Genomic DNA, 56,635 nt, shown 5'->3' with positions numbered 1-56,635 from the left:
CACCCCCGGGCCCGGACCCGCACCCATCCCCGGGCGCAGCTCTTAAGGAGGCGCGCCTTCACGAGGGTCGTGAGGGCGCGACTCCTTAAGAGTTGCGGCAGGTGGGAGGCCAGAAGTCGGCCGCCGACGGGCTTGGTCGACGTTGTGGTGACGGTGCGTTCCGGGCGCAGGCGCGGGGCAGTGACGCGCACGGGGGGCGGGTGCGTGGTGGTCGGGGCTTGCCGCCGGCGGCGTTGCGGGCGGGGACCGGGGTGCACGGGTGGGCCTAGGCGGGCACCGGGCACGGGCCGGTGGTGCTGCGGACGATCAGCTCGGGGTCGAACAGCACCTCTTCTGCCGCCGCCGGACGGCCCTCCAGCTGGGACAGCAGCGAGATCACCGCGGCGCCGGCCATGGCCCGCACCGGCTGGCGCACCGTCGTCAGGGGCGGGTCGGTCACGCCCATGAAGGTCGAGTCGTCGAAGCCGACCACCGACACGTCGTCCGGGACCTCCAGGCCCTGCTTGCGCACCGCCCGCACCGCGCCGAGCGCCAGCGCGTCACTCGCGCAGACCAGGCCGGTGCAACCGGCGGCCAGCAGCCGGTTCGCCGCGCCGCGGCCGCCTTCCACGGTGAACACCGTGTGGTCCACCCAGCGCCGCCAGCGGGTTTCGCCGCGTTCCTCCCAGAACTTCGCGAACCCGGCCAGCTTGCGGGCCGACGGCACGTGCCCGACCGGCCCCAGGATCAGCCCGATCTTCTCGTGGCCCAGCCCCGCGAGGTGCGCGAGCGCCTGCTCGGCCGCGCCGGTGTCGTCGACGCAGATCCGGGCCACGCCGAGGTTCTCGTCGGCCGCGTTGATCAGCACTATGGGCAGCCTGCGCTCGGTCAGCTGCTTGATCGCGGCGGGCCCGGCGTCGGCGTAGCTGCTGCCGACGAACACGATCCCGCCGACCTGCTGGGCCAGCAGCATCTCGATGTAGTGCGCTTCGGACACCCCGTCGGAGGTGCGCGTGCACAGCACCGGCACCAGCCCGCGCTGGATCAGCGACACCCCGATGACCTCGGCGAACGCCGGAAAGATCGGGTTGCTGAGGTCGGGCACGACCAGCCCGATCAGCCGGGCGCGCTCGCTGCGCACGGGCTCCGGCCGGGCGAAGCCGAACACGTCCAGCGCCGTCAGCACCGCGTCGCGGGTCGCCTGGGACACCCCGGGCTTGCCCCGCAGCACCCGGCTCACGGTCGCCTCGGACACGCCCGCGAACTTCGCCACCGCCGAAAGCCTGCTCGTCGTCACCTCCGGGATCTTACAGCAAGTAGTGCAAAAACCAAGACGTCCTGCGCAACCCGTTGCACGCTCAGGAACGCCCAGCTCACGGTGGGTCAGGCAGGCGGACCGAGGGAGAGGGCGAGGCGCAGGACGGCGTCGCGGAGCGGCAGGAGACGCCTGGCCTGGGACATGCGGTTGACCATCAGGGCTGTCGCGGCCATGCGCTGGGTGGGGCGACGGCGTTCGCGGTCGTAGGCCCGCAGCCCGTCCGCCACGTCGCCGCCGGACAGGCACCGGGCCAGTGCGACCCCGTCGATGATCGCCTGACACGCGCCCTGGCCCAGGTCGGGTGTCATCGCGTGTGCCGCGTCGCCGAGCAGCGCCACGTTGCCCGCCGTGTACGACGGCAGCGCCGGGGCGAGGTGGTGGATGTCGTGCCGGATGACGTGCGAGGTGGCGTACCGGTCGAGCACCGCCGGGATCGGATCGTGCCAGCGACCGAAGACGCGGCGCAGCTCGTCGGGGTCGTCGAGGGCGGGACGGTGGTGCTCGGGCGCGGTCAGCACGGCGTACCAGTTGGTGCGGCCCGGACCCTGCGGGGTGACCCCGAACCGGGCGCCGACTCCCCAGGTCTCGCCACCCACCTCGGTGTCCAGGTCGGCCGTGCCGCGCCAGACGGTCGCGCCCGCGTAACGCAGGCCGTGCCGGTCGCCGAACAGCGCCGTGCGGATCCGGCTGCCGATGCCGTCGGCCGCGACCACCACATCGTGGTCGCGGCGCAGCGCGGTCACGTCGTCGACGGGGCAGCCGAAGCTGACCACGCCGGCGGGCAGCGCCTGGCTGAGCACGCCGAGCAGCGCGGGCCGCGACACCAGGTGGACCGGCTCGCCGTGGCGTTCCCGGACCTTGTCCATGTCGAGGGCGACGATGCGCGACCCGTCGGGCCGGCGGATCGCGCCGCTGCGCTGCGGCAGCCCGGCCGCGCGCACCGCCCCGCCGACGCCGAGCTCGTCGAGCGCGCGCAGCGCCGACGGCCAGATGCCCAGACCGGTGCCGGTGGCCGGCAACGTGTCGCCGCGCTCGTACACGCAGACCTGCCACCCCGCCGCCCGCAGCCCGATGGCGGTCGCCAGACCACCGATGCCGCCACCCACGACGGCCGCCGTTCTCGTCATGCCCCGAACGTACTACATCTGTAGTGTCCACGACTACAGCTGTAGTATGGATCTCATGTCCGATCGCAGGGAGCAGGTGCTCGACGCCGCCATCGCCGTGCTCGGCACGAAAGGGCTGCGCGCGCTGACCCACCGCGCCGTCGACGCCCAGGCCGGACTGCCGGAAGGCTCTACGTCGAACAGCTTCCGCACCCGGGAGGCCCTGGTCGGCGGCATCCTCGACCGGCTCGTGGAGATCGAGACCGTGGTGTGGCAGCGCCTGGCCGGCCAGCGCCCGCCCGGCTCGCTGGACGAGTTCGCTCAGCTCATCGGAGATATGGTGCGCGAGGTCACCGGCCCGGCAAGGGCGCTGACGCTGGCCCGGCACGCGATCTTCCACGAGGCGGCGTTCCACCCGGGCCTGCAGGAGAGGATCCGGGCGGCCCGGCAGCGGCTGGCGGCCTGGGGCGAACCGTGGTTGGCGCAGTTCGGCTCGACCGCGCCGCAGGCCGACTACCTGACCGTGCTCGCCCTGCTCGACGGCTTGGTGGCCATCCAGCTCGCCTGCCCGGAGCCGGACTTCGACCCGACGCCGTCCATCCTCACCACGCTGCGCGGCATGACCATCACGTGATCTGCTCAGCGAAGCCGTCCGGGCCGACGGCCGACGGCGCGGTGGGTCAGTCGCGGCCGAGCCAGGTGGTGACGCAGGCCTCGTTGCCCTCGGGGTCGGCGAGCACCCGGAACGCGGGCGCCTCCTTGTCGTAGACCACCCGCCCGCCGGCGGCGACGGCCGCCGCGACCCGGCGGTCGGCCTCGTCGTGTGGCACCGAGATGTCCAGGTGGATGCGATTGCGCTGGGTGCGCGGCCGGTCCATCTGCTGGAACCACACCGTCGGACCCTGACCGTACGGATCGACGACAGCGGCCCCCGGATCGTCGTCCACCGCGGCGTAACCGAGCACCGCCAGCCAGAACGGGCGCACCGCGGCGATGTCGAGCGCGTCGATGGCGATCTCCAGCAACTGCACGGCGCGCGGCGACCCGCCGGCGGCATCGGTCGGGTGCCCCGCCGCGGTCAACGCGGCCGACACCCGCACCGCCAGCTCGGTCTCCCGGCCGGTCACCCGCATCGCGCCGGGCACCTGCACCGTCAGCAGAACTCGATCGCCACGCAGGTCGAGCAGCAGCCGGCGCTCCGCCCCCGGACCGGCCGCCGCCACCGCGAGCGAGGCCACCTCCGCCGCCTGCGCCAGCGACGACACCTCGACGGCGGTGCACAGCGAGCCGAGCACGAACCGCCAGCCGTGACCGGTGACCGCATCGGACGCCTGCTGCCGGGTGAGGACCGCTTCGCTCATGCCCCGATGCTGCCAGGGCGCGGGACGCGCGTACAGCGTTCATGCGGTCGACTCGGGTAGCCTTGCCCGCCATGAGCGGTGGGCAAGGGCAACACGACGATCCACTCGACCGACTGGCGGCCGAAGAGGACTGGAGCCGCCGCGCCAAGGCGGTCGAGAACCAGGTGGCACGCGAACGGCGCATGCCGTCGCTGCGACCGGCGCGCACACCGCGACCCCGGCGCGACCGCGAACCGAGGGGCGGAATCTCCCTCATCTTCGTCGCGCTCGTCGTCGTCATGCTGGTCAGCGCCGTGGCGGCGTGGACCGGCGTCGGGCATCCGTCACTGGTCGTGTTCTTCTTCGTGCTCTCCGGCTGGCTGGTCACCCTCTGCCTGCACGAGTTCTCCCACGCGCTGACCGCGCACCGCGGCGGGGACCACACCGTCGCCGAGAAGGGCTACCTGCGGCTCGACCCGCGCAAGTACGGCCACCCCGTGCTCACGCTGCTGCTGCCGATGCTGTGGCTGCTCATCGGCGGGCTGCCGCTGCCCGGCGGCGCCGTGATGATCGAGACTCACCGGCTGCGCAACCGCTTCCGCGACGCGCTGGTCTCCGCGGCGGGTCCGGCCGTGAACATCGTCGCGTCCATCGTGCTGCTGGCGGCCGTGGCGCTCGGCGGCCCGGCCTTCCTCAACTGGGACGCGCCGCACCTGACCTTCTGGGCCGGGTTGACGTTCCTCGCCTACCTGCAGGTCGCGACCGCGATCCTCAACCTGCTGCCGGTGCCCGGCCTGGACGGGTACGGGATGATCGAGCCCTACCTGTCCCCCGGCGCACGCCACGCGGGCAACAAGATCAAGCCGTTCGGCATCCTGATCGTCTTCGCCCTGCTGTACTTCCCGCTGGCCCGGGGCCTGTTCGGCGACGCGACCGTCTTCTTCCTCGACGTCTCCGGCGTGCCCCGCGAACTGGCCGCCTACGGCAACTACCTCTTCCAGTTCTGGAAGAGCTGGTGACGCACGGCAGCTGAAACCATGTGAGAGCCGGCGGGCGACCGCGCCGTCATCCGCCGGGTCTCGACCTACCCATCCCGGGTGGTCAGAGGTCGAACTCACCGTCCTTGGCCGACCTCAGGAAGGCCGTCCACTCCGCACGGCTGAACACGACGACGGGCTCGGTCGTGCGGGCCCGGCGAACCCGCACCTCGTCGTCCGCCATACCCACCTCGACGCAGGTATTGGAGTCGCAGCTGGACGGCACACGCCATTCGACGTGCCGCTCTTCCGATGTCATGGGCTGACCCCTCATCGGTAGTTGGCAGCCCAGCGTACAAGGTGAAAACGCCGTCACGGATTCCGCGAAACAAGTTGGCACAACGCAGCGGGTCCGTCCGCGACGGGAACGGACCCGCTGTGGTCGACGTCAGTCGGCGATGAAGTCCCCTGACCTAATGCCCGCTATGAACGCGGCGAAGTCCTGACGGGTAACCCGGAGCACCGGACCCTGAGGATCCTTGGCGTCTCGCAATCCGATCTCGGAGCCGAACTGCGCCACCTCTACGCAGGCCGCATCGTTGCAGCGGCTGCTCCTCTGCCAACTGACCTGAGTCTCGACATTTGACACGCGGTAACACGGATCCCTTCTGGTATTCATCGGAATGGCCTACATACGCCGTTCCGTCTAGTTGTCGAACTCCGCCAGCAAGGCCGCGATACGGGCTGCGAGCAGGCGACTGGAGCGCTCGGCGCTGTACGATCTTCGCTCGATCGTGTCGAGGATTCGGCGATGTCTCGAAACCTCGTCCGATTCGTGAAGGATCTCGTCTTTAGCCCAGCTTTCGCGATACAGGACCGCATCCTTCTCACTGCCGAGTTCGAGAACGCTGAACGATCCGAGAGTCAAGATCATCCCTGCCAGCGAGAGGGGAATGATCCTCAAGACGATCGTTCCATCGGCTACGTGTCGCATCAGATGCTGGAGCTGTTCGATCGCGACCTCACGACCACCGGCAATGCGAGACAGCACCGACTCGTCGATCGTCAGCAAGTACGTCGGGCGTTCAGCGCGATCAAAGATGTGCTCGCGTCTACGGAGCCGAACCTCCAGCCGCGCCGCACGCTGATCGTCTGTGATCACCCCAAGCTCACCTGCCCAGAAGTTCAGAACCGCCTCGGCGTGTCGTGGCGTCTGCAGCACTCCCGGGATGAGAGCCGGAGAAAAGGCCCGGATCGTCGTGGCCTGGCTCTCGAACTGTATGAGCTGCATCAGCGCCGGTGTCAGCTGAGAGCGGTAACGGGGGGTGTCCCACCAGCCGGCGACGCGACGGCGCGCGGTCCTGGCGTCCTGCACGAGTTCGGCGACGGTGGCCGGATCGTTCACCTCGAGCATTTCCAGCAGGGCGCGTAGGTCCGTGCCGGAGACGGTCACCTCGCCACTCTCGATGCGCTGCACCTTGGAAAGCGACCAGTCGAGCGCCTCGGCGACCTCGCCCTGGGTCAGCCCCCGCGCATCACGACCACCACGCAGCGCGAGGCGGAGTCGACGGCGGGCCACAGCAGGCAGATCACCTGAGACCATGGCGGCCCTCCCGATCGTCTCCCGTTCCGTGATCTAGCTGTACAGCAGAGTGGGATGCCGCTGTGTGATGCAACGCACAGACGTTACACCGCGGCATCCCGGTTGGACACCACCGATGAAAAGCGATGTCAATTCGTGTCCGCGCGATACTCCATCGCCCGCACCAAACCGCGCCTGACCTGCTCGAACATCCGCTCGTCAGTGGTCGAGAACAGCAGTTGGCACATCCCTCGGTAGAACCCGCGCAACTCGTACGAGTGAGTCCTGGCCCCCCAGCAGCCTCGGGCGCCGACCAGGAACGCCGCGGCGATCGTCGCCGCGACCGACATCGCACCCGTGCCGAGCACCGGCCAGGCGGTCGCCGCGGCGACGCCGGCGGTGCCCGTCGCGTAGAGCCGGGTGGTGGTGCCACCACCGCCGCCCCGGCTGGACGGGACACAGACGATGTGCACCCCGTGCAGTCCGCTGAGCGCGAACCGGCGGGGTTCAGGCACGTACACCTGGAGGTACCGGTGGTCGATGTGCGCCGACGGACCTCGGTAGTAGACGGGCATCCTCCCTCTCCCTTGAACAGCCCTTGCAGGGAGGGAGTCGGCGGGGTATAGATGACATGAGACAGTCCTCCTTCCCTGCGTGGGACGAGGCCAAGAACGGCGCTCGGTGCCAGCCGGGCGCTGTTCCTGTTCCAGGAAACGTGATGCTTCCTTACCGCCCAGTATGGGATGGACACACGTTGATCGCCATACCGCACTCTGCGGTATGGCAGATTTGAACGAACATTAAAGTGAATCACGTCCCATCACGACCGCCCCACCGCCGATGGCCTGGCCCGCAACGCCTTCGGCCATCGGCGACGAGATCGGCGGTGGTCACATCTGCAGACCCTCCTCGATGGCCTTGAGCTTGTGCCGGGCCATGGCGAGGTTGGCGCGAGACCGGGCGAGCACCAGGTAGAGGAAGAGGCCCTGGGTGTTGCGGCTGGTCAGTGGCCTGATGACGTGATACTGCACGCCCAGGGTGATCAGGATGTCCTCGATCGTGTCCTTGAGCTTGAGCATCTCCAGGGTGCGCAGCTTGGCCCGGACCACGTCGGTGTTGCCGGCCGCGGCGATGGTCAGGTCCATCTCCTTGGAGCTGCCGAGCGCACCGAGCGCCATGCCGCTGGTGTAGTCAACGAGCGCGACGCCCACCGCGCCCTCGATCTGCATCGCTTCCTGCAGCGAGCTTTCCATGTCAGCCATGGTGGATCCTCATTTTCGTTCGACGAAGGGATGGTCGGTTGTTCAGCGGGTCTCTACGTGCTGGATGAGTTCTCCGATGCGCGCCGCGACGGGACGCGCCTCGTGGTGCAGGCGGGCGACGTTGAGCTCCCGGCCCGCGATGACGGTGAGCAGTGCCGACGCTCCGGCGGCGAAGACCGCCACGTAGCCGTTCGTGGCGGTGGTGACCGTCTCGCGAAACTCTCCCGAGCGCACCGCGGCGATGATCTGCTGCCCCAGGCCTAGCTGAGCGGCCGACATCGCGGCGAAGACCTCCGGCTCGATGCCGTCGGCGTCCTGTGCGATGAGCAGCCCGTCGACGCTCGCCACGAGCACACCGACCACGTGTGGCAGGCAAACGCGCAGCTCGCGTATCTCGGCGAGCACCGGACTGTCTGGGGCCAAGGGGATGACTCCTCTCTTCCTACCGCGTAGGAGCGTTCTCAGAAGGTCTCGTTTCACAGGGCCCCCAGCCCGGCGATGAGGCGGGTGAGGATCTGCTCGGACACGCGGGTGTCGGGCGTGCCGGCGAGTTCGGTGCGCCGGGCGGGTTCCTGCCGGATGGCGCGGCGCGGCAGCGGAATGTGCGGCGGCGGTTCGCCGACCGGTTCCGGCGGCGGGTCCGGCGCGGGTTCGGCCACGGGTTTCGCGTGCCGTGCCGGCTGCGCCGCGGGCGGGGCGGTCAGACCCGCGGCGGCCCTGGCCCGCACCGTGGCGACGGACTCCGCGGCCGCGGAGCCGCCGGGGCGGCCGGGCTCGACCAGACCGGTGCGGGCCATCCGGCGCACCTCGAGCATGACCGTGAACGTGTCGCGGCCGAGCAGCCTGGCCAGGTCGATGGGGCTGCGGCGGCGGTCGGCGTTGGCCACCACCTCCCACTGCAGCGCGGTGAGCGCGACGCACTGCGAGCGCAGCCGGCGCTGGGGCAGCACCGCCGCGGTGTCGATGGCCGCGTCGGGCCAGGCGTCGGCGAGCAGCCGCTTGCGCCGGTCCACCTCCTGGCACACCGTACGCAGGTCGACGGTGCGCAGGTGGCCGACCGGGTGGCGGGCCCGGTGCTCGAAGTGCGCCGACACCACCAGGTCGAACAGGAAGAACGCCGCGTCGTAGAGGGCGATCACGCCGAGCGCCTCCAGCTCGGTCTGGGTGACCAGCCCGGCGTCGACGAGTTCGGGCCCGATGCGGTGCTGGGCCCGCCCGGCGGTCACGGCGGCGCGCCACGCGTCGACGGGCAGCCGGCCCGAGGCGGTGAGCAGGCGTTCCACTCCGGAGGCGACGGGGGTTTCGGCGTAGGCGATCCGGCCGTCGACGACGTACACCACGCCGCCGGGCGGGTCGAGGATGCGCAGCGCGCCGGTGACCCCGGCCGCGCACCACGGTTCCAGGGACTCCCGCAGCAGCGGCGGGCGCGAGCTCTTCGACATGCGCCTGATCAGTTCGCGCTGAACTGGGCGGCGATGACGCTGAGCTGCCGCTGCGCCATGACCAGGTTGCCGACCGCGCGGTCGAGCCAGACGTAGAGGACCATGCGCGCTTCGACGTCCGTCGAGAGCAGGCGCATGACGTGGTATCCGTTGCCTGCCGTGATCACGATGTCCTCGACGTGTGCGGGCTGGCCGACCGTGGCGAAAGCGGCGGTCTGCATGGTGGCGTGGATCATGCCGACCGCGTCGGCGGGGGTGTCGTCGCGGCTGCCCGGCCCGCGCCCGGCCGCGCCGATGATCGAGCCACTGGGGAAGTCGATGAGGCTGGCGCCGTGGACGCCCTGGAGGGCCATCAGACGGTGAAGACAGTCGTCGATGTCAAGCACACCCGCTCCCCGGAAGAACATGACGCCACCCACGGCTCGCGCCACCACCGAGAGCGCCTGGAAACGCTGTGGTGGTAACGGGTAGCTCGATGAAGACTACAGCAGGTGACCGCGATAAAAGATGTTTCAGCTGAAAACTATTCGTTCGCAACTTCTGCCCGAAAGGGTCATTGAAGTCGTATATAGACGGTCCGACGGCAGGATGCCGAGGGACACTGCGCCGACCCCCGACCGTTCGGCAGGTTACGCACGTTCCACCTCGGCGAATCGCACACGTTGTCCGTCACTGTGGACTTGCGTCGCACGTCCGACTGTCCTATGGCGACGGCGGCCGTGTACGCCGAAAACCGGGCGGGCGGACCGTGTCAGGTGACACGGCCCGCCCGCCCGGTGCGGTGTTGCTCGTGGTCAGTGGGACCGCTTCGACTTGCGGCCCAGCCACCAGACGACGGTGACCACCGCCGCGCCGATGAGCCAGGGTCGCGGGTTGCGACGGACACGGTCCATCACGTCGCGGCCCATCTCCTCCCACTCCTGCGAGCTGGACGGCATCCGGTCGGCCAGGTCGTGGACGACCTCGCCCGCCCTGTCCTTGGCCAGCACCGCCGTCGCGGCGACCTGGTCCTTGACCTCACCGGCCTGCGCGGCGACGGTGCGGCCGGACGCGGCCAGCGTGTGCCCGACCTCGCCGGCCTGCGCGGCGACGGTGCGGCCGGACGCGGCCAGCGTGTGCCCGACCTCGCCGGCCTGCGCCGCGACCGTGCGGCCCGACTCGGCCAGGCTCTGCTTGAGCTGCTCCGCCGAAGCGGCGACTCCGTTGCTGTTCTTAGCCATTGAGCTGCCCTCCTATCGCGCTGAGCACGCCTGAAGGAACGGCGGCCCGCTGCGAACCGGATACCCGTGCGGCGATGCGCTAACCGCCGTCCGGAGCGGACATTCCGGCAAGTCGCGCGAGGGGTCAACGCGGGCGTACGCCGCTGACCGCCCAGGCGCGTGCGGTCAGCGCGACGGAGCCGTCCGCGGCGAGCGGCAGGCCGTCCCGCAGGCGGTCGCGCAGGGCGGCGCGGCGGTCGGCGGGCAGGGCGGCGACGTAACCGGGCGCCGGGCCCTGGCCGCCGAGGAACGGCGTCCAGAGGTCGCCGAAGTCGGCGAACACCATGGGCGTCTCGATCGCCCGCACCAGCACGTCGGCCAGACCGGCGCCGGTCCACAGGTCCCACAGCGGCTCGGGCCGGCACAGCGGGAAGCGGCGGCCCTCGTCGAGGTCGGCGGCGGCCGGATCGAGTGCGACGGCCGCGTCCCAGAAGTGCCGCAGCATCGCCATTCCCTCGGCGTAGTCCCAGACGTAGGCCGCGACCGTGCCGCCGGGCGTCGCGGCGCGCACGCACTCGGCGACCGCCAGGTCGGCAGCGGGCACGAAGTTGAGCGCCAGGCCGCTGACGACGGCGTCGAAGGCGCCGTCGGGCACCGGCAGCGAGCGGGCGTCACCGCTGTAGAACGTCACCCGAGGATCGCCGACGCGGGCCCGCGCGTGGGCCAGGAAGCCCTCCGCGGGGTCGACGCCGGTCACCCGGGACGGTTCCGCCGCCGCGAGCACGGCGGCGGTCAGCGCCCCGGTGCCACAGCCCACGTCCAGCCAGCTGCGACCGGGCGGCAGGGCCAGCAGGCGCACGAAGGCGTCCGCCAGCGGGGCGCTCCACCGGCCCATGTAGACCTCGTACGCGTGGCCGACCGCCCAGACATCCGTCACGCGATCGAGAATACGACCGCCGTTCGACTCAGCTGACTTCGCGGACCAGCACGAAGGCGCCGTTCTTGATCTGCAGCAGGATGAAGGTGGGATTCGGCTGGGTGCCGTTCGCGCTGAACTGCGCCGGACCCGACAGCAGCTCGATGTCGCCGGGCTTGGTGTCGGCGATCGCCCTGCGTACCGCCTCATGATCGGTCGTGCCCGCGCGCTGGATGGCGTTGGCCGCCAGCCGGACGGCGTCGTAGCCCTGCATGGTGAACGGCCCGGGTTCGTGGCCGTAGGAGGCCCGGTACTTCGCCGCCCACTCCTTGGCCTTGGGCTCGAACTGCGCCAGCGGCAGGGTTATCCCGTAGACGCCCTCTTCCTGCTTGTCGGTGAGCACGTCGAACAGGGTCGGGTCGGTGCCCGCGTCGGACAGCATGATCGTGCCCTGGTAACCGCCGTCGCGCAGGTCTCGGATCATCCGGCCGGCCTCGGGGTAGTACCCGGTGAAGAACACCAGGTCCGCGTCCACCTCCTTGACCTTGTCCAGCACTCGGGGGTAGCTGGTCGCGCCCTGGCTGATCTTCATCTGCCCGGCCAGTTTCAGCGGACCGCCCTTCTTCTGCACGCTGGCGACGGCGGCGGCGGCCACGGTCTGCGGGAAGCTGGTGCCGTCGTCGATCACCAGCAGCCGGCGCCGGCCGAGCTTCTCCATCGCGTCGACGGCGCGCTCGGCTTCGATCGTGGTGGTGCCGGCGAGCAGGAAGACGCTGTCGTAGCCGGGCGCGAGCAGGTCGATCGAGTTGGCCGCCGGGATGATCATCGGGATACCGGCGGTCCGGAAGACCTTGAGCGTCGGCACGGCGGCCACGCTGCACCCGCCGCCGACGGAGACGGTGATGTCCCGGCCGATCATCTCGTTGGCCTTCACCACGGCGGTGCCGGGGTCGCAGGCGTCGTCGCCCACGACCAGCTCGACCTTCCGGCCGAGCACCCCGCCCGCGTCGTTGACGTCCTTGATCGCGATCTGGAACGCCTCCAGCAGGCGCTGCCCGGTCGGCGCGTTGTCGCCGGTCAGCGGGACGAGTGCGCCGAGTCGTATGACATCGGGCGTCTTGTCCGCTTCTTCCGGCTGGCTGCAGGCGGCGACGCCGCCCAGCAGCAGCGTGGCCAGCAGCGCGACCAGCGAGCGCAGCCGCCGCGGCATTCGCGGTCCGTGGAGGATGTCCATATCGTGAATTATTATCAGAGTTCGCGGGATAAGCCGGAATTGCCGCGTGGAAGATCGCGTTGACCCACCGGACAAGACCCGAACGGAGCGGCCGCCCGGCCACTCGGAGGAGGACCCCCGAAAGATGCATTGGCCGTCTTGGAGGCGGGCCGTCGAACGGCTCGGCAGGCGGGGCAGGGCCGCCCGCCGGGCCGATCCGGTGCTGCGGCCGCGTCGCAGCCTCGGCATGACCGCCGCGCTCGCCGCGGTGCTCTGTGGGCTGGGCGCGTTCACGCTGTGGGGCACGCTCCAGGCCACCCGCGCCACCGAGGTGCAGAGCCAGGCGCTCGTGCTCGACGCCATCTTCAGCGAGGCCAGCGCCGCCGTGGCGGTGCAGGAGATGCAGGCCCGCCACTACCAGCTCGAACCCTCGGTCGCCAGCCGCGCCCGCTACCTGGAGTCGGCCGCGCAGGCCGACGCCACGCTGCGCCGCGCGGTCGAGCTGAGCACCGGAGCGGCACTGGAGGACGCGCTGCGACTGCAGGCCGAGCAGTCGGCATACCGGCAGGCCGCAGATGAGTTGATCATCATGGTGACCGACCGCAACCCCGACGCCGTCCAGCAGGACCGGCTCGAGGTCACTCCGGCGTACTACACACTCCAGCACGACATCACCGAGGTCGCCCGAAACCACCACACCCAGGCCCAGAAGCTGGTCGCCGACCTGCGCAAGGTGCAGACCCGGATGTTCGCCGCGACGATCGTCGGGTTCGCCGTCGGCCTGGCCCTGGTCGCCGCGATCTGGCGGGTCATGCTGGGCTACCAGCGCCGGGTGCTCCAGCACGCCGAGGTCAGCCAGTACCAGGCCCTGCACGACCCGCTCACCGGGCTGGCCAACCGCCTGCTTTTCCAGCGCAGGCTGGAGGACGCGCTGGACCCGTCCCGGCCCGACGCCGAACAGCTCGCCGTGATGCTGATCGACATGAACGGGTTCAAAGCCGTCAACGACACTCTCGGCCACCAGGCCGGCGACGACGTGCTGGTGGAGACCGGGCACCGGCTGCGCAAGGTGGTTCGCGACGGGGACACCGTCGCCCGGCTCGGCGGCGACGAGTTCGCCGTGCTGCTGCCCAGCGTGGCGTCGGCCGAGGGGGCCATCGAGATCGCCGAGCGGGCCACCGGCGCGCTGCGGCGCAACTACCTGCTGCCCGCCGGGTCCGCCGCCGTCAGCGGCAGCGTGGGCATGGTGCTGGGCCGTCCGGGCACGTGCGCCGAGGACATGCTGCGCCACGCCGACGCCGCGATGTACCGGGCCAAGACCAGCGGCAAGGGCGTCGCCCTGTACGACCCCGAGGTCGACACCGACCAGCCCGGCCGGATGGCGCTCTTCGGCGACCTGCGCGCGCTGCTCACCGACGGCGACCCCGACGAACAACTGGTGCTGTACTACCAGCCGCAGGTCCGGCTCGCCGATGCCACCGTCGGCGCCACCGAGGCGCTGGTGCGCTGGCGTCACCCGCAGCTAGGCCTGCTGTCGCCCGGCGCGTTCCTCGGCGTCGCCGAGACCGGCGGGCTGGAGATCCCGCTCACCTACCACCTGCTCCGCATCGCCGTGAAGCAGGCCGCGCACTGGTGCGCCCAGGGCCGGCCGATGACCGTGTCGGTCAACGTGTCGCCGAACTGCCTGCTCGACGACGCCTTCGTCGGCCAGGTGCGCTCCGCGCTGGCCGAGCACGGGCTGCCGGCCACCCTGCTGCGCCTGGAGATCACCGAGAGCGGAATGACCACCGACCCGGGGCGGGCACGGGACGCGCTGCGCCGGGTGCGCCGGGACGGCGTGCAGGTCTCGATCGACGACTTCGGCACCGGCTTCAGCTCGCTCAGCCAGCTCAAACTGCTCGCCGCGGACGAGCTGAAGATCGACCGGACCTTCATCCACGACCTGGCCACCGACCCGGGCGACGCCATCCTGGTGCGCAGCGCCATCGAGCTGGCGCACAACCTCGGCATGTTCGTGACGGCCGAGGGCGTGGAAGATCTCACCGCCCTGGCCATCCTCGACGAGCTGGGCTGTGACCAGGTGCAGGGTTTCGCGCTGGCCTACCCGGTGCCGGCCGACGCGCTCATGGCCGAGATCCGCAAGGCGCAGGACACCGCGCGCACCACGCTCAAACCCGCCACCCGCCGGGGCCCCGCCACGGTGCAGACGCAGACCGCGGCGGCCCTGAACCCGTGACCGCCGCGTCCGCCGTGCCGGTGTGGGCACGACGGACGCGGTGCGGGGTCAGCGGGCGTAGACCTCGAACTCCGAGATCTGCGCCGCCGGCCAGCCGGTGTTGGACGTGAACGTCAGCGTCAGCTCCCGGGCCGTGACGGCCGGGAAGGCGATGGTGACGACGTTGCCGGTCTCCGGCGCGAACAGGTGCTCGGCCGCGTCGACCAGCGGCGCGCCGTCGGCCGACACGGCGATGGTCTGCCGGCGGCCGCCCCAGTTGGCGGGCAGCTTCAGCACGATCCGGCTCACCGACACCTGGTGGCCCAGGTCCAGCGTGACGGTCTGCGGGAAGGCCCCGTTGAGGCTCTCGAAATATGTCGACTGGTCGCCGTCCACCAGGTTCGGCGGCGCGATCCACCAGCCGGCCTGCGAGCTGGACGTGATGTCGCGGCCCAGGGCCAGGTTGCCGGCGGGGTCGAATCCGATGCCCTTGAGGCCGACCACGTACGGACCGGCGGGCGAGGTGCTGTGGATCGTCAGCAGACCCGCGTAGTTGCCCGAGGCCGCCGGAGCGAACCGCACCTGCAGGGTGCAGGTCGCGCCGACCGCGATCACGGCGCAGCCGCTGTCCACCGTGTAGCCGCGCGGCGGCACGACCGACTCGATCGTGATCGGCTTCGGGCCGGGGTTGGTGATCGCGACGGGTCGCACCGCCTGCGTGCCGATCGGCTGGAAGCCGTACTCGACGCCGGTGGCCTGGGCGATCTCCAGCTGACCGGCCGGGGCGAAGCCGCAGCGCGTCCCGTTCCAGCCGAGGTTGCCCGCGCCGCGGGTCACCGCGAAGCCGCTGGCGCAGTCGTGCACGCCCGTGTCGCCCAGTCCGAACGCGACGACCTTCGCGAACGAGGCCGCGCCGGGCGCCTGCAACTGCAGGGCCACCGTGCCCGCCCCGGCGACGGTCACCCGCTCCACGGACACGTTCGTGATGGACTTGCCGAAGAACTGCATCCCCCCGTACGAGCTGTCCAGCAGCGTGGTGTCGCGGACCTGGACGGCCCCGGTCAGCGGAGCGTCGGCGGCCCAGAACCACAGCGCGGCGATCTGCGTCGGCTCGTTGGGCACCAGGCTGCCGGTGCGCACCAGCAGGTTGCCGCTGATGGTGGTGGTCCCGGCGAGCGGGTTCGCGCCGAACCGGTTGCCCACGTGCACGCCGCCGCCCTGGGTGACGGTGTCGGCGGCGACGTTGTCGCGGACCGTGTTGTCCCGGCCGCCGTAGACCGCGAAGCCGTTGGCCAGCAGCGGCACGGAGACGGTGTTGCGGTTGAAGGTGTTGCCGGTGTCGGCGTTGGTCGCCGACCACATGGCCATGCCGTCGTCGCCGGTGTTGCGGACGAACAGGTTGCTGACCGTGCTGCGGCTGACCCCGTCGTGCAGGTTGAGGCCGTCGGCCCAGACGTTCTTGATCCGGCCGCCGTCGATGGTCAGGCCCTCGGACGGGCCGTCGAACCACATGCCCGCCTTGACGTGCTCGACCCAGACGTTGCTGATGGTCGAGCCGCTCAGTGAGCCGCCGAAGCCGCTGTCGATGGTGGCGTCGTCGCGCACCACCGTCTCGCCGAAGACCGCGAAGTCGGACAGGTGCACATCGGTGCTCGGGTTCGGCGCGCCGTTGCCGAACACGCCCACGCCCACGCCGCGCAGCACGGTGTGCCAGGGGCCCGCGCCGCGCACGGTCACCCGGTCCACCTGCAGGTGGCGGGTCACGGTGTAGTCGCCCGGCGGGATCCACAGGCCGCGCTGGGCGTCACGGGCCGCGTCGATCGCCGTCTGCAGGGCGGCGCCGGAGTCGGCCGCGCCGGTCGGGTCCGCGCCGAAGTCGAGCGCGTTCAGGTGATCCGCGGGCGCGGCCGGGGCGGCGGCGACGACCTCGAAGTCGGCGAGGTCGACCACGGTGGCGGCGCTCGCCTTCAGCCGCACCTTGGTGCCCGCGGCCAGGGTGCGGTCGAACATCGTGCGCGCGTCGTCGAAGTAGTGGTGCCGGCCCCGGTCGGCCGGGTCGTTGGTGTACGGGTAGTTGCCGTACACGTGCGCGTATTTCGAGGTCAGGGCGAGCTGGCCGGCGGTCTTGCCGTTCGCTGTCACGGTCAGCGATCCGCTCGTGCCGTCCGGCACGGAGTAGCGCACGTCGACCGCGTTGGCGGGCTTGGCCAGGGTGAACTCGACCCACTCGCCGGCGTCGAGGGCGACCGCGCGGCGGCCGGACGCCTCCGCGGCGAGCTGGGTGAACGCGCGCGTCGCGGCGAGCACCCGGCCGTCGGTGCGGGCGTGCTCGGCCTCGTACTCGGTGAAGGGCACGGCCGCGCCGCGCGCGCCGTACAGGACGGGCAGCGGCAGGGCGGTGCCGGGCAGGGTCGGCACGGTCGGCAGGGCCGGACCGGCGACGGCGGCCGTGGCGTTCGTCGCGGCCAGCACGCCGGCCGCGGCGACCGTCGTCGCGGCCAACAGGGCGGTGCGGAGCTTCATCAATGGCTCCTATCGGGATGATCCGCGCGGATGGAGACGCGCTCAAGGATTCGGGGGTATGGGATCGCGGCCGGCACGCGTCGCGGGCGGTGTTCGGCGGCTGTTTCGGACACGTCGCGAGCGTGTTCCGAAGATGTCAGCAGATTAGGTCCGCGACCGTCGCCACGTCCAGGGTCTTACGCAAAATTCAAACAAACGTCCAGGATTCTCTTGCGTCCCCGCACCAGTCGGCCGGTGACACATAATCCCTGGTAAGCCAGCACTTTTCGCGATCGCAGTGGGCATATATAGCTACACCACGAAGCGCGTTTTAGCCCTGTGGCGGTCTGCCGACAGCAGCGTTTACGCAAATTCCTCGACTGTGAGCGCAATGCTTTGCATGACCAGCACAGCGTCCACACCAGACCCCGGCCGTGGCGGACAATGTCGGGATGATCGAGACGGTGCGCGCGGACGACGGGGTGTCGCTGTGGACGCGGCGGACGGGCGACGGCCCTGCGCTGGTGCTGTGCCATGGCGGGCCGGGGCTGTGGGACTACTTCGACGACCCGGCCGCGCTGCTCGGCGGTGACTGCACCGTCGTGCAGTGGGATCAGCGCGGCTGCGGCCGGTCCCCGTCCCCCGGGCCGTACTCGATCGAGCAGAACGTGGCCGACCTGCACGCCGTGGTCCGCAGCACGAGTCGGTCGCCGGTCGCCGTGCTCGGCCACTCCTGGGGCGGCCTGCTCGCGCTGCGCTACGCCCTGACCCACCCCGACCACGTCAGCCACCTGGTGTACGTGTCCGGCGTCGGGGTGGACCCCGCTGCCACCTGGCGGGCCGACTACCAGGCGGGGCTGCACGCCCGGCTCGAACCCCACCGGGCCCGCTTCGACGAGCTCAGCTCCCGCGAGCGCAGCCACGACGAGGACCGGGAGCTGGCGGTGCTGCAGTGGACCGCCGACTTCGCCGACCCCGCGACGGCGCTCGAGTTCGCCGAGCGGGCGGCGACCCCGTTCCTCGGCGTCAACCTCGCCCACCATGCCGCGATGGGCCGGCAGACCGCCGAGTACGTCGACTCGGGAGCCGCGCTCGCCGCCGTCGCGACCATCCGTGCCCCCGTGCTGATCATCGACGGCGTACACGACATCCGCCCGCGTCGCTGCGTGGACTCCCTGGCCCGCGCGCTGCCGCAGGCCACCCGGATCAGCCTGGACGCCGGGCACCTGCCCTGGGCGGAGCAGCCCGCCGCCTTCGCCGCCGCGGTCCGCGACTTCGTGCACGGCAGCGGGCCCGCCGGTGACGCCATGATCTGCTGAGCGGGCCGGGCGTCGCCCACGGGCGGCGGGGTCCGCCGATAATCGGCTTGAGCAGGTAAAAGGCTCAGTAACGTGGACGGGGTGACACGGGACGGAATCTCCCGCCGGGGCCTGCTCGCCGGCGCCGGGGCCGCGGTGGCCGCCGCGGGCCTGGGCGCATGCGCCAGGCGGCCGGATCCGGCGGCGTCCGCCGCCGCGCCCACCACGCCCGCGGCGGCCGGCCCCGCCCTCGACGAGGCCGCGCTGCGCAAGAAGATCGCCCGGATGCTGATCGTCGGCTTCCGCGGCGCGGAGGTCGGCCCCGACGACTGGATCATGAAAGACATCGGCCAGCGCGGGCTCGGCGGCGTCATCCTGTTCGACCGCGATCAGCTGACCGGCGAGAGCCGCAACATCAACTCCCCGGCGCAGGTCACCGCGCTGATCAAGACGCTGCAGGGTGCGGCGCCGCACGGCCTGATCGTCTCCATCGACCAGGAGGGCGGCAAGATCGCGCGGCTCGGGCCGCAGAACGGCTTCCCCGCCACGAAGTCGCAGGCCGAGATCGGCGCGCTCAACTCGCCCCCGGCCACCCGCGCCTGGGCGGGCGGCATGGCGCAGACCCTGGTCGAGATCGGGGTGAACTTCAACTTCGCCCCCGTCGCCGACCTCGCGGTGAACCCGTCCAACCCGGCGATCGCCCTGCTCGGCCGCAGTTTCTCGGCCGACCCGGACGTCGTGGTGTCCTGCGCGACCGACACCATCGACACCTACCGCAAGGCGCAGGTGCGCACCTCGATCAAGCACTTCCCCGGGCTCGGCAGCGCCACCGGCAACACCGACTTCGAGGCCGTCGACGTGACCGACACCTGGACGCGGGCCGAGATCGTGCCGTTCCAGCGCCTGATCCAGTCCGGCACCGCCGACACCGTCATGGTCACCCACTTCCTCAACCGCAAGCTCGACCCCGACCGGCCGGTGTCGCTGTCCCACGCCGTCGTCACCGACCTGCTCCGTGGGCAGCTGGGCTGGGACGGCGTGGTGGTCACCGACGACATGCAGGCGGTCGCGATCACCAGCCGGTACGCCCGCGACGAGGCGACCACGTTCGCCCTGGAGGCCGGGGTGGACCAGCTCATCTTCGGCAACCAGGCGGTCTACGACCCGGCGATCGTCACCGAGACCGTCGAGCACGTGCTCGGGCTGATCCGCGCCGGGAAGATCACCGCCGCGCGGATCGACCGGTCCGTCGCCCGCATCGACGCCCTGTGGCCACCGCGCTGAGCCGCGCCGGCCCGGCGAACCGGACATCCGGCCAATCGGCGCGGCGCGCCCGGGCCCGTGCATAGGGTGAAGCCTGTGCCGGTCAGGAGAGCCGTACTGGTCGTCGTGTGCACCGCCCTGATGGCCCTGTCGGGGACGGCGGCACGCGGCACACCGGCGGACCGGCCGACACCCGCGCCCTCCCCCGGCGTCGCCGCGACCGACCTGACCGCCCGGCTGGACTCGGCGGTGCGGCAGGTGATGCGCGAGCTCGGCATCCCGGGTGCGATCGTCGGCGTCTCCGTGCCCGGGGTGGTCGACCACACCAGGGCCTACGGCACCGGGGACAAGGCCCGCGGCACGCCGATGAGCGTCGACGACCACATGCGGATCGGCAGCGTCACCAAGACCTTCACCGGCACGGCCGTCCTGCAGCTCGTCGAGCAGGGACGCATCGCGCTGACCGACCCGATCGGCAAGTACGTCGCGGGCGTGCCCTCCGGGGACGACATCACGCTGCGCATGCTCGGCGACATGCACAGCGGGCTCTACTCGTTCGAGCAGGACCCGGAGTTCGCCACCACGGTGCTGGACGAGCTGCCGAAGGGCCCGACCGCCGGGGCGGCCACCCCGCAGCAGCTGCTCGAGATCACCGCCCGGCACCCACTGAACTTCGCGCCGGGCAGCCGCTTCCAGTACGCCAACGTCAACCTCGTGCTGCTCGGCATGGTGGTCGAGAAGGTCACCGGGCAGCCGCTGGCCGAGTACTTCCAGCAGCACATCTTCGACCCGCTGCGGCTGACCCGGACCAGCTACCCGGCCGACGGGCAGCTGCCCGTCCCGTACGCCCACGGCTACACGCTCGCGCCGGACGGCAAGGAGATGGACGCCTCGCTGTGGAACCCGGTGTGGGCGGGCGCGGCCGGGGCGATGGTGTCCACCGTCGCCGATCTGAAGACCTGGGTTCTGGCGCTGGCCAAGGGCACGCTGCTCGACCCGCAGCTCCAGCGGGAGCGGATGGCGCAGGTGGACAGGACGGGCCTGGGCGCGCTGTACCGGTTCGCGGTCTTCGACGTCAACGGCTGGTGGGGCCACAACGGCAGCATCCCCGGCTACACCACGGTGGCGGTCGCCATCCCGGAGCGCAACGCGACCCTGGTGGTGCTCGCCGACACCGACATCCCCGCCGAGCACGCGGCCGGGCGCATCGCCGAGGTCGTCACGCAGCTGGTCACCCCCGACAACGTCTACCACCTGGTCGCCCCGGCCCCCACGCCCACCGGCCGGTGAACGCTACCGTCCGGGGCACGAATCCGGACGCGGAACGTCCGCAATGGGATCTAGGGTGCCCGGCAGACACCCCTCGGCCGGCGCGACCGCGCCGCCGACCCGATCGACAAGGAGAACTCGCATGGCCGAAGTGCTGCTGTTCCACCACGCGCAGGGGCTGACCGAGGGCATCCGGGCCTTCGCCGACCGGCTGCGGCAGGCCGGGCACACGGTGCACACCCCGGACGTGTACGACGGCAACACGTTCCCGACGCTGGACGAGGGCCTGGCCTACGCCCGCCAGGTCGGTTTCGGCGAGCTCAGGGAGCGGGCCGTACGCGCCGCCGACACCCTGCCCGCCGAGCTCGTGTACGTCGGATTCTCGCTCGGCGTGATGCCCGCGCAACAGCTGGCGCAGACCCGGCCCGGCGCCCGCGGCGCGGTGCTGCTGGAATCCTGCGTTCCGCCGTCGGAGTTCGGCGGCAGCTGGCCGGCCGACGTCCCGGTGCAGGTCCACGGCATGGACGCGGACCCGTTCTTCGCCGAGGAGGGCGACATCGACGCGGCTCGCGCGCTGGTCAAGGAGGCTGTCGACGGGGAGCTGTTCGTCTACCCGGGCGACCGGCACCTGTTCACCGACAGCTCGCTGGCGACCTACGACGCCGACGCCGGCGCGCTCGTCGCCGAACGGGTGCTCGACTTCGTGAACCGCCACTGAGCCGCACCACCGTTCACCGGGGCGACGCGACGGAGCGTCGGTCGACCCCGGTGTGCCGGCGCTCGAACGGCCGTGTCAGCGGCCGCGTCAGGGTCACGTCAGGCCGGTGACAGGCCGGCTCCCGATAGTCGTCCGCATGACGACTTCAGCGATCGCGGTCTCCGGACTGCGAAAGGCCTATCAGGACAAGGTCGTGCTCGACGGCATCGACCTCGATGTCCGTGCGGGCACGGTGTTCGCGCTGCTCGGGCCGAACGGGGCGGGCAAGACGACGACGGTGAACGTGCTGACCACGTTGATGAGCGCCGACGGCGGCACGGTCCGCGTCGCAGGCCATGACCTCGCGACCGAGGCCAAGGCGGTGCGCGCCGCGATCGGCGTGACCGGCCAGTTCGCGGCGGTGGACGAGCTGCTGACGGGGCGGGAGAACCTGCAGCTGATGGTCGACCTGAACCGCGCGGCGCCCCGCGACGGCCACCAGGTCGTCGCGGACCTGCTGGAACGGTTCGAGCTGACCGGATCGGCGGACAAACCCGCGTCGACCTACTCCGGTGGTATGCGCCGCAAGCTCGACCTGGCGATGACGCTGGTCGGCAACCCGCGGATCATCTTCCTCGACGAGCCGACGACGGGGCTGGACCCGCGCAGCCGCCGCACGATGTGGTCGATCATCCGGGGCCTGGTCGCCGACGGCGTGACCATCTTCCTCACCACCCAGTATCTCGAGGAAGCCGACCAGCTCGCCGACCGCATCGCGGTGCTCGATCAGGGCCGCCTGGTCGCCCAGGGCACCGCCGACGAGCTCAAGCGCCAGATCCCCGGGACCCACGTCCGGCTCCGGTTCGCCACCGCCGCCGAACTCGACGCGGCCGCGCGGGTCCTCACCGACTCCACTCCCGACCCCGAGGCGCTGACCCTGCGGGTGCCTGGCGACGGCGGCACGAAGTCGCTGCGGGCGCTGCTGGACCGGCTCGACGAGTACTCGCTCAGTGCCGAGGAGTGCTCGGTGCACACCCCCGACCTCGACGACGTTTTCCTCGCCCTGACGGGCCACACCACGGAGGTGGACGCGAAATGAGCGCCAAGTCGCACTCGCTGGTCATGCTGCGCCGCAACTTCCGGCACATCGCCCGGAATCCGACCTCGGTCTTCAACGCGGTGCTGATGCCGATCATCCTCATGCTGATGTTCGTGTACATGTTCGGAGACGCCTTCGACGTCGGCGTCGACTACATCGACTACGCGACGCCGGGACTGATGCTGCTGGCGGTCTGCTACGGGCTGGGCGCCACCGCGACGTCGGTGAACTCCGACATGACCAAGGGCATCATCAACCGGTTCAAGGTCATGGACGTCTCCCGTGGCGCGGTGCTGACCGGGCACGTCGTCGCCAGCGTGCTGACCAACGTGGTCGCCATCGCGGCGCTGCTCGGGGTGGCCTTCCTGCTGGGATTCAACCCGTCGGCGAGCCCGCTCGACTGGCTCGGCGTCGCCGGCGTGGTCGTGCTGCTCGGGTTCGCCGCCGGCTGGATCACGGTCGCCCTGGGGTTGTCGGCGAAGTCGCCGGAGACGGCGGGTCTGGCCGCCGTGCCGCTGGTCATGCTGCCGTTCTTCAGCAGCGCGATCGTGCCCGCCGAGAAGATGGGGCCGGGCCTGCGGCAGTTCGCGGAGTACCAGCCCTTCACGCCCATCATCGAGACGATGCGCGGGCTGATCAACGGAGCACCGGACAGCACCGACGTGATCCTCGCCGTCTCCTGGTGCGTCGTGATCGCGCTCGTCGGCTACCTGTGGGCGCGTGCCACGTTCATGAAGCGCGCCTGACCACGACCGGTTGACGCCGGCTTCCGGTGCCGCCCCGGCGAACCGAGGTTCGCCGGGGCGGCACCGTGCCGTCACCGCGTCATGAGCTCCGCTGATCCGCCCCGCCGATCGGCGCGAAGCTACCGCTGCACGTTCTGCAGGAACTCGCCGTAGAAGAAGCCGAGGCCGATGCCGACGCTGATCGCCGCGACGATCCAGAACCGGATCACGACGTTGACCTCGGTCCAGCCGCCGAGTTCGAAGTGGTAGTGGATCGGCGACATCCGGAACACCCGCTTGCCGCGCGTCTGGAAGGAGATGACCTGGATGACCACCGACATCAGGCTGATCACGAACAGGGACGCCAGGAGCGGCAGCAGCAGGTGGGTGTGGGTGGCCATGGCCAGGGCGGCCATCAGCCCGCCGAGGCCGAGCGCACCGGCGTCGCCCATGAAGATCTTCGCCGGCGAGGTGTTCGACCACAGGAAGCCCACGCAGGCCGCGGCGACGGCGGCGGCGATCATCGCGACTTCGAGCGGATCCCGCACCGAGTAGCAGTAGGCGTTCGGGTTGGCCGCATAACCGGTGGTGTCGGCACACCAGTGCTGGTACTGCCAGTAACCGATGATCGCGTACGCGCCGACGACCAGCACCGACGCGCCGGTGGCCAGACCGTCCATGCCGTCGGCCAGGTTGACCGCGTTGCTCATGAACATCACCATCAGCACGAACAGCACGACCGCGCCGACCTTGGTGAGGTCCAGCCAGGAGATGTCCTTGACGAACGACAGCTTGGTGGAGCCGACCGTCTGCCCGTTGGACGACGGGTAGTACATCGCGATGATGCCGAAGGCGCTGCCCACCAGCAGTTGGCCGACCAGCTTGCCCTTGGCGCTGAGCCCGGCACTGCTCTTGCCGATCACCTTCATGTAGTCGTCGACGAAGCCGATCGCGCCGCAGAAGACGAACGTTCCCAGCACGACCAGCGCGGTGATGGTCGGGCGGACCTGGCCGATCTGGGCCTCCGGCAGCCCGCGCAGCGCGATGTGCCCGGCCACGTAGGCGATGATGGTGGCCAGGATGAACGCCAACCCGCCCATGCCCGGCGTGCCGCGCTTGCCCTCGTTGGACTTGAGGGCCAGCTCGTCTCTGATGGGCTGACCGGCCTTCAGCCGGTTCAGAATCCTGACGAGCAACGGCGTTCCCAGCAGCGACAGCAGGAAGGCCACCGCCGCCGCGACGATCACGGCTCTCACGGACGCACACCGCCGTGCGCTGCGCCAGAACCAGAAAGCCGGGGTGAGTCCTCGGCCTGCCATGCCCGGTGTCCCGAGCCATTCACCAGCGCCAACCTATCCGCAAGCACCCGAGACCTCATTTCCGCCGAGCGGCACAATAGCCCAGGTTCCTAAGGGCGCGCCAACAGTGGTGCCCGCACTCGGTTTTGCCGACATCCTGAGCTGCGAGGATGTCCCGCTCGCAGGTCAGGATGCCGACGGTGCCCACGCTTTCCCGCGGAGTTCCGCAACCGGTGGTCAGCTCTCGTCCGTCTCCTTGTCGCGCAGCGCCTGCTCGACGGCCTCCTGCACGCGGGCGTCCTCACGCTGCTTGCGCTGCGCGCGGCCGCGGTGCGACAGCACCCGCACCCCGACGGCGACCGCGACCAGCACGACGATCAGCAGGAGCAGCGTCCACGGGACGGCCCAGCCGCCCGCCGTCGCCTCGACCTGCGCCAGCGGCGAGGTGGTGCCCGACGCGTCGACGAGCAGCGGGGTGAGGGTCACGGTGGCGGTGAGCCCGACCGTCGGCGCCACGCCGTGCACGGGCACGCTCACCTCCCAGCTCTCCCCCGGCAGCAGCTGCGGCGACGGGGCGAGCTGCCCCGCCTCGGCCCGCAGCCAGCCGAACGGTCCTGCGACGGACACCGCCTGCTGGGCCGAGAGCATGGCGTTGCCGGTGTTGTGGATCCGGTAGGTGACGGTGGCGTCACCCTTGCCCAGCGGGTTGGCCGTGCCCGCGTAGTCGACCCGCAGTTCCTCGACGGCGAGGCTCGGCTTGAGCTCGCCGCCGACCCGCAGCTTCACCCGGATGCCGAGGCGGCGGTCGACGTTGATGCCCGCCGCGTCGCCGGACTGCGTCAGGGAGCTGACGATCCCGCCGACGTAGTCGCCGGGCGTGGCATTGGCGGGCACGGTGACCTTGAAGGGGACCTGGACGGACTCGCCCGGCTTGAGGACGACGTTGCCGCGGTCGGCGTGGACCCATACGCCGACCGCGACCGACTTGCCGTCCTTGGGGAGCAGGTCGAGCTGGCCCGCGCCGGTCGTGAAGCCGTCGGCGGCGTAGACCGCGAGGTCCAGCGGGGCCGTGCCGCGGTTGGCCACGACCAGGGCGTCCTCGACGGTGCCGCCGGGGTTGACGGCGTAGCTGTAGCTGGACCGGTCGGCACCGTAGCTGTTCGACGCCGTGCGGACCGTCCAGGCGACGTCGCCTTCGGCCGCCAGCGCGGGGTCGGCGCCCAGGCCGACCAGGGCGAGCGCGCCCAGCAGGGTCAGCGCGACGGTCAGCAGTCGGGCGGTGGCGGAGCGGCGGCGCGGGTCAGGTGAGTGCATGTCGGGTCCTTGCGCGAAGTGGAGCGAGTGTGGAGCGATCGGGCGGGGTGAGCGCCGGAAGGCGCTCACCCCGCCACGGTGGAGCGGATCGGTCAGCTGCTCAGCGCAGTGATCGTGAGGGTGGCGCGGTAGCTGCCCTTCGCGACGCTGTCCGGGATCTGCAGATCCAGGTCAGCACCGATCTTGGCCGAACCACGGGGGTGACCCTGGTCGGCCCAGCTCAGGCCACGGGAGACCGACAGGCCCTGCCCCTGGTCCTGGAAGCCGGAGAGCACCTGGGCGTTGGCCTGGGCGCCCGCACCGGCGTCGAGCACGTACGGCGTCCAGCCGAGGTTGGCGCCCGAGAACGACTTGTCGCCGTCCCGGAAGTCACCCACGCTGGCCGAGATCGACCACGGCGCCAGCGAGCGGCGGCTGTCCGACACCAGGATCGGGTTGATCTTGCCGCTTGCCTGGAAGAACGAGCCGTTGCGCTCCTGGGCGGTGCCCAGGTTCACCAGGCCGTTGTAGCCGTCGATGGTCCAGCCGAACTCGCCCGGCGCCGGGTTGGGCACGTTGACCTGGATGGACTGGCCGTCACCCTGGTACGGGTGCACGGTGACCTTGTCGACGATCGAGCCGACCGGCTGCGCGGCGGTGGTGTTGTTGCACCAGCTGCCGCCCTCGACCGAGGAGTTCGGCGCCGCGCAGGTGCCGCTGCGGAGGTTCTCCAGCACCAGCTTGTCGGCCTTCACCTGCACCTTGACGTAGCTGCGGACGTGCTCCTGGTTCTGCACGGAGTTGTACCAGTAGCTGCCCGGGTTCAGCGGGTCCGGGCCGTTGCCGCGGATGCCGGTGCCGGTCGAGTCCGGGGTCTTGATGTCGTAGTACTTCGAGCCCGAGGCCGAGTTCGCCGTCACATAGATGACGCCGCCGGGGCCGGGGGTCACCTCGGCCGCGCCGGGCTGCTCCGCCGGATTGGCCTTCTGGCCGTTCTTGATGGCGTAGCTGCGCGAGTAGCTGTGGTCGTGGCCCTGCAGGACCATGTCGATACCGAGGTTCGAGAACGCGGTCGTGAAGTGCTCACGACGGTCCTTGTTGTCGGTGTCGGTGGCGTGGCTGGCCGGGGAGTAGATGGAGTGGTGGTAGACCAGCACCTTCCACTTGGCCTCGGCGCCGTGCTTGTTGATCACGTCGGTGATGTACGAGACGTGCGCCTCGTCGCCGACGTTGCCGCCGCCCGCCGGCACCTTGTAGCTGTTGCTGTTGATGTCGATGAACAGCACGTCCTTGTAGACGAACCAGTAGTCGCCACCGGACTTGGTGCCCGCCGGGTTCCCGTTGTCGTAGTACGGGGCCGTGCGGTCCGTGTTCGGGGTGAAGTGGTGCTGCTCGTAGGACTTGCCGCCCACGTCGTGGTTGCCGATGGTGGCCACCAGCGGGTACTGGCGCAGCTGGTCGGGAGCCAGGAACGAGGTCCACTGGCCCTCGTCGTTCGCGCTCTCGACGTGGTCGCCGCCGGACACCAGCAGCTCGGCGTTCGGGTTGGCCGTGGTGGCCACCTTGAGAGTGTCCTCCCAGCCGGCCTGGTCCTTCAGCCGGTCACCGGAGGAGCCGATCTGCGGGTCGCCGAAGAACAGGAAGTCGAAGTCGCCCTCGAAGTCCTGCGTCTTGAACGAGTACGCCGGCGACCAGTTGCCCTCGGTGCCGACCCGGTAGGAGTACGCGACGTTCTCCCGCAGGTTGGTGAGCGTCGCGTGCCGGTTGAAGCCGGTGGTGGAGGTGTTGGCCGCACCGACGGCGTCAACGCTGACGGCGTCGGCCGGGAACTCGCCGTTGACGATCGCGGCGGTCGGGGCGAGCTGGACCTTCTGCGCGGTGTCCGCGGAGGAGTACCAGTTCACGACGCGCTGCGACTGGTCGGCGCCGACGCCGAGGACGATGCCGGTGAGCGTGGCGCCGTCCGCGGCCGCGGCCGGGCTGGCCAGGCCGCTGCCGACGGCGACGGCGAGGCCCAGCACTGCCGCGGTGGCCCCGGCGGCCATGCGGTGCCGCACAAGCCCGGAGGCCCGTGTCGAGTGGTTCAAGGTTCTGTTCCTTTGCTTGTGGGGGCGCGGAGGTGCAACCCCCAACTGGTGGATCGGTCCTTACGCTTGACCCGCCGGATGAACCCGCGGTGAACCCCGTCGGGCGGCTCGGCAACCCTTCTCGCAAGACCAACTCGGTATCAGGACATGAACACCCGTTGCACGAACCAGACCAGCCCCATCACGGCCACTCCGGCCGAAACCAGCCCCGTCGCCCAGAGGCCCGCCCGCGGCGCGCGGCGGCGCAGCACGATCAGCAGCGGGAAGACGGCCGCGATGATCGCGAGCTGGACGACCTCGATGCCGACGTTGAACACCAGCAGCGACCACAGCAGCGTCCAGGACCACGCCTCGTCGATGCCCAGCGCGCCGGCGAAGCCCAGGCCGTGCACCAGTCCGAAGCAGAACACCACGGCCAGGCGCAGCCACCCGGAACGGTCCAGGCTGAAGTGGCCGCGGCCGGACTCCGCGAGGTCGACGGCGTGCTCGCCGCGGCGGCGGATACGCCACAGGTGCCAGCCGGCCACCACCGCGATCGACAGCGCGATGACCGGCTCCACGATCGCCGCGGGCACCTGCACCAGGCCGAGCGCGGCGAGCAGGAACGTCACCGAGTGGGCGAGGGTGAAGCTCGTGGCCGTGAGCACGATCTCGCGCAGGCGGCGCGACCCGGCGATGAGCGCCAGCAGGAACAGGATGTGGTCGATGCCGCCGAGCAGGTGCTCGGCGCCGAGGCCGAAGAACTCGCCGAACCGCTGATACCACGTCTGCGCGGTCGAGAAGGACGGGCTCGCGGCGTCGAGCGCGGCGCTGCCCGAGTGGCCGTCCAGGTCGTACGTGACGATGGTCTTGGTGTCCTTGACGAAGCCCTCGCCGTCGGGGAACAGGTCGCTGCGCACCTCGTGCCCGCCGGCCCGGTCCGGGCAGGCCCAGTCGAGCAGCAGCCCGGCGTACGGCACGCCCTCCCGCTCGCCGACCGTGAAGCCGCCGACGCGCGCCGGGGCGCAGACCGCGCCGTCCGAGGTGACCGACAGATGCTTGGTGACGTACGCGACGACCGGCTCCGCGTGGGCGTCGAGCACCGCGGCCTGCGCTGCGGCGTCGCCGCCCTCGAACGCGGCGGTGCCTTCCCGGAACAGGGCGTCGACGTGCCCGAAGTCGGCGGCGGACACGACGAGCAGGTCGTACTCGAGACCGAGCTGCGTCCGGACGTGGCCCTGCCCGCCCGAGGCGAGGTCGACGTAGGCGGTCGAGGAGAAACCGTGGGCGGACGCCGGGGCGGCGCCCAGGAAAGTGAGGACCGCCGCGGCGATGCCGGCGGCGACGGTGAGGGTATGGCGGATGTGCCGTGACATGGTGCTCCTTAGCTGGCCAGTGCACGTTGCACGGCACGCGTGAACACCAGCCCGACGAGCGGCGAACCGCTGGCGAACAAACGCCCGCGACGGCCTCCGACCGGCCGGAAGCGCCTTTCGCTGAGGTAGGAATACGGGGAACCGAGCCCCTCCCCACTCCCAGGACGATCACCTTGCGCCCTCCGCTTCGGGCCGTCGCCATACTGGCCGCGGTCGCCGCGCTCATCACCGGATGCAGCTCCGGCGACGACTGGTCCCAGCCGCATGCCAAGCCCACCGCCGTCGGCGCCCTAGGCCCGGGGTTCGTCGACCCCTCCGCCCGGCCCGCCCCCGAGGCGACCATCACGCCCCGGCCCGGGTCCTGGACCAGCGTCCACCCGTCAGCGGACTACCGCGTGGTGCTGCTGACCGCGGGCGCCGACGCCCCGACCAAGGCCCTGGTGGCGGCGGTCGAGCAGTGGGCCGAAGAGGAGCACGTCGACCTGCGGACAGTCACTCCCGACGGGCCCCACGACCTCCTGCACGCGGTGACCCGGGCCCTGGAGATGGCCCCGGACCTCATCGTCAGCGCCGGCAACGACCTCATCGACCCGCTCGCGCTGGTCACCGCGAGCCACCTGTCCCAGCAGTTCCTGGTGGTCGGCGCGGAACTGGCCGAGCCCACGCACAACGTCACCGCGGTCGACTGGTCAGGCGCCTCATTCCGCGGCGAAGGACTCGGCATGTCCTCGACGTACGACGCCGCCTCCTTCACCGCCGAGCGCTGCGCGGCCGCCATCCGGGCGGGCGTCGCGGCCGTGCTCAACGACCTGACCGGCATCGTGATCTGGCTCGACCAGCACTGACCCGCGTGATCGCGTTCAGCGTGCGCGGGTCTCCCAGACCGGCTGCCGGGGCTCGTCGTTGTGCACGATGATGTCGACCTGATCGGTCGGGCGGACCGTGGCGAAGTAGAACTGCTGGGCGGGCAGGTAACGCTCGCGCCAGCGCCGTTCGACCTCGACCCGGGACGACACCCGGCGCTCCCGGATCACGGCACGGTGGCCGTCGGTGGGGCGGGCGGGACTCGAACCCGCGACCGAGGGATTATGAGTCCCCTGCTCTAACCTGCTGAGCTACCGCCCCGCGCCGGATGATCCCGGCGCGCATAGCGTAGCGAATCTGCGCCGCTGCTCACACGCCCGATATCGGTGCGACACTCCTGGCCGGTCAGGCATGCCCGCCCGGGCCGGGCGGGATATCCGATCGACGCCGCGGACACGGTCCCCTACCGTCGCGACATGCCGCGCCCGCCGATCCCGACCCCCGTCGACAGCGACCTGCCCGCCTGGATCGACGCCCTGGGCACCCGCTTCGCCACCTTCGAGCTGCAGGGCTCGGGCTGCGTCTCGTACGGGGTGGCCACTCCGACCGGGCGGCGATTCGTGAAGACCTTCCAGGCCGGGCACGACTCGCTGCGCCGGGCCCTGGCGGTGCACGGGGCCGTGGCGCACGAGGCGATCGCCGCGCCGGTGGGCGCATTCCGGCTGCGCTCGGGCGAGCATGCGCTGGTCTATCCGTGGCTGGACGGCGGTGTGCTGTACCCGGCGGATCCCCGCGGGGCCGCGGTGCGCACGGATCCGGACGGGGCGATGGCCAGGTTCCGCGCGCTGCCATTGGACCGGGTCGAAGCGGCGCTGGACGCGGTCCTCGACGCACACGTCGCGGTGGCGGCGGCGGGGTTCGTGGCGGTGGACTTCTACGACGGCTGCCTGCTCTACGACTTCGCCGCGTCCCGGATGCACGTCGTCGACGTCGACGAGTACCGGCCGGGGCCGTTCACGCTGGAGGCGGCCCGGCTGCCCGGTTCGACCAGGTTCATGGCGCCGGAGGAGTTCCGCCGCGGCGCGGTGATCGACGAGCGGACGACGGTGTTCAACCTGGGCCGCACGTTGCGGCTGCTACTGGACGCCGGCGACGTCGAGGCCGCCTGGCGTGGCTCGGACCGTCAAACGGCCGTCATCACCACGGCGACGGACGCTCGCCCCGAGCACCGCCATGTCACCGTCGCCGAACTCGCCGGGGCCTGGCGGGCCGCGACCGCGCCCGCGTGATCCGTACACAGCACCGGTGGGCCCGACAGCTGTCGGGCCCACCGGACGTGTTCAGGAACTACGGCCGCGGAACGCCGCCGTAGGGCTTCTTCTTCTTCACGACGACCTGCTCCTTGGGGTCGTCGCAGGCGGTCACGACGCCCTCGTTGTTCTCGTCGCCGCTGTACTCGGCGACCCACTGGTAGGTGCCGGGAACACGGGGCCGGAAGTCGCCGGACTTGTATTTGTTGTCGCCGTTGCTGTTGCCGTCGACATCCACGACGGAGGTGAAGACCGGGGTCCGCGAGCAGGTCGCGTCGCCGGGCCCGTACAGGTTGAAGGTGATGGTGCCGGTCGGGTTGTTGCCGCCGGTCAGGAGGGCGGTGTCGAACACCGTCTTGCCGACGAAGGTGTCGCGCGACGCGTAGGTGGCCAGCCTCGGGGTCACCGGCGCGGCGTGGACGACGACGCTCTCGTTGGCGTCGTTGCACTTGGTGCTGAACGGGTTGTTGTTGTCGTCGCCGCTGTAAGCCGCGGTCCAGCGGTAGGTGCCGGCCGCGGTCGGGTGGAACGCTGCCGAACGGTACGTGGTGGTCTCCGGGTCGACGTCCACGGCGTCGATCTGAGGCGTGCCCAGGCAGTTCGCGTCGTCCGGCCCGTACAGGTTGAACGTGATGGTCCCGGTCGGCTCGAAGGCGCCGGCAAGGGTCGCCTCGTCATAGATGCCGCCAGCGGCCCCGAGAACGATGTCGTCGGAGGCGTCGGTCGTCACGGTCGGCGAGGCCGGATCGACCACGACGCTCTCGTTGGCGTCGTTGCACAGTGTGGTGAACGGGTTGTTGTTGTCGTCGCCGCTGTAAGCCGCGGTCCAGCGGTAGGTGCCGGCTGCGGTCGGGTTGAACCCGGCCGAACGGTACGTGGTGGTCTCCGGGTCGACGTCCACGGCGTCGATCTGAGGCGTGCCCAGGCAGTTCGCGTCGTCCGGCCCGTACAGGTTGAACGTGATGGTGCCGGTCGGCTCGAAGGCGCCGGCCAGGGTCGCGTCGTCGTAGATACCTCCGACGGCTCCGATGACGATGTCGTCGGAGGCGTCGGTCGTCACGGTCGGCGAGGCCAGATTGACCACCACCTGCTCGTTCGCCTCGCCACACGCGGTGCTGACCGCCATGCCGACGGTGGGGGTGTACACGGCCCGCCACAGGTAGGTCCCGGGAGCCGTCGGCGTGGTCGTGCCCGATCCGTACGGCCCGTCGACGGTCGTCGGAATCGCCGCGGAGGTGAATACCGGCGGGTTCATACATGTGGCGTCGTTCGGGCCGTACAGCCTGAACGTGATGGATCCGGTCTCGCCCCTGACGGTGCCCGCCAGGTTGGCCGTGTCGCTGACCGTCTCGCCGATGGTCACCTCCGGGTCCGCGACGGAGGTGGTCAGGGTCGCCAGGGCCGCCCTGTTGAGGCCGGCGTGGGCCATGGCGGGGCCGGCCTGCACGCCGAAGGCGGCGCCTGCTGCGGTCAGGAGCGCCAGGCTGCGCAGCGCGCGGCGAGACGCCTGGCGGGTCGTCGGGTTGGGTCGTTTGGTTCGCATGCGCATTTGCCTCCTGCGCGAGATGGCCTGTGAGGTGCGAAAACACCGAGACGGAGCATATGTTCGCGAACGGTAGGAAATGCAGCAAAACCGTCATACCCGTTATTTATTCGCATTTCACAAGCGTGAGAGCAGCAAAAAACCCCGGCCCTAGGGCCGGGGTTTTCCCTGTGGCTCCCCCACTTGGACTCGAACCAAGAACCTGCCGGTTAACAGCCGGCTGCTCTGCCAATTGAGCTACAGGGGAATGTGCTCTCGGCGACCCTGCGGATCTCTCCTCAGCGGCGCGCCTCGACAAGACTACAGGACCATCCCCCGGGTATGGCAAACGGGTAACCCTGGCCGGTCTGGTGTCGCGGCGTGCCCGCAGCAGGCAGGATGGGACGTATCACGCGATCGAGGTCAAGGAGGCACGATGGGGAAGCTGGTGTGGTTCGCCGCGGGTGCGGCCGTCGGGTTCGTGTTCGGCACCCGTGCCGGACGCCAGACCTACGACGACCTGGTGGCCACCACCCGCAAGGTGATGGAGCACCCCACGGTGCAGGAGGCGGCGGGCCTGGTCCAGGCACAGGCCGCGAAGCTGTACGACGAGGGCCTGCGCAAGCTGAACCAGCAGGCCTGAAGCCCCTTCGCGCGGACCTAACCGGCGCGGCCCACTCCCGGCATCGGGCGGTCGGCCGCGCCGTCGAGTCCCACCACGCTCAGCTCGTCGCGCGCGGCGTCGAGCTCCTCGGTGCCGTCGACCTCGAGGTGGTCGCAACCCGCGTGCACGCCGCCGAGCACGGCCGCCAGCATCGAACGGGCCACCGCGGCGAGATCGTCGTCGGCGTGGTGCCCCAGCCGCAGCTTCACCACGGACAGCCGTGCGCGGCGCAGTCGGGTGAGCGCCTGGGCCGGGCTCTCCTTGGCGTCGGCCAGTTGCGCGGCGCTCAGACAGGCGCCGATCCGGGCCGGGTCGGCGCGTTCCAGCAGCCGCACGACGTCCTGTGAACCGGTGACCAGGGTCTTCGGCGCGGCTTCGACCGCGACCCGGACCAGCCGGCCGGTGTGCCAGGCGATCTCGGTCAGGCCGCCGCTGAGGTCGGCCATCAGCCGGGTCGCCACCTGCCACTCGCGCTCGCGCAGCTCCCGCCGGGCCTCGTCGGCCGCGGAGTCGGTCTCGGCGTCGGCCTCGTCACCGGTGGCGGTGAGCGCGGGCACGGCCGAGCGCGGCAGCGTGGTGGAGATGGAGCCGTGGGCACTGTCCTCGGGCAGCAGGTCGACCAGCACCCGCGCCAGGTCGAGGGTGTGCATCCACCAGGTGCGCCAGCTGCCGTCGGCCGGCGTGACGTCGGGGCCGGTGTCGAGGGTGACCACCTCCAGCCGTCGGGTGGCCAGCTCGTGGCGCAGCCGCTGGCGCAGCCCGAGCGAGGAGGCGAGCGTGGCGGCGAGGACGGGGCCCAATCGCAGACTCACGCTGAGCACGTCGGCGAACAGGCGCTGGCGCTGCGGCACGACCCGGGCGTCGAGCGTCTTCAGGAGTGCGCGCACGTCCTTGACGTTCTCGACGGACACGACGGTCGCCACGTGCACAGTCTGTCCGTCGGGATGTCGTAGGCGCATGGGTCACCTCCGCCCGGCGGCGTGTTGCCGAGAACGTACCTGCCTGATCCACATCAGACAAATAGAACTTAACAAATGAGCGCGTGAGCATGATCTAGTTCACGCGCTCATTCACGCCCGAACAGGTTTAACGACAGAGCACCGAGGTAAGGCGGCGGCTCGCCACGTACAGACCGACGGCCAGCATGACCAGCAGGTATGCCACGTTGCCCAGCATCGACCAGGTGAGCATGCCGGTGGTGATGCCCCGGATCAGCTCGACCGCGTGGTAGAGCGGGGTGATCGCGATCAGGATCTCCACCGGCAGCGGATAGTCCTGCACCGGCGAGAAGGTGCCGGAGAACAGGAACAGCGCGAACTGACCGGTGCTGATCAGGTCGAAGTCCTGCCAGCCGCGGATGAAGGTGCTCACCGCCATGCCGACCGCGCCGAACGCCAGGCCCACCAGCCAGGTCGCGGGGAAGGCCAGCAGTGCCCAGCCGGGCGTGGTCAGGCCCAGTGCCACCATGACGATCAGGAACGCCCCGGTGTAGAGCGAGCCGCGGATCATCGCCCAGGTCAGCTCGCCGGTCGCGATCTCCATCGGGCGCAGCGGGGTGGCCAGCATGGCGTCGTACGTCTTGACGTACTTGAACTTGAAGAAGAAGTTGAACGTGGTCTCGGCCAGCGCGCCGGACATCGCCGAGACGGCCAGCATGGCCGGGGCGACGAAGTCGGCGTACGGCAGGACTTCGCCGTTCTTCAGGGTCAGGTCGCCGACGAGCGCGCCGACCCCGACGCCGATGGACAGCAGGTAGAGCACCGGCTCGAAGAAACCAGAGGCCAGGACCAGCCAGTAGGCGGGGCCGGAGCGCAGCGCGCCGACGTTGCGGTTGATGACCGCGCCCACCCGGGCGGGCGAGAGCCGGTTGCCGCGGGCGACCCGCGCGACGGCATACGTGGTGACCATGGTCAGTCCCCTCAGTCCGAGAGCCGTCGACGGAAGGCGCGCAGCGCCAGCAGGTAGCCCAGACCGGCCCAGGCCAGCAGGTACGCGACGTGCGCGGCGACCGGCCACGGCGGCGCGACGCCCAGCGTGGCCGCGCGGCACAGCTCCACCGCGTGCCACAGCGGCGACGCGTACGCCAGCGGCCGCAGCAGCTCGGGCAGCTGCGACACCGGGAAGAACACCCCGGCGAACAGCGTCGACGGGATCACCAGGAAGCGGAACAGCAGCGCGAAGTAGCTGTCGTTCTCGATCGTCGCCGCGAACGCCGAGGTCGGCGCGGAGACCGCGACACCGAGCAGCGCGCACACGAACGGCGTCAGCACCACCCACGGCGAGTGGATCGCCCCGAACGCGGCGCTGACCCCGAGGAACACCACCGCGGCGATGATCACCCGGAACATGATGTAGAGCTGGTAGCCGCTGATCATGTCGCCGATGCGCACCGGGGTGGCCCGCATGGCGTGGAAACCGCGGGTCCACTTGAAGTCGCCCAGGATCGGGAAGGTCGACTCGCCCACCGCCATCTGGAACGCGGTCGAGGCGAGCACGCCCGGCACGATCCAGTCGAGGTAGCTGACGCCGTCGACGCCGCTGATGTAGCCGCCGACGCCGATGCCGATGCTGAGCACGAACAGCACCGGGAGGATGAACGACGAGAAGACCGAGGCCTGCCAGAGCCGCCGGTACGAGACGATCGCGCGGTTGAACACCGCCAGGGTGCCGTCCATCAGTCGACCAGCGTCCGGCCGGTGAGGATCAGGAACACGTCCTCCAGCGTCGAGCGCCGCACCAGCACGCTGGACGGGGTGAAGCCGCGCCGGTGCACCTCGTTCACGGCCGCGTCGCCGTCGGCGCTGTAGAGCAGCAGCCGGTCCGGCAGCGGGTCGAGGCGCTCGCCGATGCCCGCCAGCTTCTCCACGTACGTCGCCGGGGCGTCGTCGCCGAAGCGCAGCTCGACGACCTCGCGGGTGGAGTAGGTCTCGATGAGGTGCCGCGGCGAGCCCTCCGCGACGATCTTGCCGGCGTCCATCACGACGAGGCGGTCGCACAGTTGCTCGGCCTCGTCCATGTAGTGCGTGGTCAGCACCAATGTCACGCCGCGCTGCTTGAGCCGGAACAGCCGCTCCCACAGCAGGTGGCGGGCCTGCGGGTCGAGCCCGGTGGTGGGCTCGTCGAGCAGCACCAGGTCCGGTTCGTTGATCATGGCGCGCGCGATGGAGAGCCGGCGCTTCATGCCGCCCGACAGCGGGTCGACGGTGCTGCCCGACTTCTCCGTGAGCTGCACGAACTCCAGCAGCTCGGCGGCGCGGCGGCGGCCCTCGGCGCGCGGGATGCCGAAGTAGCGCGCGTAGGTGGTCAGGTTCTCGAACACGGTGAGGTCGGGGTCGAGGTTGTCGGTCTGCGGGCACACGCCCAGCCGGGCCCGGATCGCCGGCCCCTCGCGCACCGGGTCCATGCCCAGGATGCGCAGCTCACCGGCGGTCGGCGTGGACACGCAGCCGATCATGCGCATGGTGGAGGACTTGCCGGCGCCGTTGGGGCCCAGGAAACCGAACGCCTCGCCGGGCGCGACCTCCAGGTCGATGCCGTCCACGGCGGTGAAGTCGCCGAACCGCTTGACCAGGCCGCGGGCATAGATCATCGGGGGTCGTTGGTCACTCACGCGGCGACCCTATCCCCGAGCCCCGACAATCTCGCGGCCTTTTCCCCGATTCATCGACCGCCCCCGCTGGCCGATCTCGGCCCGTGATCGCTGTTCGGTGTCAAGATCTGCGATCCGACCGCAGATCTTGACACCAACCGACGATCTTGATGGCTAGGATCAGAGGTCGCCGAGGTCGCTGCGGGCGGCGGCGATCAGCTGGTCGGTTGCGGCGACGACCGCCGGGTCCTCGCCGTCGGTGCCGTGGTCGTAGCGGACGGTCCAGCTCAGGCCGTCGACGCCGGGCACCCGCCGGGCGAAGATCCACGCGCCGCCGCCGGGCAGCTCGTGGTGCTGCGGCTGCTGCACCGAGCCGGTCACCCGCAGGCGCACCTGGTGCGGCAGGTGGTGCGGGTCGGTGAGCCCCAGGCGCACCGGCGTCCCGTCGGCGACCACCTCGTAGCCGACGCGCTCCGTGACCACCACGGCCGGGGTGACCACCAGCACCGCGCCGTCCCAGACCGCCTTGTCGACGCGGTGCCAGCCGGTGCGCCGACCGTCCCACCACAGCCCGAGGTTGGTCGCCACGACCGTGTCCTCGCCCGCCGGGGCCCAGGCCAGCACCCGCTCGTCGGCCGCCAGCTTGGGGCGGCGCTCCGCGGGCAGCACGCGCCGCCCGCCGAACAGTGGAATCTTCATCAGAGCCCTCCGGCGGCCTTCTCCTTGAGCGCCCGGGAGTGCTGCTCCAGGGCGACGAGTTCGGTGAAGCGCGCCCGGTACTCGTCGGACTCGGTCACCGGGTTGATGCGCTGCAGCCGCGACTTCACCTCGCCGATGCGCTGGTTCAGCCCGGCGAGCTGCAGGCGGGCCAGGACCACGTGCAGGTAGCCCGAGTCCGGCTCGCCGTCGTAGCGCACCGGCTCCACGGCCAGCTCCATGACCAGCATCTGCGCGGCCAGATCCGCGCAGGCGTCGCGCACGCTGTTGACCCAGCCGGCCCCGGCCACCCCGGCGCAGGCCCCGCCGGCCGCGGCGATCGCCATCCGGATGTCCCGGTACGGCGGGTGCGCGTAGAGGGTCTCGTCGACCGCGTCGAACACCGGCCCGGCCAGCACCGGTTGCTGGATCGCCAGCTTCAGCGCCTCCCGCTCGACCACCAGGCGCGGGCTGTCGGGGGAGGCCGCGGCGGGCCGGGGCGCGGGCACGTTCGCGCCGTCGGCGCTGCGGATCGCCGTGCGCACCTGGTCGACGTCGACGCCCAGGTCACCGGCCAGCTTCTGGGCGTACCCGGTGAGCAGCGACCTGTCTTTGATCTTGGAGACCATGGGTGCGGTGGCCCGCAGCGCGGCCACCCGGCCCTCGACCGTGTCCAGGTCGTAGCGGGCCAGCGTGGAGCGCAGCGCGAACGCGATCAGCGGCTCGCGCCGGGCCACCAGGTCGCGCACGGCCAGGTCGCCCCGGGCCAGGCGCAGCTCGCAGGGGTCCATGCCGTCCGGGCTGACCGCGATGAACGTCTGCCCGACGAAGCGCTGGTCGTCGCCGAACGCCCGCAGTGCCGCCTTCTGCCCCGCGGCGTCGCCGTCGAAGGTGAAGATGATCTCTCCGGCGTACGCGTCGGTGTCCAGCAGCAGCCGCCGCAGCACCCCGATGTGGTCCGCGCCGAACGAGGTGCCGCACGTCGCCACGGCCGTGGTCACCCCGGCCAGGTGGCAGGCCATCACATCGGTGTACCCCTCGACGATCACCGCCCGGCCCTGCTTGGCGATCTCGCGCTTGGCCTGGTCGATGCCGTAGAGCACGTGCGACTTCTTGTACAGCGGCGTCTCGGGGGTGTTCAGGTACTTCGGGCCGTCGTCGTCGTCGAACAGCTTGCGCGCCCCGAAGCCGATCACGTCGCCGGAGACGTCCCGGATCGGCCACAGCAGGCGGCGGCGGAACCGGTCCACCAGGCTGCCCGACCGGGCCGCCCGGGCCAGGCCCGCGGTCTCCATCTCCGCCGCGGTGAAACCGAGCCCGCGCAGATGCTTGACCAGCAGGTCCCACTCCGCAGGGGCGAACCCGCAGCCGTAACGCTGCGCCGCCTCCCGGTCGAAGCCCCGCTGGGCGAGGAACTCCCGGGCCGCCCGCGCCCCCGGCGTGAGCAGCTGCTCGGCGTAGAACTCCTGGGCCGCGGCGTGCGCGGCGACCAGGCGCTGGCGCTGGCCGTGCTGCGGACGCTCGACCGCCGGGCCGCCCTCGATCCGGCGCAGCTGGATGCCCGCCCGGTCGGCCAGGCGCTCCACGGACTCGATGAAACTCAGGTGATCGATCTTCTGCACGAAGTTGATCACGTCGCCGCCCTCGCCGCAGCCGTGGCAGAACCACACGTTGCGGGCCTGGGACACGGTGAACGACGGGGTCTTCTCGTCGTGGAACGGGCACAGCCCCTTGAGGTTGCCGCCGCCCGCGTTCTTCAGAGTGACCTGCTCACCGGCCACGTCCACGATCGAGCTGCGCTCGCGTACGAGCGCGATGTCCTCATCACGGATCCGACCCCCGGCCATGCGCTACATCCTGCCAGGGCACACCACACGGGCGCACAGCCGATACCGTGCGTTCGTGGCCCATCCCACCCCCGCGCCCGACGCCGCCCGCCGCGCCGCCGACGACATCGAGCTCACCGTCGCGCTGGCCGAGTACACCAAAATCATCGAGATCCGCCGGGCGGTGAGCGACCAGGCCCACAACCGGTACAACTTCTTCCTGGTCCTGGCCACCGGTGTGGCCGCCGTCTCGGCCGGCCTGCTGGGCAGCGCCATCGACCAGAACGTCCGGGTCGGCGCCGTGGCCGCCCTCGGCACGCTGGTCCTGCTGATGGGCCCGGCCGTGTTCCTGCGCCAGCTGCGCTACACCGGCGCGTCCCAGCGCTACGGCATCGCCGAACAGGCACTGCGCACCTACCTGGTGCGGCGGGCCCCCGAGGTGGCCCCCTTCGTCCTGCTGCCCACCCTCGACGACGACGGGCTGTTCCCGCCGCCCGCCGACAGCCGCCGCCAGCGCCAGCGCGACGCCGTCGGCCTGGCCTCCACCATCGGCCTGATCAACAGCGCGCTGTACGCCATGGGCGGCGGCCTGCTCGGCGCAGCCGCCCGGCTTCCCGGCTGGGCGGTCGTCGCGCTCGCGCTGGCGCTGTTCGCCGCTGCGGCGGCCGCGCACCTGTGGTGGGTCAGCCGCACCGTCCGGCGCAACGTCGTCGAGCGCGAGCGCCTGCTCGCCCAGCGGACCCTGGACCTGCCCGCCGCGATTCCGACGGCACGTCAGCCCGCGAAGGAGCCGCCGGTCAGCCGCTGATGCCAGGCTTGGGCGGCGGGATCGGTGAGGGAGGCGACCTGGTCGACGACGACGCGGCAGCGCGCCGTGTCGTCGGCGGCCTCCCGCCACAGCGGGGCGAAGACCGGGTCCAACTCGTCCGGGGCCCGCTCGGCCAGCACCCGCACCAGGTCGCGCAGGATCTGGCGCTGCTGGTCGTACCACGGCTCCATGCCGCGACGGCGCATCACGTAGCGCAGCGCGATGCCCTTGAGCAGGGCGCAGCGAATGCGGGCGGCGGCCGGCACGATCAGGTCGGCGTCGTAGCGGCGCAGCGTGCCGTCGCCGTACTTCTCGCGGGTGGCGTCGACCGCGGCGGCGACGAACCGTCCGGTCAGGACGCTGGTGCAGCGCTTGAGCGCCAGCTGCGCCCCGAACGAGCCGTCGTATCCGGCCAGCGGCGCGACGACCGGGTCGGCCAGCAGTTCGATCAGCGCCTCGTGCAGCAGCGCCGGCGACTCGGGTGAGTACACCTGTGCCACGTCCGCGCACAGGGCGGCCCGCTCGTCGGCGTCCAGCAGCAGCGGCTGCAGCTCGACGAACCCGGAGTAGAGGCCGTCCTCGAAGTCGTGCACCGAATACGCCACGTCGTCGGACCAGTCCATGACCTGCGCCTCCAGGCAGCGCCGGTCGTCGTCGGGCGCGCCCAGCCGCACCCAGTCGAAGACCGGGCGGTCGTCGGCGTACACCCCGAACTTGCGGGTGCCCTCCCGGCGCGGCCACGGATACTTGCAGGTCGCGTCCAGTGAGGCCCGGGTCAGGTTGAGCCCCGCGCCCTCCACCTTGGCCTCCAGCCGGGTGAGCACCCGCAGCGTCTGCGCGTTGCCCTCGAACCCGCCCCAGGCCCGGCTGACCTCGTCGAGCGCGTCCTCGCCGTTGTGTCCGAAGGGCGGATGCCCCAGGTCGTGGGCCAGCCCGGCGACGTCGACGACGTCCGGGTCGCAGCCCAGCCGGGCGCCCATCTCACGGGCGATCTGCGCCACCTCGATCGAGTGCGTCAACCGGGTACGCAGGAAGTCGCCGCTGCCCGCGGTGTGCACCTGGGTCTTGGCGGCCAGCCGCCGGAACCCGGCCGAGTGCAGCACCCGCGCCCGGTCGCGCTCGTACGGGCTGCGGCCGAAGCCGGTGTCCTTCGAAGGCTCGGGGATGAACCGCTCGCTGGGATCAACCATCTGCCAAGACTACTGACCTCGACCGTCGTCCTCGTGCACGTAACGGTGAACGTCGAGCGGCTGATTGTCAGTTCTCAGTCACCGTCCAGCAGCGTCCCACCGATCATGACCGGGGTGCGAGGCGGAACGGGCTTGGTTCGACCGGCGGAGCGCATCGCCTGGCCGTGATGCGCTGATCGTTCTAAATTGTCGCGCCCGCCGCCAGGTGGCGTCGCAGGGTCGCTGGTCATGGAAGGGCCCCGCCACGGCTTGCGGACGATTTGGGCGATTTGCGGGAGCCGCGAGTGGCGGCCGGTCGAATCAACGGCGGCTGCCCCCTCGCGCTCATCGCCCACTCCGGGTACATGGCACACGGTTCAGCGATCCTCCGTCGACGCCCGTTGGCATCGATGGTTATTGACATTCATGTTGCGGGGACGTTAAGTGATGGGACAAGAGAGCGCTCTCACAACCGTCCACGGTCCCCCGGTCCGCCGCCCATGCCGAGCCCAAGGCGCGCGGGCCACCCTCTTCCCCAGGAGGAGAAAGCCCTGATGAGCACGCGATTCTCCGGCCGCCGCCCGGCGTTGTTCGCCGCCGGCCTGGCCGTCCTGGTCGCCGCGGCGGCCGCCGCGGTCAACGCGATCCCCGCGCACGCCTCGCTGCCGTCCACGCCCTCGGGCTGGCAGCTGGTGTGGAGCGACGACTTCAACGGCGCGAACAACACGCTGCCCTCGTCCAGCAACTGGATCATCGACACCGGCACGTCCTACCCGGGCGGCCCCGCCCAGTGGGGCACCGGCGAGATCCAGACCTACACCAACAGCACCAACAACGTCCGCCACGACGGCGCGGGCAACCTGCTGATCACGCCGATCAAGAGCGGCTCCAGCTGGACCTCCTCGCGCATCGAGACGGTCCGCACCGACTTCAAGCCCGCGGCCGGGCGCGTCCTGCGCATCGAGGGCCGCATCCAGATGCCCAACGTCACCGGGGCCGCGGCCGCCGGCTACTGGCCCGCGTTCTGGGCGCTCGGCGCGCCCTACCGGGGCAACTACCAGAACTGGCCGGGCGTCGGCGAGTTCGACATCATGGAGAACGTCAACGGCATCAACTCGGTGTGGGGCGTGCTGCACTGCGGCGTCGCACCCGGCGGGCCGTGCAACGAGTTCAACGGCATCGGCGCGAGCCGCGCCTGCCCCGGCAGCACCTGCCAGTCGGCGTTCCACACGTACCGGTTCGAGTGGGACCGCACCAACGAGAACGCCCAGCAGCTGCGCTGGTATGTCGACGGCACGCTGTACCACACCGTGAACCAGAGCCAGGTCGGCTCGTACTGGTCCGCGATGACCTCGCACGCCGGCTACTTCCTGCTGCTCAACGTGGCGATGGGCGGCGCGTTCCCGAACGGCGTGGCGGGCTCGGCGACGCCGACCGGCAGCACCGTCTCGGGCCAGCCGATGCGGGTCGACTACGTGGCCGTCTACCAGACCACGGGCGGCACCACGCCGCCGTCGTCGCCGCCCGCCAGCCCGCCGCCGGGCGGGGGCAACCGCGACGCGTACACCAACATCCAGGCCGAGAGCCGCAACGCCCAGACCGGCACCACGACCTACGAGGGCTACTACGTCGGCAGCATCGGCAACGGCGACAACCTGCGCTTCGACGGCGTGAACTTCGGTTCGCCGACGCCGCTGGACTTCGTCACCCGGGCCGCCTCAGGCGCGGCGGGCGGCATCAGCGGCCTGGTCGAGGTGCGGCTGGACAGCCTGTCCAACGCGCCGATAGGCAGCTTCGCCATCGCCAACACCGGCGGCTGGACGAGCTGGCGGGAGATTCCCGCGAACGTGGGCTCGGTGACCGGCACGCACACGGTCTACCTGACCTTCACCAGCGGGCAGCCCAACGACTACGTCAACATCGACTGGTTCCGGTTCCGGCGCTGAGCCGGCAGACCCTGCCCGGTGTGGTCGGCGGGAGGGGCGGCAACCGCCCCTCCCGCCGCACCGCGTACGACCTGGTCAGTAGGTGTATGTCTCGTCCGGACTCGGTGCGGCGGGTGCCGCGGGCGAGGCGGGCGGAGCCGCGGCCGGGGATGCGGCCGTGCCCGGCGGGGGCACCGGCACCGGGGTGGCCGTGGGCAGGCAGGACAGGTTCTTCTTGCCGGTCGGCGCGACGACGAACCAGACTCCGCCGACGGCCTGGCCCTTCCACTGCCCGGCCTTCTTGTCGCCCAGGTAGCGGTAGAGCGGCCAGCCGGCCAGGGTGACCTGGGTGGCGCCGTCCTCCCGCTCGACGGTGCCGACGAGCTTCGCGTCGAGCCCGGTCAGTTTCAGGTTCTCGTCGACGAGCACCGGCGGCCAGACCGCGGCGCAGTCGCCGGAGCAGTTGCTGGCCGGCGGATCGGCGGTGTCCTTGTCGAACCGGTAGAGCACGAAGCCGTCGGCGTCGGTGACGATGTCGCCCATCTTCGGGATCTTCTTGCCGCGCAGCTCCGCGGTCGGGCTGCCGACGGCCGCGACCACCTCGGCGGCGGGCTCGTTCTCGGCCGGCCCGAGCGGGGACGGCGCGGCCTGGTCGATCGGTGCGGGCCCGTCGCGCAGGCCCGCACAAGCCGTCATCGCACCCAACGGGGCCAGCAGCAGCGTGGCGGCCAGTACGACACGAACACTTCGCAGCATCGGAGGACTTCCCTTCTCTCGGCTCAACCGACCAGGCTCAGGCGGCGCTGGTTCGGGATGACGGCGGGCAGCGACACGAGCGGGCGGGCCGGACCCGCCTCCCGCATCGCGCGGGCGAGCGTGGTGAACTGCCGGGGCGCGTTGACCGCGACGACTCCGGAGGTCACCCCGCCACGGCGGTGGGCGGCGAGCACGCCGCCGCGGGCGATGTCGCGGCGGCCGGGGCGCAGCTCGGTGACGGCGACCTCCTCGGTCTGGTCGATCCGGCCGCACACCTGGATGCGCAGCCCGAACAGGTCGGACCAGTAGCGCGGCAGGACCCCGACGGCGGGCGCGGCGCGCGAGCCGGACAGCAGCGTGCGGGCCGCGGCCTGGCCCAGCTCCATGGCGGCGATCCACTGGTCGACGCGGCCGGGCTTGTCGCCGTACCAGGCGTTGGGCCAGCGGGCCACCGCGCCGGCGGCGACCACGTGGTCGACGCCCTGCACCCGCAGGCTCTCGTCGCAGAGCAGGCCGTCGCTGGTGTCGGCGTGGCGGGCGGTGAACCAGTCGGTGTCGGGCCGCTCCCCGAGCGTCGCGATGACCACGTCGGCGTCGACGTGCGAGCCGTCGTCGAGGTCGAGCCGCCAGCCGCGGCGGCACCGGGACAGGTTCTTGACCCGGCGGCCGAGGCGCATGCGCACGCCTTCGTGGCGCATCGTGTCGGCGATCAGCCCACCGGTGACGGACCCGACGGCACGCGTCATGACCTGTGGATTCGAGTCGATCATGATGCATTCGCGGGCCAGCGAGCGCACCACGTAGGCGGCCTCGCAGCCGGTCAGCCCGGCGCCGACGACGGCGACTCGCTGCGCCTTGCGCAGATCGGCGGCCAGGCTCAGCGCGTCGTCGATGCTGTGCAGGCTGTGCAGGCCGGGCTCGCCGACCGGCCAGCCGTCCGGGATGACCGGCCGGGCGCCGGTCGCGACGACCAGCGCGTCGTACACGTACATCTCGCCGGTCTGGGCGTAGACGATCTGGCGCTTGGCGTCGAGTTCGGCGGCGACCCGGCCCGTCAGCCAGCGCGCGGAGGAGCTGGTGGGCAGCTGCACGTCGGCGGGCCGCTGGCCGGTGAGCAGGCCTTTCGAGCAGGCGGGCCGGTGGTACGGCGGGCGCGACTCACCGGCCAGCACGGTGACCGCGCCGGTGAATCCGAGGCGCTCCATCTCCTCCACCGCCGCCACCGCGGCGCGTCCACCGCCGACGACGACGACCCTGTCCAGGTCTGATGTGCGGTGCCTCATGCCCGCTCCTCGCTTCGCTCGTCACCGGCGTCACACAGCCCGCCGATTCGCTCGCAGAGCTCGCTCATTGGTCCTCGCTCGTCAGGTCGGCGACATGGAAGCGGTCGCGGGCGGGGCGGTGCTGGGCGCGGCTGTGCCGGGCCCGCTGCCGGAACTCGTCGAGTTCGGTGGCGGGCTCGAAGGCCGGGCGGCGATCGTCGTCGTCGTAGTCGGCCGGCGGCGTGGCGACGCGCTCACGCTCACGCTCGCGCTGGCGCGTGATGAGCGGGGTCACCGGCGCTGCGGGCGCCACGGGCGGCGCGGCCGGGGCGGTCCCGGCCGGACGCCGGACGCTGATGGCCCGTGCCGGGCACACCTCGACCGCGCGGACCACCTCCTCCAGGCGGTATGCGGGCGGGGCCGCGGTGTAGTCGAGCCGCCCGTCGCTGCGCAGGCTGAACACGGCGGGCGACTCCTGCTCGCAGAAGCCGAACCGGGCGCAGCGCACCGGGTCCACGTCCACCACCAGGCTGTCGCGCGGTTGCTCGGGCCGCATGGTGGCCAGCACGTTGTCGGGTTCGATCCGGCGGTTGCGGCGCGGCCAGGTGGTGAACCACAGCGCGACCGTCGCCAGCCAGGCGGTGTACACCGGACCCCAGACCCAGGCCGGGCCGGTGTCCGTGCCGGAGATCAGCACGTGTGCCGAGACCAGCGAGAACCCGACGTAGGTGGCCATGTGCACGGCGCGCCACCGGCTGAAGCCCAGCTTGCGCTGGATGACGATCGAGATCGCACCGGCCAGCACCAGCTCCAGGCCCAGCACGCCGGCGCCCACGCCGACCGGGTCGTGCGTGTCCACGAACGGCACGATGACCTCGACCACGCTGATGGTGCCGTTCGGCACGGCGAGCTGGGCGATCCCGTGCACCAGGCCCAACGTCAACCCGATCAGGGCGATGCCCTGATGGGCGGCGTACGCCACGGACCGGCGGATCCGGCTCAGACCCCATCCGTTGCGCAACGCGACGCCGCCGAGCACTGCCAGCCAGAGCAGCCCGAACGAGGTGAATCCCACCGTCGCGGCGATGACATGAGCACTCTCCATAACCGTCCCGCTACTCTGCTCGAATAAGCGTGAATGGCACCGTGAATAAGTTCCACGATCCCTTTGGGACGACACCTTCAACCCTTTGCGGCGCAATGTCAATGCCTGGGACCACATCGCGGACGCCCGGTGCGAACTGGGCACACTAATTTAGGTCCGTCCTATGCGGACCCTAAAAACGGCTTAACAAAGCCTCCGGGGATTGACTCCGGAGCCCGTGTCACGCCTAGGCTCCAGTCGCTACCAATAGGTAGTCGCATCAAGTATTCGGGCGAACACGGAAAGGTGTCTGATGGACATTCGCCTCGCCCGGACCGCGGCGGTCACAGCGCTCGCGGCCCTCGCCGTCGCGGTGGTGCTCACCCCGCCGCCGGCCGCCCATGCCGAGAGCCTCGAACCCGGGTGGACCGTCACCGAGTTCGGGCCACTCGGTCCCGCCGACCGGGACCTGCTGGTCCGTGTGCGCCTCGCCGGGCTCTGGGAGGCCCCCGCCGGCAAGCAGGCCCAGGACCGCGCCCGCAGCGAGAAGGTCAAGGAGATCGGCCACCACATCAGTGGCGAGCACATCGCGCTGGATGCCGAGGTGCTCAAGGTCGCCGACCGGCTGGGGGTGCCGCTGCCCGACCGGCCCAACGCCGAGCAGCAGGGCTGGCTCGACGAGCTGAACGGGCTGCGCGGCGCGGCGTGGGACAACGTCTTCACCGCCCGCCTGCGCGTCGCGCACGGCAAGGTCTTCAGCGTCGTCGCGGCGGTCCGCGCGGGCACCCGCAACGAGGTGATCCGCGAGTTCGCCCAGCAGGCCGTGACGATCGTGATGCGGCACATGACGTACCTGGAGAGCACCGGGCTGGTCGACTACACGTCCCTGCCCGCGCCGCCGACACCCGTCGCCGCCGCGGCCCGCCGCACCGGCGGCCCGCCCGCCCCGCTGATCTGGCTGATCCTGGCCGCCGCCCTGGCCGCCGGCGCGGTCACCGCGGCCCGCATCAGGCACCCCCGCTGACCCGGTGCGCCCGCCGCCGACATCGGCGCACCCGGAACCCACCTCCCCGGAAGGACACCCCATGGCACGCAGTCACTCCCCCCGGCACCGCATGGAGCCTCGCGCAGTGCGATTACTGGCCGCGGTGATCGTGCTGATCGCCGCGACCGTGCTGGCCACCATCAGCCAGGTCTCGCAGGCCGCGACGGGCGACGGCGCCAAACCCGCCGCCCAGGTCCCGGCGGCACTCGCGGCGGCCGCCCGCATCCCGAACGACCAGGGCCCCGACGCCGAGTGCACCAAGCCGCGCGCGCCCGCGCGCTGCCACGCCCCGACCGGCCCCCCGGTCGCCGGCGACTTCGTCGACATCCGCTCCGTCGAGCCCAACGTGCGTGAGCGCCGGGCGACCGCGGCGGGCTCGTCCGGCACGTTCACCTCGCTGTGCGGCCGCAACCTGAACGACCACCGCAACCCCGACAACTTCATCGTCGCGCCGGGTGTCTTCAACGGCGCCCACCACACCCACGACTACGTCGGCAACCTGTCCGCCGACGGCAACTCGACCAACGAGAGCCTCGCCGCCGCGGGCACCACCTGCCGGCGGGACGACCGCTCCACGTACTACTGGCCGGTGCTGCGCCAGCGCGGCACCGTCGGCAACGACGCGACCGCCGACGGCGGCGGCAACGACGGCAACATCGGCCGCATCCTGCGTCCGGCGTCGGTGCGGCTGGAGTTCCGCGGCAACCGGTTCGCGAAGGTCACCGCGATGCCGCAGTTCCTGCGGCTGATCACCGGTGACGCGAAGGCCGTCACCAACGGCCCGGCCAACGCCAGGGCGCAGTGGACCTGCACCGGCTTCACCAACCGCCGCGTCGCGAAGTACCCGCTGTGCCCGCAGGGCAGCCAGGTGCAGCGCATCCTGGACTTCCCGAGCTGCTGGGACGGCGTCAACACCGACAGCGCCAACCACCGCGCGCACGTGGTCTTCCCCGCCTCGGACGGGCGCTGCCCGGAGGGCACCAAGCCGGTCGCGCAGCTGCGCATGACGCTGACCTACAGCGTCCCGCGCGGGCGGTCGTTCGCGCTGGACACGTTCCCCGAGCAGAACCACAACCCGCTCACCGACCACGCCGACTTCGCCAACGTGATGCCGCCGCAGCTGATCACGTTCGCGACCGACTGCATCAACCGGGGCCGCCGCTGCTGACCCGGGACGAGCAAGAGGGGGTACGCGACCGCATCCGCGTACCCCCTCTTGCTGTGTCCAGGGCGGACACGTCAAGGGGGTACGCGCCGCACTCGCGTACCCCCGGACGGTCCGCTTGGGCTCGGACCGGTGTGCCCGCGCCGCCGCCACCCCCTGGCGGCGGCGCGGGCCGGAGGACGTCACCCGATGGTGCAGGTGGCGCCGTTGACGGTGAACGCCGCCGGCCGCGGATTGCTGCCGGCGTGCGTGGCGTTGAAGCCGAACGACGTGGACGCCCCGGCGGCGAGCGTGCCGTTCCAGCTCTCATTGGTGATCGCGACATCCGCCCCGGTCTGGGTGTACTTCGACGACCAGGACTGGGTGATCTGCTGCCCGGCGGTGAACGAGAACCGCAGCGTCCAGCCGTTGATCGTGGCCGTGCCGGTGTTCCTGATCGTCACGTTGCCGGTGAAGCCGGTGCTCCAGTCGTTGCTGCCGTAGGTCACCTGGCAGCTGCCCGCCGGGCTGTTCGGCAGCGTCGTCACCGACACCGCGCTCGACGGCGTCGAGGCGTTGCCCGCCGCGTCGGCCGCGACCACGTAGAACTGGTACGCCGTGGCGGCCGTCAGGCCGGTCACCGCGTACGTGGTGCCGGTGACCGTGGTCAGCAGCGCGTCCGTCGTCCCGGCCTCGCGGTAGACCCGGTAGCCGGTGACGCCGACGTTGTCGGTGGAGCCGGTCCAGGTCAGCGTGAGCCCGCTGGAGGTCACCGCGGACGCGACGGGCGTGCCCGGCGTGCTCGGCGCGGTGGTGTCGACCGGGTCGGCGATCAGCGTGGTGAAGGTCGCCGGGGGCGACGCCGCCGAGCGGTTGCCCGCCCCGTCCTTGGCCACCACGTAGTAGGTGTACGAGGTGTTCGGGGTGAGTCCGGTCAGCGGCAGGGTGGCCGCGGTCGGCGAGCCGACCAGCACGTCCGTCGTGCCCGCCTCGCGGTAGACGTCGTAGCCGGCCAGGCCGCTGCCGCCGGTGTCGGTCGAGCCCGCCCAGGCCAGGGTCAGCCCGGTGGCGGTGACGCCGGACGCGCTCGGGGTGCCGGGCACGCCGGGCGCGGTGGTGTCGGGCGTGGTGCTGGGCTCGTTGCCCCAGATCCGCACGCCGCCGTGGTACAGCGGCACGCCCGGGTTGACGCCCGCGGTGGCCAGGTACGACGGGTCGTTGGCGGGGCTCCAGGTGCCGCCCTCGCCGACGCCGACCTTGAACTGCACCTCCATCCGGTGCTGCGACTGCCCGGCCGGCGCGATGGTGTATCCGGTGCAGTCGACCTCGACGTACCAGAGGTTGCCCTGGGCCTGCTTGGCGGTGCTCGGCGACGGGCAGCCCTGGGTGTAGCCGGAGGTCACCACGACCGCGCTGGCGTCGTCACGGGTGAAGTAGTAGCGGAACTTGGCCGTGGTGAGCGCGCGGGCCGGGAACGCGGACTTGTTGTAGACGATCGCCTTGACCCGGGTCTCCCGCAGGTCGGCGGTCAGCGTGGTCTCGACGGTCATCTCGTCCATGTCCGGGGCCTGCACGCCGGGGAAGCCCGCCAGCGGGGTGCCGCCGTACTCCTGGGACAGCCGGGCCAGCGCCGAGGTCAGGCCGGCGTTGTAGTCGGTGGCGACCTCGTTCATCACGTAGTCGTTGCGCTCGTCCTTGTACGCGTCGTCGGGCGAGGACGGGCCGCCGACCAGCGCGCCGTACAGCACGTGCCGGGTCTCGACCGGCACCGTCATGCTGTCCCACCACGAGCCGTGGGCGGTGCGGTGGTGCGGGTTCTTCGGCGAGTTGTTCCCGAAGCCGATCATGTACGACGAGTTGCGCGGGTTGTCGCCGAGCGCGTAGTTGATCTGCCGGAGCGCGAAGTCCTTGTAACGCTGCTTGCGCACCGTGTCGGTGGTGTTGTCGCTGTAGACCAGCGCGGCGAACGAGGTGTTCGCGGCGTAGCGCAGCGCGCCCCAGCTGTCGAGCACCGCCATGCCACCGGGCGAGGTGCGGATCTTCTCGCCGTTGACGCCCACGGTCCAGTAGTCCAGCCAGCGGTTGGCGTCGTCGACGTACTTCTGCTTGCCGGTCAGGTTGGCCAGCAGCACGTACGCGCCGAACTGCTTGTTGTCCCAGGCCAGCGTCCACTTGTAGGAGCGGGTGGTGGTCTGCGGCTCGGTGCCCAGGCTGTCGTACGCCGCCTCGGCCTTGGCCAGGTAGGAGGCGTCGCCGGTGGCCCGGTACAGCCAGATCCCGCCCCACACCAGCTCGTCGGTGTAGCCGCTCCACGACTTGTAGAAGTTCGTCGCGTCGGTGATGCAGGAGTGGTAGGTCTGGCGCACCGTGTCGGCGAACGTGTAGAGCTGCTTCGCGTGCGTGACCAGGGTGTCGGCGTACGTCGGGTCGGTGGGCCGGAACACCATCGACGAGGCGGCCATCGCGGCCGCGGTCTCACCGGCGAGGTCCGCGCCGCCGCAGCTCGCGTCGATCTTGTACGCGGGCCGCGCCATCGGCATCACCTCGGCCGGACCCCACCACTTGTGGTCGTCGTCGCCCTTGCCGATCTGTCCGTAGAGGACGTTGGGCGACGGATGCGCCTTGATGAAGTAGTCGTTGGGCACCCGCAGGTTGTTCAGCAGCTGGGTGAGCTGCCCGGAGGCGGCGTAACCCGCGCGGTACTCGACCGCGCCCCAGGCCAGCATCGTGGTCGTGAACGCCATCGGGAAGCCGAACTTGACGTGGTCACCGGCGTCGAACCAGCCGCCGGTCAGGTTCAGGCCCACGTCGGAGCCGTCGTTGAGCGCGGAGTCGCCGCGCCAGGACACCCGGCTCCAGGCGGGCTTGGGGCCGGCGATCTGGGCCTCGTAGAAGTACAGCGACTTCTGCAGCGCCTCGGCGTAGTTGAAGGACGGGGCGGCGGCGGCCGGGCCGGGGCTGACCGCGACGGCGAAACTCGCCGCGGTCAGCGCCGCGGCGGCGGTCGCCGCCAGCCGGCGTCCCCAGTGTGGTCGTGCGTCGGGCATGGCGGAACTCCTCGTACGTGGAGCCGCACGCGGTGCGGTCCACGACGGGACGGCGCGGGATCGGACGTGGGCGCATCCGGCCCCGCCCGGCGTGGCGACCAGGCGCGGTGAGTGATCGGGCGGAAGTTTGCGGGAGCGCTCCCACAACTGCGGACCAATGTAGCCGGATGTAACGCACATGTGAAGCGTCAATGACCAGCAGTTATCCGATGATCTATCCCGTGCGTGTCGCGGACTGCCCGGCAACGGCCCCGACATGCGGATGGTGCTGGCAGCGCTCCCACGACGATGGACGGTCCGCAATGGAACTTTCGCCGCGTGGCGGTCACCGGCGCGGGCGCAGCCGGAACTCGTTGCCCTCCGGGTCGGCCAGCAGCGTCCACGGTGTGCTCGGCGTCTGCGCCGGCACGTGGCGCGCGCCCATGTCCATCAGGCGTTCGATGTCGGACACGAGATCGTCGCAGTCCAGCTCGACCTGCAGCCGGTTGCGGCCCACCTTCGCGGCCGGCGCCTGCACGAACAGCATGCCCGGATAGCTCGCCTGGTCGGGGGCGATCGCCACCGCGTCGGGCCGCTCCTCCAGTATCTGGAAGTGGAGGACCTCAGCCCACCAGCGAGCCAGCCGCGCCGGATCCCCGGCGTCCACTGCGGTGCCATGCCAGCGCAGCCCCATCGCCGCCTCCTGCCGGTGTGGACAGAGTGCCGAAAGCGTACGCCCCCGGATTCCCGTCTGCCACCACCCGTAAACCTGACGGAAAGGAAGGGCACCTTCACATCGCTATACGTTGTGCCGAGCCGCTGCTCGTCTCACTGACGCGAGCCGACGATGCCCTTCCTTTCCGCGGTCAGAGGACGGCGCGGCCGGCCTCCAGGCGGGCGACGGGGACGCGGAACGGGGAGCAGGAGACGTAGTCCAATCCCGCCTCGTGGAAGAAGCGCACCGACTCGGGGTCGCCGCCGTGCTCACCGCAGACGCCGATCTTCAGGTCCGGCCGGACCTGCCGGCCCTCCTGCACGGCGATGCGCACCAGTCGGCCGATGCCGTCGCGGTCCAGCGTCTCGAACGGCGACACGCCGAACACCCCCAGCTCCAGGTATCGGCTGAAGAACGAGCCCTCCACGTCGTCGCGGGAGAAGCCCCAGCCCATCTGGGTCAGGTCGTTGGTGCCGAAGGAGAAGAAGTCGGCCGCCTCGGCGATCTGGCCCGCGGTCAGGGCGGCCCGGGGCACCTCGATCATCGTGCCGATCGGGGTGCCGGCCATGCCCTCCTCGGCGAGGATGCGCTCGGCGTCGGCGCGTACCGCCTCCAGCTCCTGCACCGCGCCGACCAGCGGCACCATGATCTCCGGCCGGGCGTCGCCGCCCTCGGCGCGGACCTTGGCCGCGGCCTGCGCGATGGCCCGCACCTGCATGCCGAACAGGCCCGGGATGACCAGGCCGAGGCGTACGCCGCGCAGGCCCAGCATCGGGTTCTGCTCGTGCATCCGGTGCACCGCGGCCAGCAGCGCCTGCCGGTGCGGGTCGGGCTCCTTCGCGGTCGCCACCTCGACGGCCAGCTCCTCCAGCGGCGGCAGGAACTCGTGCAGCGGCGGGTCGATCAGCCGGATGGTGACCGGCAGCCCGTCCATCGCACGGAGGATCTCCACGAAGTCGTCGCGCTGCAGCGGCAGCAGGGCGTCCAGCGCCTGCTGCTGCTCGGTCGGCCCGTCGGCCAGGATCAGCCGCTCCACCATGGCCCGGCGCTCGCCGAGGAACATGTGCTCGGTGCGGCACAGGCCGATGCCCTGCGCCCCGAAGCGGCGGGCACGCGCCGCGTCGGAGCCGGTGTCGGCGTTGGCGCGCACGGCCATGCGCCGCCGCTGGTCGGCGTGGACGAGCATCCGGTGTACGGCGGTGACCAGGGTGTCCGCGTCGGCGGACAGCTCGCCGTCGAAGTAGCGCACGACCGGGCTCGGCTCGACCGGCACCTCGCCGAGGTAGATCGCCCCGCTGGTGCCGTCGATCGAGATGAGGTCGCCCTCGCCGACGGTGACGTCGCCGACGGTGAACCGCCGGCCGGCCACGTCCACCTCGACCGACTCGGCGCCGCACACGCAGGTCTTGCCCATGCCCCGGGCCACCACCGCGGCGTGCGAGGTCTTGCCGCCCCGGCTGGTCAGGATGCCCTGCGCGGCGATCATGCCGGGCAGGTCGTCGGGGTTGGTCTCCCGGCGCACCAGGATGACCTTCTCCCCCTTCGCGGCCCGCTCGGCCGCCTGGGCGCTGTCGAACACCACGTGCCCGACGGCCGCTCCGGGCGAGGCCGCGATGCCCTTGGCGATCGGCTTGTCGACGGCGGCCGCGTCGAAGGTCGGAAACATCAGCTGGGCCAGCCGCGCCCCGCTCTGCCGGCGCAGCGCCTCGTCCAGGTCGATCATGCCCTCGTCGACGAGCTGCGAGGCGATGATGAACGCCGCGGCCGCGGTGCGCTTGCCCACCCGGGTCTGCAGCATCCACAGCTTGCCGGCCTCGATGGTGAACTCGATGTCGCACAGGTCGCGGTAGTGCCCTTCGAGCGTGGACATGATCTCCATCAGCTCGTCGAACGACTTCTTGTCCAGGTGCTCCAGCTCCTGCAACGGGACCGTGTTGCGGATGCCGGCCACCACGTCCTCGCCCTGGGCGTTGGCGAGGTAGTCGCCGTACACGCCGCGGGCGCCGGTGGCCGGGTCGCGGGTGAAGGCGACGCCGGTGCCGGAGTCGGGGCCGAGGTTGCCGAAGACCATCGCCACGATGTTCACCGCGGTGCCCAGGTCGGCCGGGATGCGCTCCTGGCGGCGGTAGAGCACGGCCCGCTCGGCGTTCCAGGACTCGAAGACGGCGTTGACGGCGAGGCGCAGCTGTTCACGCGGGTCCTGCGGGAACTCGCGCCCGGTGTGCTCGGCGAAGATGGCCTTGAAGGTGTCCACCAGGCCGCGCAGCTCGGCGGCGTCCAGCTCCACGTCCGCGCGCTGGCCCTTGACCTGGTCCAGGGCGTGCTCGAAGGCGTCGCCGGGCACGTCGCAGACGGTCTTGCCGAACATCTGGATGAGCCGGCGGTACGAGTCCCAGGCGAAACGCTCGTTGCCGCTGCGCGCGGCCAGCCCGTGCACGCTGGCATCGGTCAGCCCGACGTTGAGCACCGTCTCCATCATCCCGGGCATGGAGAACTTCGCTCCGGAGCGCACCGAGACCAGCAGCGGGTCGGCAGGGTCGCCGAGGCGGCGGCTCATCGTCTGCTCCAGCGCGGCGAGGTGCGCGCCGACCTGTTCGGCCAGCTCGGCGGGCGGGCTGCCCGCGGCGAGGTACCCGCGGCAGGCCTCGGTGGTGATGGTGAACCCGGGTGGCACGGGCAGGCCGATCCGCACCATCTCGGCGAGGTTCGCGCCCTTGCCGCCGAGCAGGTCCTTGAGGTCCTTGTTGCCCTCGGCGAAGTCGTACACGTACTTCGTCATTGCGACCTCCCGCGTAGTGACCTCGACAACCAGTCTTGCGCGGGACCTTAACGGCCGCTCAGGGAATTTAGGAGGAGCTGGTGACGGATGGCACAGGTATCGACGGATGTGCCGTTCGTGCGGTTTTCGGGGAGCGTTCCCATGCGCAGTACCGCGCATCCCGCCACGAACGGGCGTCATTCGGCGAGACCCGAAAGGGACCGCTGAACCGGACATCGATTGCTAACGTTCGAGCATGCATCCGTTCGGTCCTGAAGCGACGTCCGCCCCTCACCCGATCTACGCGCGGCTGCGCGAGGAGGCCCCCGCGCACGAGATCCCGCTGGCCGAGAACTTCACCGCCTGGTTGATCACCCGGTATGACGACGCCCGCCGGGCACTGAACGACCCGCGCCTGAGCAAGAACATGGCCGGGACCCCCATCCGGTCCGGCGGCGGCTGGCCGGACGAGCTGCGGGCCGCGATGGACTCGCACATGCTCAGCAACGACCCGCCCGAGCACACCCGGCTGCGCCGCCTGGTCTCCTCGGTGTTCACCGCCCGGCGCATCGCCGACCTGCGCCCCGACGTGCAGCGCATCTCCGACGAACTGCTCGACGGCCTGACCGGGCGCGACGAGGTCGACCTGATCGGCGAGTACGCCTTCCCGCTGCCCCTGCAGGTCATCTGCGAGCTGCTCGGGGTGCCCATGGACGACCGGGACAGCTTCCGCGAGTGGTCCAACACGATCATCGCCGGGGCGCTGGTGCAGGGCGACCCGCTGGCCGCTGCGACGGCGATGAACGCGTACGTGCGCTCCCTGGTCGAACGCAAGCGGGCCGAGCCGGACGACGCGCTGCTGTCCGCGCTCGTCACGGCTGCCGACGAGGGCGACCGGCTGACCGAGAACGAACTGACCTCGCTGGTCTTCCTGCTGCTCATCGCCGGCCATGAGACCACCGTCAACCTCATCGGCAACGGTGTCTTCGTACTGCTGAACCACCCGGAGCAGCTGGCCCGGCTGCGCGCGGACCGCAAGCTGGTCTCCCCCGCCATCGAGGAGTTCCTGCGCTACGAGAGCCCGGTGAAGACGGCGA

51 protein-coding genes and 2 tRNA genes (1 of these 53 cut by a window edge) are annotated in these 56,635 nt (G+C 71.1%); 17 read left to right on the top strand and 36 right to left on the bottom strand.

Annotated elements, in window-relative coordinates:
- Positions 1-265: 265 nt before the first annotated feature.
- Together HAV39_RS23535 and HAV39_RS23530 are read right to left on the bottom strand one after the other, a co-directional pair.
- The gene (locus tag HAV39_RS23535) at positions 266-1,276 is read right to left on the bottom strand and encodes a LacI family DNA-binding transcriptional regulator (protein ID WP_239120268.1); all 1,011 of its coding nucleotides are present in this window, start codon (positions 1,274-1,276) and stop codon (positions 266-268) included.
- Positions 1,277-1,362: 86 nt separating this feature from the next.
- Complete coding sequence (locus tag HAV39_RS23530; RefSeq protein ID WP_191841301.1) at positions 1,363-2,424, bottom strand: FAD-dependent oxidoreductase; 1,062 nt, start codon at positions 2,422-2,424, stop codon at positions 1,363-1,365.
- A 55-nt stretch (positions 2,425-2,479) separates the two neighbouring features.
- Here HAV39_RS23530 and HAV39_RS23525 point away from each other — a divergent pair, with 55 nt between their 5' ends.
- Positions 2,480-3,037 carry a TetR/AcrR family transcriptional regulator gene (locus HAV39_RS23525; RefSeq protein ID WP_191841300.1) on the top strand — a complete coding sequence of 186 codons (558 nt, stop codon included), beginning with the start codon at positions 2,480-2,482 and terminating at the stop codon, positions 3,035-3,037.
- Positions 3,038-3,083: 46 nt separating this feature from the next.
- Here the strand turns inward: HAV39_RS23525 and HAV39_RS23520 are convergent, their stop codons facing one another.
- The gene (locus HAV39_RS23520; protein ID WP_191841299.1) at positions 3,084-3,764 is read right to left on the bottom strand and encodes a VOC family protein; all 681 of its coding nucleotides are present in this window, start codon (positions 3,762-3,764) and stop codon (positions 3,084-3,086) included.
- A gap of 71 nt (positions 3,765-3,835) precedes the next feature.
- On the opposite strand from HAV39_RS23520, the gene HAV39_RS23515 reads away from it, so the two are divergent.
- On the top strand, positions 3,836-4,762 hold the full coding sequence (locus HAV39_RS23515) for a site-2 protease family protein (protein WP_191841298.1): 927 nt from the start codon (positions 3,836-3,838) through the stop codon (positions 4,760-4,762).
- A gap of 82 nt (positions 4,763-4,844) precedes the next feature.
- Here the strand turns inward: HAV39_RS23515 and HAV39_RS23510 are convergent, their stop codons facing one another.
- The 11 genes from HAV39_RS23510 to HAV39_RS23460 form a co-directional block, all read right to left on the bottom strand.
- On the bottom strand, positions 4,845-5,039 hold the full coding sequence (locus HAV39_RS23510) for a DUF397 domain-containing protein (protein ID WP_191841297.1): 195 nt from the start codon (positions 5,037-5,039) through the stop codon (positions 4,845-4,847).
- A gap of 129 nt (positions 5,040-5,168) precedes the next feature.
- On the bottom strand, positions 5,169-5,399 hold the full coding sequence (locus HAV39_RS23505; protein ID WP_191841296.1) for a DUF397 domain-containing protein: 231 nt from the start codon (positions 5,397-5,399) through the stop codon (positions 5,169-5,171).
- 27 nt (positions 5,400-5,426) lie between these two features.
- On the bottom strand, positions 5,427-6,323 hold the full coding sequence (locus HAV39_RS23500; protein WP_191841295.1) for a helix-turn-helix domain-containing protein: 897 nt from the start codon (positions 6,321-6,323) through the stop codon (positions 5,427-5,429).
- A 128-nt stretch (positions 6,324-6,451) separates the two neighbouring features.
- Positions 6,452-6,877 carry a DUF6232 family protein gene (locus HAV39_RS23495; protein WP_191841294.1) on the bottom strand — a complete coding sequence of 142 codons (426 nt, stop codon included), beginning with the start codon at positions 6,875-6,877 and terminating at the stop codon, positions 6,452-6,454.
- 315 nt (positions 6,878-7,192) lie between these two features.
- Positions 7,193-7,564, bottom strand: coding sequence for a hypothetical protein (locus tag HAV39_RS23490; protein WP_120316371.1), 372 nt, complete (start codon positions 7,562-7,564; stop codon positions 7,193-7,195).
- A gap of 42 nt (positions 7,565-7,606) precedes the next feature.
- Entirely contained in the window at positions 7,607-7,987 is a 381-nt protein-coding gene (locus HAV39_RS23485; protein ID WP_191841293.1) for a roadblock/LC7 domain-containing protein, read from the bottom strand.
- Positions 7,988-8,040: 53 nt separating this feature from the next.
- Complete coding sequence (locus HAV39_RS23480; RefSeq protein ID WP_191841292.1) at positions 8,041-9,006, bottom strand: ADAM 12 protein; 966 nt, start codon at positions 9,004-9,006, stop codon at positions 8,041-8,043.
- A gap of 8 nt (positions 9,007-9,014) precedes the next feature.
- Positions 9,015-9,392 (bottom strand): hypothetical protein, encoded by a 378-nt coding sequence (locus tag HAV39_RS23475; protein ID WP_147432774.1) that lies wholly within the window; start codon positions 9,390-9,392, stop codon positions 9,015-9,017.
- A 408-nt stretch (positions 9,393-9,800) separates the two neighbouring features.
- Complete coding sequence (locus HAV39_RS23470; RefSeq protein ID WP_191841291.1) at positions 9,801-10,226, bottom strand: hypothetical protein; 426 nt, start codon at positions 10,224-10,226, stop codon at positions 9,801-9,803.
- Positions 10,227-10,350: 124 nt separating this feature from the next.
- Positions 10,351-11,142, bottom strand: coding sequence for a class I SAM-dependent methyltransferase (locus tag HAV39_RS23465; protein WP_239120270.1), 792 nt, complete (start codon positions 11,140-11,142; stop codon positions 10,351-10,353).
- 28 nt (positions 11,143-11,170) lie between these two features.
- Complete coding sequence (locus tag HAV39_RS23460) at positions 11,171-12,355, bottom strand: branched-chain amino acid ABC transporter substrate-binding protein (RefSeq protein WP_191841290.1); 1,185 nt, start codon at positions 12,353-12,355, stop codon at positions 11,171-11,173.
- A 124-nt stretch (positions 12,356-12,479) separates the two neighbouring features.
- On the opposite strand from HAV39_RS23460, the gene HAV39_RS23455 reads away from it, so the two are divergent.
- Entirely contained in the window at positions 12,480-14,570 is a 2,091-nt protein-coding gene (locus HAV39_RS23455; RefSeq protein WP_170213008.1) for a putative bifunctional diguanylate cyclase/phosphodiesterase, read from the top strand.
- Between the two features lie 48 nt (positions 14,571-14,618).
- Here the strand turns inward: HAV39_RS23455 and HAV39_RS23450 are convergent, their stop codons facing one another.
- The gene (locus tag HAV39_RS23450) at positions 14,619-17,072 is read right to left on the bottom strand and encodes a discoidin domain-containing protein (RefSeq protein WP_191841289.1); all 2,454 of its coding nucleotides are present in this window, start codon (positions 17,070-17,072) and stop codon (positions 14,619-14,621) included.
- A 431-nt stretch (positions 17,073-17,503) separates the two neighbouring features.
- Between HAV39_RS23450 and HAV39_RS23445 the strand changes: the two genes are divergently transcribed.
- The 6 genes from HAV39_RS23445 (at position 17,504) to HAV39_RS23420 (ending at position 23,423) form a co-directional block, all read left to right on the top strand.
- A complete protein-coding gene (locus tag HAV39_RS23445) occupies positions 17,504-18,370 on the top strand; it encodes an alpha/beta fold hydrolase (protein WP_191841288.1) in 867 nt (288 codons plus the stop codon).
- 81 nt (positions 18,371-18,451) lie between these two features.
- Complete coding sequence (locus tag HAV39_RS23440) at positions 18,452-19,633, top strand: glycoside hydrolase family 3 N-terminal domain-containing protein (RefSeq protein WP_239120272.1); 1,182 nt, start codon at positions 18,452-18,454, stop codon at positions 19,631-19,633.
- Between the two features lie 75 nt (positions 19,634-19,708).
- Positions 19,709-20,902, top strand: a complete 1,194-nt coding sequence (locus HAV39_RS23435; RefSeq protein WP_203736098.1) for a serine hydrolase domain-containing protein — start codon at positions 19,709-19,711, stop codon at positions 20,900-20,902.
- A 121-nt stretch (positions 20,903-21,023) separates the two neighbouring features.
- Positions 21,024-21,599: a dienelactone hydrolase family protein gene (locus tag HAV39_RS23430; RefSeq protein ID WP_191841287.1), complete on the top strand. Its 576-nt coding sequence runs from the start codon at positions 21,024-21,026 to the stop codon at positions 21,597-21,599.
- Between the two features lie 136 nt (positions 21,600-21,735).
- A complete protein-coding gene (locus tag HAV39_RS23425) occupies positions 21,736-22,677 on the top strand; it encodes an ATP-binding cassette domain-containing protein (RefSeq protein ID WP_191841286.1) in 942 nt (313 codons plus the stop codon).
- Entirely contained in the window at positions 22,674-23,423 is a 750-nt protein-coding gene (locus HAV39_RS23420) for an ABC transporter permease (protein WP_191841285.1), read from the top strand. Before HAV39_RS23425 ends, HAV39_RS23420 begins: the two co-directional genes overlap by 4 nt.
- Before the next feature lie 119 nt (positions 23,424-23,542).
- Here HAV39_RS23420 and mraY read toward each other — a convergent pair whose 3' ends face one another.
- The 4 genes from mraY to HAV39_RS23400 form a co-directional block, all read right to left on the bottom strand.
- On the bottom strand, positions 23,543-24,658 hold the full coding sequence (gene mraY / locus HAV39_RS23415) for a phospho-N-acetylmuramoyl-pentapeptide-transferase (protein ID WP_120316381.1): 1,116 nt from the start codon (positions 24,656-24,658) through the stop codon (positions 23,543-23,545).
- A gap of 279 nt (positions 24,659-24,937) precedes the next feature.
- Entirely contained in the window at positions 24,938-26,014 is a 1,077-nt protein-coding gene (locus tag HAV39_RS23410) for a COG1361 family protein (RefSeq protein ID WP_191841284.1), read from the bottom strand.
- A 92-nt stretch (positions 26,015-26,106) separates the two neighbouring features.
- Entirely contained in the window at positions 26,107-28,080 is a 1,974-nt protein-coding gene (locus HAV39_RS23405; RefSeq protein ID WP_239120274.1) for a purple acid phosphatase family protein, read from the bottom strand.
- 140 nt (positions 28,081-28,220) lie between these two features.
- Positions 28,221-29,435, bottom strand: coding sequence for a HupE/UreJ family protein (locus tag HAV39_RS23400; RefSeq protein WP_191841283.1), 1,215 nt, complete (start codon positions 29,433-29,435; stop codon positions 28,221-28,223).
- Positions 29,436-29,608: 173 nt separating this feature from the next.
- On the opposite strand from HAV39_RS23400, the gene HAV39_RS23395 reads away from it, so the two are divergent.
- A complete protein-coding gene (locus tag HAV39_RS23395) occupies positions 29,609-30,280 on the top strand; it encodes a type 1 periplasmic-binding domain-containing protein (RefSeq protein ID WP_191841282.1) in 672 nt (223 codons plus the stop codon).
- Between the two features lie 15 nt (positions 30,281-30,295).
- Here the strand turns inward: HAV39_RS23395 and HAV39_RS23390 are convergent, their stop codons facing one another.
- Both HAV39_RS23390 and HAV39_RS23385 read right to left on the bottom strand, forming a co-directional pair.
- Positions 30,296-30,451 carry a hypothetical protein gene (locus tag HAV39_RS23390; protein WP_191841281.1) on the bottom strand — a complete coding sequence of 52 codons (156 nt, stop codon included), beginning with the start codon at positions 30,449-30,451 and terminating at the stop codon, positions 30,296-30,298.
- 35 nt (positions 30,452-30,486) lie between these two features.
- Positions 30,487-30,560: transfer RNA gene (locus HAV39_RS23385), tRNA-Ile, on the bottom strand.
- Between the two features lie 155 nt (positions 30,561-30,715).
- On the opposite strand from HAV39_RS23385, the gene HAV39_RS23380 reads away from it, so the two are divergent.
- Positions 30,716-31,528: a serine/threonine protein kinase gene (locus HAV39_RS23380; RefSeq protein WP_239120275.1), complete on the top strand. Its 813-nt coding sequence runs from the start codon at positions 30,716-30,718 to the stop codon at positions 31,526-31,528.
- A 58-nt stretch (positions 31,529-31,586) separates the two neighbouring features.
- On the opposite strand, the gene HAV39_RS23375 is transcribed toward HAV39_RS23380, so the two are convergent.
- Both HAV39_RS23375 and HAV39_RS23370 read right to left on the bottom strand, forming a co-directional pair.
- Positions 31,587-33,092: a hypothetical protein gene (locus tag HAV39_RS23375; RefSeq protein WP_191841280.1), complete on the bottom strand. Its 1,506-nt coding sequence runs from the start codon at positions 33,090-33,092 to the stop codon at positions 31,587-31,589.
- A gap of 171 nt (positions 33,093-33,263) precedes the next feature.
- A tRNA-Asn gene (locus tag HAV39_RS23370) sits at positions 33,264-33,339 on the bottom strand.
- A gap of 168 nt (positions 33,340-33,507) precedes the next feature.
- Between HAV39_RS23370 and HAV39_RS23365 the strand changes: the two genes are divergently transcribed.
- Positions 33,508-33,714, top strand: coding sequence for a hypothetical protein (locus HAV39_RS23365; RefSeq protein ID WP_120316388.1), 207 nt, complete (start codon positions 33,508-33,510; stop codon positions 33,712-33,714).
- Positions 33,715-33,731: 17 nt separating this feature from the next.
- Here the strand turns inward: HAV39_RS23365 and HAV39_RS23360 are convergent, their stop codons facing one another.
- From HAV39_RS23360 to dnaG, 6 genes are all read right to left on the bottom strand, one after another.
- Positions 33,732-34,658: a hypothetical protein gene (locus tag HAV39_RS23360; protein ID WP_191841279.1), complete on the bottom strand. Its 927-nt coding sequence runs from the start codon at positions 34,656-34,658 to the stop codon at positions 33,732-33,734.
- Positions 34,659-34,821: 163 nt separating this feature from the next.
- Complete coding sequence (locus HAV39_RS23355; RefSeq protein WP_191841278.1) at positions 34,822-35,643, bottom strand: ABC transporter permease; 822 nt, start codon at positions 35,641-35,643, stop codon at positions 34,822-34,824.
- An 11-nt stretch (positions 35,644-35,654) separates the two neighbouring features.
- Positions 35,655-36,410 (bottom strand): ABC transporter permease, encoded by a 756-nt coding sequence (locus tag HAV39_RS23350; protein WP_191841277.1) that lies wholly within the window; start codon positions 36,408-36,410, stop codon positions 35,655-35,657.
- Positions 36,410-37,324, bottom strand: a complete 915-nt coding sequence (locus HAV39_RS23345) for an ABC transporter ATP-binding protein (RefSeq protein ID WP_191841324.1) — start codon at positions 37,322-37,324, stop codon at positions 36,410-36,412. Before HAV39_RS23345 ends, HAV39_RS23350 begins: the two co-directional genes overlap by 1 nt.
- A 180-nt stretch (positions 37,325-37,504) precedes the next feature.
- Positions 37,505-38,017, bottom strand: a complete 513-nt coding sequence (locus HAV39_RS23340; protein WP_373311631.1) for a hypothetical protein — start codon at positions 38,015-38,017, stop codon at positions 37,505-37,507.
- Between the two features lie 5 nt (positions 38,018-38,022).
- Positions 38,023-39,867: a DNA primase gene (gene dnaG / locus HAV39_RS23335; protein WP_191841275.1), complete on the bottom strand. Its 1,845-nt coding sequence runs from the start codon at positions 39,865-39,867 to the stop codon at positions 38,023-38,025.
- 55 nt (positions 39,868-39,922) lie between these two features.
- On the opposite strand from dnaG, the gene HAV39_RS23330 reads away from it, so the two are divergent.
- Positions 39,923-40,654 (top strand): hypothetical protein, encoded by a 732-nt coding sequence (locus tag HAV39_RS23330; protein ID WP_191841274.1) that lies wholly within the window; start codon positions 39,923-39,925, stop codon positions 40,652-40,654.
- Here the strand turns inward: HAV39_RS23330 and HAV39_RS23325 are convergent.
- Positions 40,621-41,844, bottom strand: a complete 1,224-nt coding sequence (locus tag HAV39_RS23325) for a deoxyguanosinetriphosphate triphosphohydrolase (RefSeq protein WP_191841273.1) — start codon at positions 41,842-41,844, stop codon at positions 40,621-40,623. The two genes, HAV39_RS23330 and HAV39_RS23325, sit on opposite strands and share 34 nt — an antisense overlap.
- A gap of 533 nt (positions 41,845-42,377) precedes the next feature.
- On the opposite strand from HAV39_RS23325, the gene HAV39_RS23320 reads away from it, so the two are divergent.
- Positions 42,378-43,769 (top strand): carbohydrate-binding protein, encoded by a 1,392-nt coding sequence (locus tag HAV39_RS23320; RefSeq protein WP_373311625.1) that lies wholly within the window; start codon positions 42,378-42,380, stop codon positions 43,767-43,769.
- 75 nt (positions 43,770-43,844) lie between these two features.
- Here the strand turns inward: HAV39_RS23320 and HAV39_RS23315 are convergent, their stop codons facing one another.
- The 3 genes from HAV39_RS23315 to HAV39_RS23305 all read right to left on the bottom strand — a co-directional run bounded on the left by HAV39_RS23315 (position 43,845) and on the right by HAV39_RS23305 (position 46,871).
- Positions 43,845-44,504, bottom strand: a complete 660-nt coding sequence (locus HAV39_RS23315) for a COG4315 family predicted lipoprotein (protein ID WP_191841271.1) — start codon at positions 44,502-44,504, stop codon at positions 43,845-43,847.
- 23 nt (positions 44,505-44,527) lie between these two features.
- Positions 44,528-45,787 carry an NAD(P)/FAD-dependent oxidoreductase gene (locus HAV39_RS23310; RefSeq protein ID WP_191841270.1) on the bottom strand — a complete coding sequence of 420 codons (1,260 nt, stop codon included), beginning with the start codon at positions 45,785-45,787 and terminating at the stop codon, positions 44,528-44,530.
- A 64-nt stretch (positions 45,788-45,851) separates the two neighbouring features.
- Positions 45,852-46,871, bottom strand: a complete 1,020-nt coding sequence (locus HAV39_RS23305) for a ferric reductase-like transmembrane domain-containing protein (protein ID WP_191841269.1) — start codon at positions 46,869-46,871, stop codon at positions 45,852-45,854.
- Positions 46,872-47,163: 292 nt separating this feature from the next.
- On the opposite strand from HAV39_RS23305, the gene HAV39_RS23300 reads away from it, so the two are divergent.
- Positions 47,164-47,874, top strand: a complete 711-nt coding sequence (locus tag HAV39_RS23300) for a DUF4142 domain-containing protein (protein WP_191841268.1) — start codon at positions 47,164-47,166, stop codon at positions 47,872-47,874.
- Positions 47,875-47,980: 106 nt separating this feature from the next.
- On the top strand, positions 47,981-49,063 hold the full coding sequence (locus HAV39_RS23295) for a DUF1996 domain-containing protein (protein ID WP_203736099.1): 1,083 nt from the start codon (positions 47,981-47,983) through the stop codon (positions 49,061-49,063).
- A gap of 179 nt (positions 49,064-49,242) precedes the next feature.
- Here the strand turns inward: HAV39_RS23295 and HAV39_RS23290 are convergent, their stop codons facing one another.
- The 3 genes from HAV39_RS23290 to ppdK all read right to left on the bottom strand — a co-directional run bounded on the left by HAV39_RS23290 (position 49,243) and on the right by ppdK (position 55,559).
- Positions 49,243-52,086, bottom strand: a complete 2,844-nt coding sequence (locus tag HAV39_RS23290; protein ID WP_191841266.1) for a glycoside hydrolase family 9 protein — start codon at positions 52,084-52,086, stop codon at positions 49,243-49,245.
- A gap of 325 nt (positions 52,087-52,411) precedes the next feature.
- Positions 52,412-52,759, bottom strand: coding sequence for a VOC family protein (locus HAV39_RS23285; protein WP_191841265.1), 348 nt, complete (start codon positions 52,757-52,759; stop codon positions 52,412-52,414).
- A gap of 172 nt (positions 52,760-52,931) precedes the next feature.
- Positions 52,932-55,559 (bottom strand): pyruvate, phosphate dikinase, encoded by a 2,628-nt coding sequence (ppdK, locus tag HAV39_RS23280; protein WP_191841264.1) that lies wholly within the window; start codon positions 55,557-55,559, stop codon positions 52,932-52,934.
- A 235-nt stretch (positions 55,560-55,794) separates the two neighbouring features.
- Between ppdK and HAV39_RS23275 the strand changes: the two genes are divergently transcribed.
- A protein-coding gene (locus tag HAV39_RS23275) for a cytochrome P450 family protein (RefSeq protein ID WP_191841263.1) crosses the window boundary here: on the top strand, positions 55,795-56,635 show its 5' portion. Its footprint extends 341 nt past the window's final position; 841 of the gene's 1,182 nt are visible here — the first part of the coding sequence; its start codon is at positions 55,795-55,797; its stop codon lies beyond the right edge, outside the window.

Origin of the sequence: Catellatospora chokoriensis (genome assembly GCF_011297315.1) — a bacterium.
Taxonomy (GTDB): Bacteria; Actinomycetota; Actinomycetes; order Mycobacteriales; family Micromonosporaceae; genus Catellatospora; species Catellatospora citrea.
Note: the sequence above shows the minus strand (reverse complement) of the source record. Positions and strands in the feature narration are given on the sequence as shown.

What these genes read in the sequence shown, in the direction of transcription:
- HAV39_RS23530 (WP_191841301.1), bottom strand. Translation starts at nt 2,424, where the DNA reads ATGACGAGAACGGCGGCCGTCGTGGGTGGCGGCATCGGTGGTCTGGCG.
- HAV39_RS23525 (WP_191841300.1), top strand. Translation starts at nt 2,480, where the DNA reads ATGTCCGATCGCAGGGAGCAGGTGCTCGACGCCGCCATCGCCGTGCTC.
- HAV39_RS23520 (WP_191841299.1), bottom strand. Translation starts at nt 3,764, where the DNA reads ATGAGCGAAGCGGTCCTCACCCGGCAGCAGGCGTCCGATGCGGTCACC.
- HAV39_RS23515 (WP_191841298.1), top strand. Translation starts at nt 3,836, where the DNA reads ATGAGCGGTGGGCAAGGGCAACACGACGATCCACTCGACCGACTGGCG.
- HAV39_RS23510 (WP_191841297.1), bottom strand. Translation starts at nt 5,039, where the DNA reads ATGACATCGGAAGAGCGGCACGTCGAATGGCGTGTGCCGTCCAGCTGC.
- HAV39_RS23505 (WP_191841296.1), bottom strand. Translation starts at nt 5,399, where the DNA reads ATGAATACCAGAAGGGATCCGTGTTACCGCGTGTCAAATGTCGAGACT.
- HAV39_RS23500 (WP_191841295.1), bottom strand. Translation starts at nt 6,323, where the DNA reads ATGGTCTCAGGTGATCTGCCTGCTGTGGCCCGCCGTCGACTCCGCCTC.
- HAV39_RS23495 (WP_191841294.1), bottom strand. Translation starts at nt 6,877, where the DNA reads ATGCCCGTCTACTACCGAGGTCCGTCGGCGCACATCGACCACCGGTAC.
- HAV39_RS23490 (WP_120316371.1), bottom strand. Translation starts at nt 7,564, where the DNA reads ATGGCTGACATGGAAAGCTCGCTGCAGGAAGCGATGCAGATCGAGGGC.
- HAV39_RS23480 (WP_191841292.1), bottom strand. Translation starts at nt 9,006, where the DNA reads ATGTCGAAGAGCTCGCGCCCGCCGCTGCTGCGGGAGTCCCTGGAACCG.
- HAV39_RS23470 (WP_191841291.1), bottom strand. Translation starts at nt 10,226, where the DNA reads ATGGCTAAGAACAGCAACGGAGTCGCCGCTTCGGCGGAGCAGCTCAAG.
- HAV39_RS23460 (WP_191841290.1), bottom strand. Translation starts at nt 12,355, where the DNA reads ATGGACATCCTCCACGGACCGCGAATGCCGCGGCGGCTGCGCTCGCTG.
- HAV39_RS23455 (WP_170213008.1), top strand. Translation starts at nt 12,480, where the DNA reads ATGCATTGGCCGTCTTGGAGGCGGGCCGTCGAACGGCTCGGCAGGCGG.
- HAV39_RS23450 (WP_191841289.1), bottom strand. Translation starts at nt 17,072, where the DNA reads ATGAAGCTCCGCACCGCCCTGTTGGCCGCGACGACGGTCGCCGCGGCC.
- HAV39_RS23445 (WP_191841288.1), top strand. Translation starts at nt 17,504, where the DNA reads ATGATCGAGACGGTGCGCGCGGACGACGGGGTGTCGCTGTGGACGCGG.
- HAV39_RS23430 (WP_191841287.1), top strand. Translation starts at nt 21,024, where the DNA reads ATGGCCGAAGTGCTGCTGTTCCACCACGCGCAGGGGCTGACCGAGGGC.
- HAV39_RS23425 (WP_191841286.1), top strand. Translation starts at nt 21,736, where the DNA reads ATGACGACTTCAGCGATCGCGGTCTCCGGACTGCGAAAGGCCTATCAG.
- HAV39_RS23420 (WP_191841285.1), top strand. Translation starts at nt 22,674, where the DNA reads ATGAGCGCCAAGTCGCACTCGCTGGTCATGCTGCGCCGCAACTTCCGG.
- HAV39_RS23410 (WP_191841284.1), bottom strand. Translation starts at nt 26,014, where the DNA reads ATGCACTCACCTGACCCGCGCCGCCGCTCCGCCACCGCCCGACTGCTG.
- HAV39_RS23400 (WP_191841283.1), bottom strand. Translation starts at nt 29,435, where the DNA reads ATGTCACGGCACATCCGCCATACCCTCACCGTCGCCGCCGGCATCGCC.
- HAV39_RS23380 (WP_239120275.1), top strand. Translation starts at nt 30,716, where the DNA reads ATGCCGCGCCCGCCGATCCCGACCCCCGTCGACAGCGACCTGCCCGCC.
- HAV39_RS23375 (WP_191841280.1), bottom strand. Translation starts at nt 33,092, where the DNA reads ATGCGAACCAAACGACCCAACCCGACGACCCGCCAGGCGTCTCGCCGC.
- HAV39_RS23365 (WP_120316388.1), top strand. Translation starts at nt 33,508, where the DNA reads ATGGGGAAGCTGGTGTGGTTCGCCGCGGGTGCGGCCGTCGGGTTCGTG.
- HAV39_RS23355 (WP_191841278.1), bottom strand. Translation starts at nt 35,643, where the DNA reads ATGGTCACCACGTATGCCGTCGCGCGGGTCGCCCGCGGCAACCGGCTC.
- HAV39_RS23350 (WP_191841277.1), bottom strand. Translation starts at nt 36,410, where the DNA reads ATGGACGGCACCCTGGCGGTGTTCAACCGCGCGATCGTCTCGTACCGG.
- HAV39_RS23345 (WP_191841324.1), bottom strand. Translation starts at nt 37,324, where the DNA reads ATGATCTATGCCCGCGGCCTGGTCAAGCGGTTCGGCGACTTCACCGCC.
- dnaG (WP_191841275.1), bottom strand. Translation starts at nt 39,867, where the DNA reads ATGGCCGGGGGTCGGATCCGTGATGAGGACATCGCGCTCGTACGCGAG.
- HAV39_RS23325 (WP_191841273.1), bottom strand. Translation starts at nt 41,844, where the DNA reads ATGGTTGATCCCAGCGAGCGGTTCATCCCCGAGCCTTCGAAGGACACC.
- HAV39_RS23320 (WP_373311625.1), top strand. Translation starts at nt 42,378, where the DNA reads ATGAGCACGCGATTCTCCGGCCGCCGCCCGGCGTTGTTCGCCGCCGGC.
- HAV39_RS23315 (WP_191841271.1), bottom strand. Translation starts at nt 44,504, where the DNA reads ATGCTGCGAAGTGTTCGTGTCGTACTGGCCGCCACGCTGCTGCTGGCC.
- HAV39_RS23310 (WP_191841270.1), bottom strand. Translation starts at nt 45,787, where the DNA reads ATGAGGCACCGCACATCAGACCTGGACAGGGTCGTCGTCGTCGGCGGT.
- HAV39_RS23305 (WP_191841269.1), bottom strand. Translation starts at nt 46,871, where the DNA reads ATGGAGAGTGCTCATGTCATCGCCGCGACGGTGGGATTCACCTCGTTC.
- HAV39_RS23300 (WP_191841268.1), top strand. Translation starts at nt 47,164, where the DNA reads ATGGACATTCGCCTCGCCCGGACCGCGGCGGTCACAGCGCTCGCGGCC.
- HAV39_RS23290 (WP_191841266.1), bottom strand. Translation starts at nt 52,086, where the DNA reads ATGCCCGACGCACGACCACACTGGGGACGCCGGCTGGCGGCGACCGCC.
- HAV39_RS23285 (WP_191841265.1), bottom strand. Translation starts at nt 52,759, where the DNA reads ATGGGGCTGCGCTGGCATGGCACCGCAGTGGACGCCGGGGATCCGGCG.
- ppdK (WP_191841264.1), bottom strand. Translation starts at nt 55,559, where the DNA reads ATGACGAAGTACGTGTACGACTTCGCCGAGGGCAACAAGGACCTCAAG.